This window comes from Ottowia sp. (assembly GCF_047601385.1).
Classification (GTDB): Bacteria; Pseudomonadota; Gammaproteobacteria; order Burkholderiales; family Burkholderiaceae_C; genus Ottowia.
Genome location: NZ_JASGJP010000001.1, coordinates 3919166 through 3975648 on the forward strand (window position 1 = coordinate 3919166; position 56483 = coordinate 3975648).

The window sequence follows — 56483 nt, forward strand, 5'->3', positions numbered from 1 at the left end:
AAGAAGATCTGGACGAGCTGCGGCGTGTTGACGAAGAAGGCCACGTACATGTCCACGATCCGCCGGGCCCAGCGCGGACCATAGGCGCGCACCGAAGCACCGGCAAGGCCGATCAGCATGCCCATTGCAAAGGCCAGAAACGCGATTTGCAGGCTGAGCCAGGCGCCTGCCACCAGATAGGGCATACGCTCCAGAACCGGTGTGAAATCGATTTGCATGGTGGATGGCTGAGTTACGCCGCGCGGCTTGCCGGAGCAGGGCGGCGCAGCGTTCGTGGGTGGTCGAGAAGCCGTGCCTACTTGTAGCCGGGCGCGGTGCGCGGGTCATGCAGCATGGGGCCGCCGAACCATTTCTTCCAGCGCTCGTCGATGTAGCCGCTGGCATGCAGCTGCTTGATGGCGCCGCTGAGCTTCTCGCGCAGAGCATCGCTGCCCTTCTGCACGCCGATGGCGCAGAAATAGACCTCGATAGGCGCGTCGACGATGCGCCAGTCGATCTTGTGCTTGCGGGTGTGCTCGGTCATGAAGTCCATCACGTCGATCATCGCGTCGGCACGGCCCTGCGCGATGGCGCGCACAGCGTCGGGGTAGTTGTCCAGCAGCAGCAGCTGAGCCTTGGGCAGTTTCTCCTGGACCAGCTTCACGGGCGTGGCGCCGCGTACCTCGACCAGTTTCACGGCCGGGTCGTTGAGCTCCATCCAGTTCTTGTAGGGCTTGGACTTGGTGGTCAGCACGCCCAGCACCTCGGTATGCACTGGAACGGTGAAATCGATCACTTTCTGGCGCTCGGGCGTGATCGTCATGGCGCCCAGCACGGCGTCTATCTTGCCGCTGCTCACGAAGGGAATGCGATCCGGCGAACCAACCTGCACGATCTCCGTCTTCAGGCCCAGCACTTCGCCGATCTTGTTCGCGACATCGACGTCGAATCCATCGATTTCGTTCTTGTCGTTGAAGATGCCCAGCGGCGGCAGTGTCGGGTTGACGCCGAACACGATCTTCTTGCTGGCGACGATCTCGTCGAGCGAGCGCCCAAATGCGCCGCTGGACAGGCCCATCAGCGTGGCCCCGAGCATCGCCGAGGCGGCAAGCAGCACGCGGCGGCGGTTGACATTCCTGATTTGCTTCATGAGAGATGGCTCCTGGATGTTGAAGGGATTGGCGGCGGCCTGCATGGCCGGCTCACGCACTGCGGGGAGGGTCGCAAGATGCATGCCAGATCCCGGTCATGAATGCAAAAAATATAACATTCATATATTGAATGTATACAATAAGACTGCCGCGGTCCAGTCAGGCATATCCCTTGCTTTCCGGCCTCGCAGCAAGCATTGATCCGCATGTCTCCACAACGAACTTCCCCCTCGTCCCGCGCGTTGCGCAGCGATGCGGCCGTGCATCGGGGCCCGCCGCTGCGGTTGCTCATGGACGGCCGGAGCGTCGAGGCATTCGCGGGGGAAAGCGTGGCGGCTGCGCTCATGGCCGCCGGCTGGCGCGAGCTCAGGCTAAGTCCGCGCGCCGGCGCGCCGCGTGGCGCCTTCTGCCTGATGGGCTCCTGCCAGGAGTGTCTCGTATGGGTCGGTGCGTGCAAGCTGCCTTCCTGCCAGGTGCCGGTGAGCGATGGGCTGGAGGTGGAGTCGCTGGCCTGGCGCGAGAGGCAGCCATGAGCGACAGGCTGGATCTTCTGGTGATCGGTGGCGGCCCGGCCGGCGCCCGTGCCGCGCTGCGAGCCGGCGCCTGCGGCCTGTCGGTGCTCCTCGTCGACGAGAACCCCGATGCCGGCGGACAGGTCTGGCGTCCGCTGCCTGTCACGTTCTCGCGGCGTAACGATGCGCCTCTTTCGGCGGAGGCCCGGGCGGGCGATGCGCTGCGCCGGGAGCTTCGCGATGCCGGCATCGAATGCCGGTTTGGCCACAAGGTCTGGAACATCGGGTCGGACCTGCGTTGCGATGTCATCGGCCCGGGCGGTTCGGTGAGCTGGAAGCCGCGCGCCATCCTGGTGGCCACGGGCACCACGGAGCGCGTGGTGCCTTTTCCCGGCTGGACGCTGCCCGGCGTCATCGGCCTGGCGGCCGCCACCATCCTGCTGAAATCGCAGAACATGCTGCCGGGCCGCCGCACCGTCGTGGCCGGCAGCGGCCCGTTGCTGCTCGCGGTGGCCAACGGCCTTCTCAAGGCGGGCGGCGAAGTGGCCGCCGTGGTCGACCTGGCCAGCCGCGGCGAGTGGCTGGGCACCCTGCCTTCGCTGCTCGGGCACCCCGCTCTGTTGCTGCAGGGCATCGAGTGGCAGTGGCGGTTGCGATCGGCGCGCGTGCCGGTGTACTACCGCCACGCCATTCGCTCTGTCTCGCCGCAAGAGGGCGGCTTCAAGGTGCTGATTGGCCCGGTCGATGCGGAAGGCGCACCTGCCCAGGGCGGTGCGCACGCCCACGAATTGCACGCCGATGCGGTGGCTGTGGGCAACGGGCTGGTGCCCGGCACCGACGTCACCCGCCTGCTGCGGGCGAACCATCGCTTCGAGCGCAGGCTGGGCGGCTGGATCGCCCGGTCGGACGATGACGGTCGCACCAGCATTCCGGGGCTCTACATCGCAGGCGACGGTGCCGGCATCGCCGGCGCGGCGGCGGCAGGCTCCCACGGCGAGATCGCCGCGCTGGCGTGCGCGCTCGACCAGGGCGCCATCGACTCATCTTCGCACGCCCGCGAGCGAGCGCCGCTGGCGGCTCGATGGGCACGAAGCGCCCGCTTCGGAAACACCATGGCGGCGCTCATGGCCTTGCGCGAAGGCTCCGTCAGAGGCATCGCCCCGGAGGCGGTGGTATGCCGCTGCGAGGACGTGACCCGCGCCGAGATAGATGCCGCAGTGCGGGACGGCGCGCGGGACGTCAACCAGCTCAAAGCGTGGACGCGTTGCGGCATGGGGCCCTGCCAGGGTCGCACCTGCGGCGACATCGCGGGCGGACTCGTGGCCCTGCAGGTGGGCAGCCGGGAAGCCGCCGGCTGCTTCACCGGCCGGGCGCCGCTGAGGCCGGTCGGGTTGTCCGAGGTGGCGGGCGAATACACCTACGCGGATATTCCCATTCCCAAGGCGGCGCCGCTGTGACGACCATGGCCAGCAACGCTCCACAGGCCTGGGATGCGGTCGTCATCGGCGCAGGCGTCATGGGCTGCTCCACCGCGCTGCACCTCGCGCAGGGCGGCATGCGCGTCGCGCTCGTCGACCGCGGGCTGCTCTGCAGGGAAGCCTCCGGCGTGAATGCCGGCACCCTCACGCTGCACATGACTCGCGCGGGGCTCATTCCTTATGCGATGCGCGCCTGGCAGATGTGGATGGACGCGGAGCGCTGGCTGGGCATGGGTGTGCTGGCCACGCACGTGCCAGGCCTGACCCTTGCCTTCACCGAGGCCGAATGCGAGATGGTCGAGCTTCGCGCCAGGGTTCGCCGAGAATACGGCGCGCCCATCGAGGTGATCTCCCCGGCGCGGGCGAGGGAGATCGAGCCGGGGCTGCACCCGTCTCTGCTCAAGGCGGGGTATTGCGAGATCGACGGCTTTGCCAGCGCCTACCTCACGGGCCGCGCTTTTCGCCATGCGCTCACGCGGGCTGGCGCTCATCTGTTCGAGAACGCGCCGGTGCAGGCCATCGACTCCGGCGACCATGGCCACGTGGTACGACTTGCGAAGAGCACTGGTCTAGAGCCTCAGCGCACGCGGCGGGTGGTGCTGGCCGGCGGCGTCTGGATCGAGGACATGCTGGCCATGCTGGGGGTGCGGATTCCGATCAAGGTGCTGATCAACCAGCTCGTGGTGACCGAGCGTATCCGTCCGGTGATGCGAACCGTGCTCAGCGTCGCCAACGGCCTGCTGTCCCTCAAGCAATTCGCCAACGGCACGGTATTGATCGGCGGCGGTTGGCAGGGCGACGGCGATCGCGAACGCGGCGGCGTCGAGGCGCGGCCGCAGAATCTCGTTGGCAACATGCGCCTGGCCGCTTATGCGGTGCCGGCGTTGGCGGAAGCACGCGTTGCCCGTATTTGGCTGGGCTTGGAGGCCGAGACGGCCGATGCGATGCCTATCATCGGCGATGTGCCGGGCGTACCTCATGCCTGGGTCGTCGGCAGCGCGCACTCCGGCTACACCAGCGGCCCCTTCATGGGCCGCATCCTGGCGCAGCACATGCTGGGGCAGGAGCCCGACCTTCCCTTGTTCGATCCCGCGCGCTTGCTGGGCATGCCCATGCCCGGCGCCTGAACCTTCACGCAAGACCCCGAATGCTTCCTCAACGTTCCCATCCTTTTCACGGCATCTACGCGGCCACGGTGTGCCCGCTTCATCCCGACGGTCGCATCGACGAACCGGCGCTGGCGCGCCATCTGGAGGCCAATGCCTTCGTGCCTGGCATGACGGGCCTGCTCATCAACGGCCACGCCGGCGAGAACTTCAGCCTCTCGCGTGAAGAGAAGCTGCGCGTGGCGCAGATCGCGGTGGAGGTGTGCGGCCGCCATTCCGTGCTGGTGTGCGGCATCAATGCCGAAGACAGCCACGAGGCACAGCGTCACGTGGACGACGCCAAGGCCGCCGGGGCCGATGCCGTCCTGCTGTTCCCGCCTTTCTCCTGGGCGCTTTCGCAGGACAGCCGCATGGCCGTCATCCACCACACGGTGGCGAATGCCAACGCCCGGATGCCGCTGATGCTCTATCAGGCCGGCGTGAACGCTGGCGCCATGGCCTACAGCCTCGAAGTGCTGGCGGAACTGGCGCAGTTGCCCGATGTGGTTGGCGTCAAGGAGGGGAGCTGGGAGACGGCCGCCTACGAGGCCCATCTGCGCCTCGTCAAGCGCGTGGCGCCGCACGTGGCCATGATGGCTTCCGGCGATGAACACCTGTTCACCTGCTTCGCCGTCGGCAGCGAGGGGAGCCTGGTCAGCCTGGCCGTCATCGTTCCCGAACTGGTCATTGAGCTGGACGCCGCGGTGCGCGCGAAGGAGCTCGACAGGGCGCGCGCGCTCAACGACCGGATCTATCCGCTGGCCAAGGCCATCTACGGCACGGCGCCGGTCGGCTGGGCCACCGCGCGCCTGAAGACCTGCCTGAAGCTGCTGGGCCGGATTCCCAGCGACACCATGCGCCTGCCCATCGGCCCGCTGCCGCAGGCCGAAGTGGCTCGTCTCGAACGAGCGCTGGCGGATGCCGGCGTGAGTGCCTGAAGGCGAAAGACATCTCTCCAGGAGTTCCCATCCATGTCACGCAAGATCATCCGCAACGGCCGCATCGTGACCGCCATCGACGACTATGTGGCGGATATTCTCATCGAGGACGGCCGGATCGTCGCCATCGGCCGCCATCTTTCCGTGGGCCCCGACACCGAATCGATCGACGCGAGCGGCCTCATGGTGCTGCCCGGCGGCGTGGATTGCCACACGCACATGGACAACACTTTCGGCGACTCGACGACCTGCGACAGCTTCGAATCCGGCACTCGTTCCGCGGCCTTCGGAGGAACCACCACCATCGTGGATTTCGCTTTCCAGCGGCGGGACGTCAGGGTGCTCGAAGCCATCGAACGCGCGCAGGCCAAAGGCAGCGAAGGCGCCTGCATCGACTATGGTTTCCACGTGATCGTGACATCGGTCGATCAGCAGACGCTGGCGGACATGCAGCATGCGATCCGCCACGAGGGCGTATCCAGCTTCAAGATGTTCATGGCCTATCCGGGGTCCGTGATGGTGGACGACGCGGCGATTTTCCAGGCCATGCGCATGGTCGGCCAGCACGGCGGGATGATCGCGCTGCATGCCGAGAACGGCACCATCATCGAGCTTTTGATCCAGGAAGCCCTGGCGCAGGGGCACACGGCGCCCAAGTACCACGCGCTGACGCGTCCGGCCATACTGGAAGGCGAGGCCACTCACCGTGGCATCAAGCTGGCGGAGCTGGCGCAGGCGCCGGTGTATTTCGTCCACCTCTCGGCCAAGGAGGCGCTCAAGCAGGTGGTCGAGGCGCGCGACTTGGGCGTGCCGGTCTTCGCCGAAACCTGCCCGCACTATCTGTTCTTCGATGAAAGCGTGTACGACGGCGAGGACTTCGACCTGGCGCGCTACGTGATGAGCCCGCCGCTGCGTTCCAAGGAGGCGCAGGACGCGCTCTGGACCGCCCTGCGGACGGACGACCTGCAACTGATCTCCACCGACCACTGTCCTTTCTGCATGAAGGAAGGACATCTGGGCCGGGTCAGGCAGAAGCCCTATGGCCGCGATGACTTCTCGAAGATCCCCAACGGCATCCCGGGTGTGGAGACGCGCCTGACCACCGTTCACGACGGCGGGGTGCGCACAAGGCGCATCTCGCTCAACCGCATGGTGGAGCTCACGGCCACGGCGCCGGCCAAGCTCTTCGGCCTCTATCCGCGCAAGGGCACCATCGCGGTGGGCAGCGATGCCGACATCGTGCTGTTCGATGCCGGCCTCCCGCACGTGATCACCGCCGCGACCCAGCATGGCAACTGTGATTTCACGCTGTTTGAGGGCCGCGAGGTCACGGGCACGGTGCGAAAGGTGTTTTTGCGCGGGGAACTCATCGTCGACGGGAGCGCATGGCTGGGACGCACCGGGGCCGGGCAGTTCGTGGCGCGCGGCGAATCCGGCGGCTGGTGAGGGCCCCGGGATGCCGCTGTACGACCATGCCTGCGAGCGCTGCGGAAGATTCAGCGCGTCACGGCCGCTGCGGGCGTTCGACCAGCCGGCGCCATGCCCTGGCTGCGGCGCCTCGTCGCCGCGTGCGCCGACGGCGCCGGCCGTCCTGGGAAACGCGGCGCGGCGCCGGCGAGGGCCGGCGGACGGTGGCTATCAGCGCTTGAGCCATGCCTCGGGCTGCGCCTGCTGCCAGGCCTCGCCGCCCGGTTAGCCGGCCAACGCGGCGAGCGGCCGCTGTCAGGCAAAGGTCATAAACCCCGGTCGCGGCAGGCCGGTTTCCGCCGCCGGGGCCTGTTCATTTGGGCGCCATGCGGATCGCACCGTCGAGCCGGATCACCTCGCCGTTGAGCATGTCGTTCTCGATGATGTGCTTGACCAGCTTGGCATAGTCGGCCGGCGTGCCCAGGCGGCTGGGGAAGGGCACGCCGGCGGCCAGCGCGTCCTGCACGGCCTGGGGCATGCCGAACAGCATGGGCGTGCCGAAGATGCCCGGCGCGATCGTCATGTTGCGGATGCCGCTCTTGGCCAGGTCGCGCGCGATCGGCAGCGTCATGCCGACCACGCCGCCCTTGCTGGCGCTGTAGGCGGCCTGGCCGATCTGGCCGTCGTAGGCCGCCACGCTGGCGGTGCTGATCAGCACGCCGCGCTCGCCGGTGCTCTCGGGTTCGTTCTGGGTCATCGCCTCGGCTGCCAGCCGGATCATGTTGAAGGTGCCCACCAGGTTGACCATGATGGTCTTGGCGAACAGGTCCAGCTTGTGCGCGCCGCTCTTGCCCACCGTTTTCTCCGCCGGGGCAATGCCGGCGCAGTTGACGAGGCCCATCAGCCTGCCCAGCGACGTCGCCTGGGCCACCGCTGCCTGGCCATCGGCCTCGCTGCTCACGTCGCACTTGACGAAGGCGCCGCCGATTTCCTGGGCCACAGCCTCGCCCTTTTCAGCCTGCATGTCGGCGATGACCACCCGGCCGCCTTCGGCGGCCAGCATGCGCGCGGTGCCCTCGCCCAGTCCGGATGCGCCGCCGGTGACGATGAAAACCTTGTCCTTGATCTGCATGAGCTCGTTCTCCTCGGTGTGGTGCCGGTGATCGTAACAACTCCGTGTCCGGAGTGGCTTGTAATTGAGAATTACTCGCATATACTGGCGGCATCCGATCCACCGTGAAAGTCTCCCATGCGCACCGAAGCCCGCCCCGACGAGGAATACGCGCTGCCCGGCGTCGAGGCGCTGCTGGCCGGTACGCTGGCGCTGATGACGGGCGTGGCGCAGGCGGCGCCCGGCGGCGACAGCGTGGGGCCGATGGCGGCCAAGATCGTCGCCAACCTGGGCCTGCTCGCCGACCACCCGAGCCTCAGCGACCCCATGCGCCAGATGCTGGCGCGCCTGGTGGTGCACTGGCAGGGCGTGGCGCACGAACAGTTGGCCGATGCCCCCGTGCTGCCCGAACGGGCACTGTGGCTGCGCAGCCCGGCGACGCTGCAATGAGTTCCAGCGAGCTGCTGGCTGAGCACGGCGCCCTGCTGCGGCATTGGGCCGGCGTGCAGGCGCGCGTCAGCCGCCAGATGGGCGACCAGCAGCAGCGCTGCGCCGCGCTGGAGACCGAGCTGATGCAGTGGCGCGCGCGCTGGATCGTGGCCACCACGCAGATGCTGTGGGGCCTGGGCTGGCCCAGCCTGGCGCCGGTGCCGTCGCGCGTTGTCCGGCAGGTTGACGAGGCACCGCCGAGCGCCACCGACGTGCTCTGCCAGACCGGCTGCGCCAGCCACGCCCACCCCTGGCGCGGCGACGAGGGACAGTGCCGCCTGACGGGCAGCGACTGCACGCGCGTGCCGCCGACGGCGCAGGAGCGCTCAGCCCGCGTCGCCGCCGTCGGGGACTGACTCGACGCCCAGCAGGCGGTGCAGCCGCGTGCTGCTGGTGGTGTACTGGAACGGCAGCGGCCGATCCGGGGCGACGAGGGCCTGCGCCGCGTAGGCCGCCAGCGTGGCCTCGTGAAAGCCGCACAGGATCAGCTTCTTCTTGCCCGGGTAGGTGTTGATGTCGCCCACGGCGAAGATGCCGGGCGCGCTGGTCTGGAACTTCTCGGTGTCCACCACCAGTTGCTTGCGCTCCAGCGCCAGCTGCCAGTCGGCGACGGGGCCGAGCTTGGGGCCGAAGCCGTGGAAGACCAGCAGCGCGTCCAGCGGCAGCGGCGCCTCGGCGCCGTCGGGGCCGGTGATCTGGAGCGCCGTCATGCGGCCGTCAACCTGCGTGAAGCCGCTGGGCTGCCCGACGATGAAGGCCAGGCGCCCCGCGCCCGCCAGCGCGCGCAGGCGCGCCACGCTGGGGGGCGCGGCCTGGAAGCCATCGCGCCGGTGCAGCAGGGTCACGCTGGCGGGCGCGTGTTCGGCCAGCGTGGCGAAGTGGATGGCCCAGTCCAGCGCCGAATCACCGCCGCCGGCGACCACCAGCCGCTGACCGGCGAAGCGCGCGGGGTCATCCACGCCGTGGAACAGTTGCCGGTGCTCGAAAGCCTCGATGCCGGCCAGCTTCAGCCGCCTGGGCTGGAAGGCGCCCACGCCGGCGGCGATGAACACCGTGCGCGCCAGCAGCGCGAGGCCGCGGTCGGTGCCCAGGCGCCAGCGGCCGTCGGGCTGGCGCTGCAACGTGTTCACCTGCTGGCCCAGGTGGAAAGTGGGCGCGAAGGGGGCGATCTGCCGCATCAGCGCGTCGGTCAGCTCGCGCCCGCTGCACACGGGGATGGCGGGGATGTCGTAGATCGGCTTGTCGGCGTACAGCTCGGCCGGCTGGCCGCCGGGGTGGGGCAGGGCGTCGATGACGTGCGCCTTGATCTCCAGCAGCCCGAGCTGGAACACCTGGAACAGCCCCACTGGGCCCGCGCCGATGATGGCGGCGTCGGTTTCGATGACGGGCTCGGTGGTCATGCTGAGCTATGAAAAAAAGAGCGGCTGGCGCAAGCCCCGCCTGCGTCAGCCGCCGATTTGTCTTAAAAAACGGTCAACGCTCCAGGTATTGCAGCTTGTCCGGCTTGCCGTTCCAGTCGTCGGCATCGGGCAGCGATTCCTTGCGCTTGGTCAGGGTCTTGAAGTTGGGCGAGCGGGCCAGTTCGGCGTTGATCTCGATCATGTGCTCCTGGCCGCGCGGCAGGTCTTCCTCGGCGAAGATGGCGTTGGCCGGGCATTCGGGGATGCACACCGCGCAGTCGATGCATTCGTCCGGGTCGATGGTGAGGAAGTTGGGGCCTTCCTTGAAGCAATCGACGGGGCACACGTCCACGCAATCGGTGTATTTGCAGCGGATGCAGTTTTCGGTGACGACGTGGGTCATGATCTTGGTGTAAACGATGAATTTTATCTTCAGCCGGACGTGCTAGCGCAGCCGCCCTGCGCGGCCAAGGGTTGCTCGGCGCCGCGCAGTTCGTCGAACCAGCCCAGGCGGCGCATCAGCGCCTTCTCGCCCTCCAGCAGCAGCATCACGGTCGCGCCCAGGACGGGCGCCAGCAGCAGGTCGGACAGCGGCAGCGCGCGGGTGTCGAACAGCGCCTGCATCCATGGCGTGTAGGTGAAGGCCAGTTGCAGCACCAGCACCGCCAGGATGGCGTGGAACACGGCCGGCGTTCCGCGCGCGCCGCGCCAGGTGAGCGAGCTGGCGTGCAGGTAGCGCACCGAGAACAGGTAGCCCACCTCCAGCGCGCACAGGGCGTTGACCACCAGGGTGCGCGTGGCCTCCAGCGCCAGCCCGCGCGCCTGGCCCCAGGCCATGACGAAGTGGATGGCCAGCGCGAACAGCACCGACACCAGCGCCAGCCGCCACACCATGAAGGGGCTGAGCAGCGGCGCGCGCGCCGGGCGCGGCGGGCGGCGCATGACGCCGTCCTCGGGCGGCTCGAAGGCCAGCACCAGCCCGAGCGTGATGGTCAGCGCCATGTTGATCCACAGCACCTGCGCGGTGGTCAGCGGCAGTGTCAGCCCCAGCACCAGGGCGCTGGCCACCGCCATCACTTCGCCGCCGTTGGTGGCCAGCGTCCAGGCCAGCACCTTGCGGATGTTGTCGTAGACCACGCGCCCTTCGCTCACGGCGGCGACGATGGAGGCGAAGTCGTCGTCGGCCAGCACGATCTGCGCCGCTTCCTTGGCCGCCTCGGTGCCTTTCTGGCCCATGGCGATGCCGACGTCGGCCTGCTTGAGCGAGGGCGCGTCGTTCACGCCGTCGCCCGTCATGGCGACCACCGCGCCCTGGCTTTGCAGCGCGCGCACCACGCGCAGCTTGTGCTCCGGGCTGGTGCGCGCGAACACCTGGGCGCGCTGCGCCAGCGCCGGCAGCGCGGCGTCGTCCACCTGGTCCAGCTCGGCGCCGGTGACCACCACCGGATCGGGCGCCAGCCCCAGCTGCGCGGCGATGGCGCGCGCGGTGGCGGCGTGGTCGCCGGTGATCATCTTCACGGCGATGCCGGCGCCGCGGCAGTCGGCCACGGCGGCCACGGCTTCGGGGCGCGGCGGGTCGATGAAGCCGATCAGCCCGGCCAGCGTCAGCCCGCTCGGCGGCGCCGCGTCGATGCGCTCCACCGGCTGCGGCAGGTGCCGGTAGGCGAAGCCCAGCACGCGCTCGCCGCCGGCGGCGACCTGATCGATGCGGGCCAGCCAGTCGGCCTTGGCCAGCGGGCTGGTGGCGCCGCCTTCCAGCAGCACGCCGGTGCACATGGCCAGCACGCGCTCGGGCGCGCCTTTGACCATCAGCAGCGCGCCGCCGCCGGGCAGCGCGTGCAGCGTGGCCATGTAGCGGTGGGCGGCGTCGAAGGGCACCACGTCCGACCGCGGGTGCGCCGCGTGCTCGGCCTGCGGATTCAGGCCGGCCTTGATCGCCAGCGCCAGCAGGGCGCCTTCCATCGGGTCGCCGGTGACGTGCCACTGGTCGTCGCTCTCGGCCAGCGCGGCGTCGTTGCACAGCAGGCCGACGCGCGCCAGCATGCGCGCGTCGCCGCCGGGCTCGCCGCCGCCCACGCGTTCCAGCGTGCCCACGGGCGCGTAGCCGGCGCCGCTGGCCAGGCATTCGCCGCCCGCGGTGACCAGGCGCCGGCAGGTCATCTCGTTGCGCGTCAGCGTGCCGGTCTTGTCGGAGCAGATGACGCTGGTGGCGCCCAGCGTCTCCACCGCCGGCAGCTGGCGCACGATGGCCTGGCGCGCGGCCATGCGCTGCACGCCGATGGCCAGGGTGATGGTGATCACCGCCGGCAGCCCCTCGGGCACGAAGCTCACGGCCAGCGCCACCACGGTGATGAAGGCGTCCACCCAGGCGTACCCGCGCACCAGCACCGCGAACAGGAACAGCAGCACCGCCACCACCAGCGCGCTGGCCGTGAGCTGGCGCCCGAAGCGGTTGACCTGCCGCAGCAGCGGCGTGGTGAGCGGGGCGATGCCGCCCAGCAGCGCGCTGATGCGGCCGATCTCGGTGCCCAGACCGGTGGCGGTGACCACGCCGCGCCCCAGCCCGGCGGCCACCAGCGTGCCCGAGAAGGCCATGCCGGCGCGGTCGCCCAGCGGTGCGTCGGCGGCGACGGCGGCGGTGGATTTCTCGGCCGCCACCGATTCGCCGGTGAGCAGCGCCTCGTCGATGCGCAGGGCGTGGGCATGAACCAGGCGCAGGTCGGCCGGCACGCGGTCGCCGGCCTCCAGCAGCACCACGTCGCCGGGCACCAGGCTGGCCACGTCCACCACCTGCTGCGCGCCATTGCGCACCACGCGCGCGTGCGGGGTGAGCATGTCGTGCAGCGCGTTCATGGCGGCCTCGGCCTTGCCTTCTTGCAGCACGCCGACGATGGCGTTGACCAGCACCACGGCGACGATCACGGCGGCGTCGATCCAGTGCCCCAGCGCGGCGGCGATGGCGGCGGAGACCAGCAGGAAGCCGATCAGCGCGTTGGCGAACTGCGCGCCGAAGCGCCGCAACCAGCCGCGCCGGGGCGGCTGGGGCAGGGCGTTGGGGCCATGCGCGGCCAGCCGGCGCGCGGCTTCGTCGGCGGCCAGGCCGTGGCGGACGTCGGTGCGCTGGGCTTCGGCCGCGTGCGAGGGCGGCAGCGCGTGGGGCGGGGTGGGTGGAGTCGTGTCGGCTGGGAAGGGCATGCGGCGCGGTTTCCTGAACGAATGCTTCAGGCGGTGCGACCATGTTGCAATCAAACGGTTCGCACCCCGCAGGCCGGGTGTGCCCGGGGCTTGACCGAGATCAAGCAACGGTCGATTCCCCTTCAGCGCACCAGGATTGCGCCGGAAGTCCTGTGGCTGGCGGTATCGACCAGGATCAGCGAGCCCAGCACGCGCGCCTGCGCGAACGGCGCGGCGGGGATGGGCTCCTGCAACACCAGCTCGACGTGGCCGATGGCGTTGGCCTCCAGCTGCGTGGCTTCCTGGCGCGCCAGGGTGTGGATGTCCAGCCGCTCCACGATGCGCCGCACCTTGGCCTTGACCCAGCGGTGGCCGTGCAGCGCCCAGTACACGCGGCCGGCGACCAGCGGCTCGTCGTCCATCCAGGCGACGGTGGCGGACAGCTCGCGCACCAGCGGCCAGGCGGGCTGCGCGGCGGGGGTGTCGAAGTCGTCCTCGGCAGCATCGGCGGCGGGCGCCGGCGCGGCCACGATCCAGTCGCCGCGGGAGACGTCCACCTCGCGGTCGAGCACGATGCCGGCGCCGTGGCCGGCCGCCACGTTGCGCGGGCGGCGCGCGTGGTCCAGCACCTGCGCGACCACGGCCGGCTGGCCGCCGGGCAGCACCTGCACCGGCGTGCCGGGCGCGAGTTCGCCGGCGGCCACGCGGCCCCAGAAGACGCGGCGGCCTTGCGAGGTGTCGGCGGAGGAGGAAAATTTTTCCACCCACTGCACCGGAAAGGCCAGCGGCAGCCCGGTCTCGCGCGGCATGGCGGGCAGGCGCTCCAGCAGTTGCAGCAGGCTGGGGCCGTCGTAGCCGGCCCAGCCGGCCTCCGGATCGACCACGTTCCAGCCCTTGAGGGCGGACACGGGCACCGTCGCCTCCACCGTGATGCCGGCGGCCTGCGCGAAGGCGGCGAGCTGGCCGCGGATGTGGGCGAAGGCGAGCGCGGGGTCTTGCACCGCGTCGAGCTTGTTGACGGCGAACACGACGGAGGGCACGCGCAGCAGCCGCAGCAGCAGGCTGTGGCGGCGCGTCTGCGGCAGCAGGGCCAGGGCGGGGTCGGCCCAGTCGAGCTTGGTGGCGTCCACCAGCACCACGGCGGCATCGGCCTGCGAGGCGGCGGTGACCATGTTGCGCGTGTACTGCTCGTGGCCGGGCGCGTCGCCGATGATGAACTTGCGCGCCTCCGTGCTGAAGTAGCGGTAGGCGACGTCGATGGTGATGCCCTGCTCGCGCTCGGCGGTGAGGCCGTCGGTCAGCAGCGCCAGGTCGGCCTCGCCGCTGCGGGTGATGCCGGCCAGATGGTCCTGCAGCACGGCGCGGCTGTCCACCAGCAGGCGGCCGATCAGCGTGCTCTTGCCGTCATCGACGCTGCCGCAGGTGATGAAGCGCAGCGCGGATTCATGGTCTTTTGGGGCTCCAGCGCCCGTCTGGCGAGCGCTGGCAGCTATCAATTCGGTAGTTTCCATCAGAAGTATCCGTCTTTCTTGCGCTTTTCCATCGAAGCGTCGGAGGTCTTGTCGTCCATGCGGGTGGCGCCGCGCTCGCTCAGGTCGGCGGCCAGGGTCTCGATGACGATCTCGGCCGGCGTGGCGGCATCGCTGGCCACCGGGCAGGTGCAGGTGATGTCGCCCACGGTGCGGAAGCGCACGTCGCGCACGACGACCTGCTCGCCGTCCTTCGGCGGCGTGAGCGGGGTCACGGGCACGAGCAGGCCCTTGCGTTCCACCACCTCGCGCTGGTGCGCGTAGTACAGGCTGGGCAGGGCGATGGCCTCTCGGTCGATGTACTGCCACACGTCCAGCTCCGTCCAGTTGCTGATCGGGAACACGCGGAAGTGCTCGCCGGGCGCGAGGCGGGTGTTGAACAGCGTCCACAGCTCGGGCCGCTGCGCCTTGGGCTGCCATTGGCCGAAGCTGTCGCGGTGGGAAAAGATGCGCTCCTTGGCGCGGGCCTTTTCCTCGTCGCGGCGCGCGCCGCCGATGAGGGCGTCGAAGCGGAATTCCTCGATGGCTTCGAGCAGGGTGACGGACTGGTGCACGTTGCGCGACTCGCCGGGGTGGGCCAGGCGCACGGTGCCGCGCGCCATCGAGTCCTCGACGCTGCGCACGATCAGCTCCGCGCCCAGCTCCTTGGCGCGCAGGTCGCGGAAGTCCGTCACTTCAGGGAAGTTGTGGCCCGTGTCGATCATCAGCAGCGGGTAGGGGATGCGGCCCGCGCCGAAGGCTTTCTCGGCGCAGCGCAGCATGACCAGCGAATCCTTGCCGCCGGAGAACAGCAGCGCGGGGCGCTCGAAGGCGGCCGCCACTTCGCGCAGGATGAAGATGGTTTCTTCCTCCAGCGCGTCGAGGTGCTGGTTGCTCAGGTGGGAGAGCACGGTGGTGTCAACGCGGGCATTCATTGGGTTTTTCATTCAAATCGGGCTGTAGCGCTGATGGGGCAAGCGCTGGCAGCTATCATTTTTCTATAGGACTTACGCAAACAAGGATGCACAAGCGGCATCTCCGCAGGGCAAGCGTCTTGCCTGAACCCGTTTTGCGTAAGTCGTGTTCTAGTGAGCCAGGTGCAGGCCGCATTCGCGCTGCTCTTCGCCCTTGGTGGGGTCCACGTAGTCGAAGTTGTTGGGCAGGCCGTGCTTTTCGCAGTATTCGTACAAGTCCTTGGACGACCAGTGCAGCAGCGGCGCGACCTTGACGAGGCCGTCGGGGTTGATGCTGACCGGCTCCATCTGCGCGCGCACGGCGCTGTCGGTGGCGCGCAGGGCGGTGAACCAGACCTTGGGCGCGGTCTCGCGCAGGGCGCGGGTGAAGGGTTCGAGCTTGACCTCTGCGGTGAACGCGGCGTGGCGCGGGTCGTCCAGCGCGGGCACGGGGCCGTCGACCGCCTCGCGGTGGGCGCGCGAGCGCAGGGGCAGGTAGATGCGCAGGTTCAGCTTCAAGAGCTTCGTCACCTCGTCGGCGTAGCGGTAGGTGGCCTCGGTGTTGTAGCCGTTGTCCATCCAGATGACCGGCACGTCGGGCCGCGCCTGTGTGACCAGGTGCAGGATCACGGCCTCGTAGGGGCGGAAGTTGGTGGTGACGATGCTGGGCTGGTTCAGGCCCAGCGCCCACTTCACCAGGCCGGGCGCGTCGCGGCCCAGGTCGGCGTTGATCTGTGCGAGGTTCATGCCGCCTCCCGCGCGCCGTCACGTGCAAAGAGCGGGCGCGGCTGGAGCGCGTCGCCCTGGTAGAAGGCGCGGTAGCGCGCGAACTGGCGCTCGGCGGTTTCCAGGCTCTGCCCCTCGGCCAGCACGGCGCTGGTGAAGCCGCTGCGCTCCATCTGCACCAGTTGATCGACCAGCACGTCGCCGGTGGCGCGGAGGTCGCCCGCAAAGCCGTAGCGGCGGCGCAGCAGCACGGCCTGGCTGAAGGCGCGGCCGTCGGTGAATTTGGGGAAGTCCAGTTCGATGCGCTCCACGCCCTGCAAGGCGCCGCTGGCGGCGATCTCGGGCAGTTCGGCGTCGTTGGCGATCTTCAAGACTTTTCCGGCCTCTGTGCTTGTGGGATCTGCGCTGGCAGCTATTATTTTCATAGTCATCATTCCGTCACGGCTTCTTCGGCCTGCTTGGGGTGGCGCGCGGCGTTGGCGGCGGCCTTGAAGGGGTCGTGGCCCACGCGGCGCAGGGTGTCGATGAAGAACTCGCCGCTGTTGCGCAGCTCGCGGTAGACGTTCAGCACGGCCTCGATCACGTCGGGCACTTCCGCGGCGGAGAACGAGGGGCCCACGACCTTGCCGGGGATCGCCGGGCCGCTGAGGCGGGTGCCGTCGGCGCCGCCCAGCGTGACCTGGTACCACTCCTTGCCGTCCTTGTCGACGCCCAGGATGCCGATGTGGCCGCTGTGATGGTGGCCGCAACTGTTGATGCAGCCGCTCATGTGCAGGTCGATGGGGCCGAGGTCGAACACCTCGTCCAGGTCTTGATACCGCTCGGTGATGGCGGCGGCGATGGGCAGGCTGCGCGCGTTGGCCAACGCGCAGTAGTCGCCGCCGGGGCAGGCGATCATGTCGGTCAGCAGGCCGATGTTGGGCTGCGCCAGGCCGAGCTTGCGCGCGGCCTCGTACAGCGCGGGCAGGTCGGACTCGAACACCCAGGGCAGCAGCAGGTTCTGCTCGTGCGTCAGGCGCGCCTCGCCCGCGCTGAACTGGTCGGCCAGTTGGGCCAGCGCGGCGATGGTGTCGGCATCGGCATCGCCGGGCGCGAAGCCCACGCGCTTGAACGACAGGGCGACGGCGCGCAGGCCCGGCAGCTTGTGGCCGCGCACGTTCTGCGCAATCCAGCGCTGGTAGAGCTGGCCGCTGGTGTCCACGCTGGAGGGCAGGTTGGCGGGCTGGAGTGCAGGCGCCGCGAAGTGGGCGGACACGCGGTCCAGCTCGGCCTGGGTGATGGTGTGGGGCGCGCCGTCCTGCTCGACGATGGCTTTGTACTCGGCCTCCACCGCGTCGATGTACTTCTGGCCCTCGGCCTTCACCAGGATCTTGATGCGGGCCTTGTACTTGTTGTCGCGCCGGCCGTAGACGTTGTAGACGCGGATCACGGCCTCGACGTAGTTGAGCATCTGGTGCCACGGCAAAAACTCGCGCACCACCGTGCCGATGACGGGCGTGCGCCCCATGCCGCCGCCCACCTTGACGGCGAAGCCCAGCTCGCCCGCGTCGTTCCTGACCAGTTGCAGGCCGATGTCGTACCAGCCGGTGGCGGCGCGGTCTTCGGCCGAGCCGTTGAGCGACATCTTGAACTTGCGCGGCAGGAAGGCGAACTCGGGGTGCAGCGTGCTCCACTGGCGCAGGATCTCGGCGAAGGGCCGCGCGTCGGCGATGCTGTCTTCCGCGATGCCCTCGTAGGCTTCGCAGTTGATGTTGCGCATGGCATTGCCGCTGGTCTGGATGCCGTGCATGCCCACGCTGGCCAGCAGATCCATCACGTCGGCAGCCTTGGTGATGGGGATCCAGTTGAACTGCACGTTGGTGCGCGTGGTGAAGTGGCCGTAGCCGTATTGGAGCGGCGCCGCGGCCAGCGTCAGGCCGGGCTGGGCGGCCTGCAGCGCGTCCTGCGTGGCCTGGGCGTGGGCCAGCAGCCCGGGCTCGGGCTTGTCGTACTCGCGCGCGATGTGCGCCAGCATGCGCAGCTGGGTGCTGCTGATCTCGCCATAGGGCACGGCGATGCGGGCCATGGGCGCGTAGCGCTGGATGTACCAGCCGTTCTGCAGGCGCAGGGGGAGCAGTTGCTCGTCGGTCAGCTCGCCGCGCTGCCAGCGCTCCAACTGGTCGCGGAACTGCTGGGCGCGCAGCGTGACGAATTCTTTGTCGAAATCGGTGTATTGGTACATCGTGAAATCCAGGGGCGGCAATCGTCAGGGGCCGCAGAATGACTCGCGCAATGTACTGCCTCTATATGTCAGGTCAAACGAATAGTTTTTTGTTGATATAGATGGAATGAGCATAAGCAAAGGCAGTGCAGGGGGGGGACGGACGAAAAAAAAGGGACGCGCGAGGCGTCCCTTTGTCGCAAGGCCGGCTGGCGCCGCGGAGGATCAGTGCGCCTCGGCCTGCTTGGCCGCCATGATGGCGGCGGCCTCGTCGTATTCGGCGCCGTTGAGGAACACGTTCAGCAGCACGGCGGTGATCGAGGTCAGCAGGATGCCCGATTCGATCAGCGAATGCAGGCCGTGCGGCATCCACTGCTTGAAGTCGGGCGCCACCAGCGGGATCATGCCGATGCCGATCGACACCGCGACGACCATCGCGTTGTGCCGGTTGCCCTTGAAGTCCACGCCCGACAGGATGCGGATGCCGGTGGAGGCCACCATGCCGAACATCACGATGCCGGCGCCGCCCAGCACCACGGTGGGCAGCGACTCGATCAGCGCCGCCATCTTGGGCAGCATGCCCAGCAGGATCATGATGCCGCCCGCCGCCACGCACACCCAGCGGCTCTTGACGCCGGTGACGGCGACCAGGCCCACGTTCTGCGAGAAGCTGGTGTAGGGGAAGGTGTTGAAGATGCCGCCGATCAACGTGCCCAGCCCGTCGGTGCGCAGGCCGCGCGCCATTTCGGGCTGGCCGATCTTGCGGCCGGTCATCTCGCCCAGGGCCAGGAACATGCCGGTGGATTCGATCATGACCACGACCATGATCAGCGTCATGGTGAAGATCAGCATCGGATCGAACTTGGGCACGCCGAAGTGGAAGGGCACGACCACGTCCACCCACGCCGCGTGGCCGACTTTCTCGAAAGTCATCAGACCCAATGCCGTCGCCGCGACGGCGCCGATGACGATGCCCAGCAGCACCGAGATGTTGGCCACGAAGCCCTTGGCGTACTTGACGATCAGCAGGATCGACACCAGCACCAGTGTCGAGATGCCCACGCCGACCGGGTCGCCGTACCTGGGGTTGGGCACCGTGGGCCGGGGCACGAAGCCCGTGGGCGGCGGCGGCAGCGGCGAGCCGGGCGCGGTGGCGGTGGACTGCGCCAGCTCCAGCCATTTCATGTGCTCGGGGTTGGGCACCACGGGCGCCGTGGGGCCGACGGGGTTGCCGAAGATCCAGTTGATGCCCACGCGCATCAGCGTGATGCCGATCACCGTGATGATGGTGCCCGTGACCACGGGCGGAAAGAAGCGCAGCATGCGGCTGATGAGCGGCGCGATCAGTATCGACAGCAGGCCCGCCCCGATGATGGAGCCGAACAGCAGCTGCGCGCCCTCCTGGCCCGGGTTGGCGTTGGCGATGGCCACCATGGGCGCCACCGAGGCGAAGGTCACGCCCATCATCACCGGCAGCTTGATGCCGAACCACTGGGTGGCGCCCATGGCCTGGATCAGGGTGGCGATGCCGCAGCAGAACAGGTCGGCGGAGATGAGCATCGCCACCTCGTCGGGACTGAGCTTGAGCGCGCGGCCCACGATCAGCGGCACGGCCACGGCGCCGGCGTACATCACCAGCACGTGCTGCAGGCCCAGCGCGGCGAGCTGGCCGGTGGGGAGCATCTGATCGACTGGTGAAACATTGGAGGATGGAGGGGAAGGGTTCATGGCAACTCCGTTTCTTCGTGGAAATGAAATGAGATGAAAGCCGTTACTTGGTGGTCGCGCCGGCCTGGAACCAGCGGCCGATGAGGGCGCGCTCGGCGTCGGTGATGCTGGTGGCGTTGTTCAGCGGCATCGTCTTGGCCACGGTGACCTGCTGGTAGATGCCCTGGGCGTGCTGGGCCACGTGCTCGGGCGTATCCAGGCGCACGCTCTTCATCTGCACCTGCTCGCCGTGGCAGATGAAGCAGCGCTCTTCCAGCACCTTGTGCACCTCGGCGTAGGTGACCGGCGCGGCGACCGCGGCGGCGGGCGCGGGTTCCGGCGCGGGCGGGCGCAGGCCCAGCAGGCCCAGGCCCAGCGCCGCCACGCCCAGCAGCGCGTAGCCCAGCGGGTTGCCCCGCACGCCCAGCTTGAAGCCGTGGCGCGCCACGAAGAACTGGCGTATGGCCGCGCCGCCCAGCATGCACAGCAGCAGCACCAGCCAGTTCTGCGGGTGCGTGTAGGTGAAGCTGTAGTGGTTGGACAGCATGGCGAACAGCACCGGCAGCGTGAAGTAGGTGTTGTGCACGCTGCGCTGCTTGCCGCGCTGGCCGTCGGCCGGGTCCACCGGGCGCCCCTCGCGCAGCGCCGCCACGCTGCGGCGCTGGCCGGGGATGATCCAGAAGAACACGTTGGCGCTCATCGTCGTGGCCATCATGGCGCCCACCAGCAGGAAGGCCGCGCGGCCCGGGAACCACAGGCAGGCCAGCCAGGTGGCGAAGGCGATGAAGATCGCGACCAGCGCGCCGACGATGGCGTCGCCGTTCTTGCGGCGCCCGAAAGCGCGGCAGATGCCGTCGTAGGCGAACCAGAACACCACCAGGAACGCCAATGCCACCGCGACGGCGGTGGCGGGCTGCCAGTCCATCTTGCTCTTGTCGATCAGGTAGCTGCTGGCGTTGTAGAGGTACGAGACGGTGAACAGCGCGAAGCCGGTCAGCCAGGTGCTGTAGCTCTCCCACATCGACCAGTGCAGGTGCTCGGGGAACACGCGCGGCGCGACCACGTATTTCTGCGCGTGGTAGAAGCCGCCGCCGTGCACCGACCACTGCTCGCCGCTCACGCCGCGCTCTTTCGATTCGGCGTCCTGCGGCGGCGTCAGGCTGCTGTCGAGCATCACGAAGTAGAAGGAGGCGCCGATCCACGCGATGGCGGTGATCACGTGCACCCAGCGCAGCAGCAGGTTGGCCAAGTCGAGGTAGTAGTCCAAGGGGAGCTTTCAGCGTGGAGTTGTTTTTCGGGAATCTGTTTTCAGGCGGCGCGGGCAGGACGCATCGGCTGCTGTAACGAAGTGCAGACATGAACGGTCATGGAGCCTCCTCCGTGAAATCCTGCACGGACAGCGCAAGAACCGGGCCAGTGGCGATGTCTGGGCCTCGGCAAGCCGGCCGATGCCGATAAACCCTTGGAACCATTGGCTTTTCAGGCGCTCGAAGGCCGCCGCGCGGGGGCGCCGCCGCCGTTTGCCGCAGCATCCGGACGGGTGCTCGAAATTTGTGCGGCGCACCATTCCAATTCATGCGCCGCACCGAAAAGTCGCCGGCTGCACGGCTGCCGCGCGCGGAAGGCCGCCGCGGCGGTGGCACGAGAACTGCTCAGGCGTTATCAGGATTCAGGAGAACCACCCATGGGCCTCAGCACCCACGTGCTCGACACCATGCACGGCTGCCCCGCGGCCGGCATGGCGGTCGAGTTGTACGCCACCGATGGCGGCCAGGCCGCGCTGTTGCAGCGCCTGGTGCTCAACCACGACGGCCGCACCGACGCGCCGCTGTTCGACCACGCCAGCCTGCGCACCGGCACCTACCGGCTCACCTTCGACGTCGGCGGGTACTTCAAGTCCCGCAACGTGGTCCTGCCCGAGCCGAACTTCCTGAACCTGGTGAGCCTGGACTTCGGCATCGCGCACACCGACGAGCACTACCACGTGCCGCTGCTGGTCAGCCCGTGGAGCTACGCCACCTACCGGGGTTCGTGAGGGCGCGGCAGCCCGTCAATGCGCCTCGGCCTGCTTGGCGGCTTCGATGGCGCCGCGGCTGTCGCCACGCGCGCCGTTGAAGTACAGGTTGAGCAGCACGGCGGCGATGGAGGCCAGCAGAATGCCCGACTCGATCAGCGGGTGGATGGCGTGCGGCATCCACTGCGAGTAGCGCGGCGCCACCAGCGGGATCATGCCGACGCCGATGGAGATGGCCACGATCAGCGCGTTGTGGCGGTTGTGCTTGAAGTCCACGCCGCCCAGGATGCGGATGCCCGTGGCCGCCACCATGCCGAACATCACGATGCCGGCGCCGCCCAGCACCACGGTGGGCAGCGATTCGACCAGCGCCGCCATCTTGGGCAGCAGGCCCAGCACCAGCAGGATCGCGCCCGCCGCCACGCACACCCAGCGGCTCTTGACGCCGGTGACGGCGACCAGGCCCACGTTCTGCGAGAAGCTGGTGTAGGGGAAGGTGTTGAAGATGCCGCCGATCAGCGTGCCCAGCCCGTCGGTGCGCAGGCCGCGGGCGAGGGCGGGCTGGTCGATTTTGCGGTCGGTCATCTCGCCCAGGGCCAGGAACATGCCGGTGGACTCGATCATCACCACGACCATGATCAGCGTCATGGTCAGCACCATCACCGGCTCGAAGACCGGCACGCCGAAGTGGAAGGGCAGCACCACGTCCACCCAGGCGGCCTGGCCGACCTTGTCGAAGTTCATCATGCCGGCCGCGGTGGCGACGATGCCGCCCACCACGATGCCGACCAGCACCGAGATGTTGGCGAGAAAGCCCTTGGCGAACTTGGCCACCAGCAGGATGGTGGCCATCACCACCGCCGACACGGCCAGGCCCGAGAGCGGGGCGTAGCGCGGGTTGGGCTCGGTCGGCGCCAGCGCCAGGCCCTGTGGCACGGGCGGGAAGCCCGGCGTGCCGGCGGCGGCGGCGCTGCGCAGCCCGCTCAGCCATTCGCTGTGCTCCTGCGGCACCACCAGCGGCGCGGTGGGGCCGACGGGGTTGCCGAAGATCCAGTTGATGCCCACGCGCATCAGGTTGATGCCGATGACGGCGATGATGGTGCCGGTGACCACCGGCGGGAAGAAGCGCAGCAGCCGGCTGACCAGCGGCGCGATCAGGATCGAGATGACGCCGGCGCCGATGATGGCGCCGAACAGCATGCGCGCGCCGTCGGTGCCGGGACTGGTGTTGGCGATGGCGACCATCGGGCCGACGGCGGCGAAGGTCACGCCCATCATCACCGGCAGCTTGATGCCGAACCACTGGGTGGCGCCCAGCGCCTGGATCAGCGTGGCGATGCCGCAGCAGAACAGGTCGGCCGAGATCAGCAGGGCCACTTCCTGCGGGCTGAGCTTGAGCGCGCGGCCCACGATCAGCGGCACGGCGACGGCGCCGGCGTACATCACCAGCACGTGCTGCAAACCCAGGGGGATGAGCTTGCCGGTGGGCAGGACCTCGTCGATGGGGTGGGTGGCGGCGCTCATGCTTGTCTCCTGGTGTTATGAGTTAAATCGGCCTCCAGCGCCCGTTGGCTAAGCGCCAGCAGCTATCTTTAGCGTAGCAATTCGGCCAGCGCGCGGGCCACCACCTTGGTGGCGCGGCGCAGGTCTTCCAGCCGCAGGCGCTCGTCGGCGCGCTTGGCGTGGCTCTCCAGCACGGTGCGCGGGCCGGCGCCGTAGATCACGCCGGGGATGCCGCGCTCCACGTACAGGCGCACGTCGGTGTAGAGCGGCGTGCCGACGGCGGCGGGCCGCTCGCCGAACACCGCCTCGCCGTGCTTCTGGATGGCTTGCACCAGCGGCGCGTTGCCGGGCAGGGGCGTCATGGCGTTGGCGAGCAGCAGGCGGCGCACGCTCACCTGCAGGCCGGCCTTGCCGCGCGGCGGCGCGTAGCGGGCGGCCGCCTGGGCGATGGTGTCGCGGATGCGCTGCTCCACCTCGGCGGCGTTCTCCTCGGGGATCATGCGGCGGTCTAGCTTGAACACCGCCTTCCCGGGCACGACGTTGGTGTTGGTGCCGCCTTCGATGCGGCCGACGTTGAGGTAGGGGTGCGTGATGCCGGGCACCTTGGACTTGACCTGCTTGTATTCGGCGTTCAGCGCGTAGAGCGCGCTCAGGATGTGCACCGCGCCCTGGATGGCGTCGCAGCCGGTGTCGGGCACCGCCGCGTGGCTCATCTCGCCTTCCACCGTCACCTCCAGTTGCAGGCAGCCGTTGTGGGCGGTGACCACCTCGTAGCTGAAGCCGGCGGCGATCATCAGGTCGGGCTGGGTCAGGCCGTGCTTCAGCAGCCAGCCGGGGCCCAGCTCGCCGCCGAATTCCTCGTCGTAGGTGAAGTGCAGCTCGATGGCGCCGCGCGCGGGCTTCGCCACGGCTTCGAGCGCGCGCACGGCGAAGGTGAACGACGCGAAGTCGCTCTTGCTGACGGCGGTGGCGCGGCCGTACATCTGGCTGTCTTTGATTTCCGCGCCATAGGGGTCGTGCGTCCAGCCCTCGCCAGGCGGCACCACGTCGCCGTGGGCGTTGAGGGCGATCGTTTTGCCGCCTTCGCCGTAGCGCCGCCGCACGATCAGGTTGGTGATGCTCTGCATGCCGTAGGCGCGCACCTCGGCCTCGGGCACGGGGTGCTTCTCGGCCTCGAAGCCGAAGGCGGCGATCAGATCGGCCGTGCGGTCGGCGTGCGGCGCGTTGTTGCCGGGCGGGGTGTCGGTGGGCACGCGCACCAGTTGCTGGAGGAAGGCGACTTCCTCGTCGAAGTGGGCGTCGATCCAGGCGTCGAGTCGGGTGGTGGTGTCCATGAGCGTCTTACGAATGAAATTGGCCTCCAGGGCTTGCCAGGAAAGCGCAGGCAGCTATTCTTTAGATAGCGAATCGATCAGGTGCTGCATCGCGCGCACCGCCAGCTCCATGTCCTCGCTGGTGGTGGATTCGAGCGGGTTGTGGCTGATGCCGGCGTTCTCGCCGCGCACGAACAGCATGGCCTGCGGCATCACCTCGTGCAGCTTCATGGCGTCGTGGCCGGCGCCGCTGGTCATGCGGTACACGGGCAGGCCGAGCGCCTCCACGGCGGCCTCCCAGCGGCGCTGCCAGTCGGGCGTGCTGGGGGCGGCGGCGGCGCGCATGGTCTCCTCCAGCTTCAAATGCACGCCGCGCCGTTCGGCGATGGCGCGCGCGCGGGCCAGCACGTCGGCGGCCAGCGCGTCGCGCTGCGGGTCGGTGGGTGCGCGCAGGTCCAGGCTGAAGGCACAGCGGCCCGGCACCACGTTGATGGAGCCGCCGGGCACGTGCAGCATGCCCATGGTGGCGACGGAGTCGCCGTCCCGCGCGGCGCGCTCCTCCAGATACAGCGCCAGCTCGGCGGCGGCGCAGGCGGCGTCGCGGCGGCGGTCCATGGGCGTGGTGCCGGCGTGGCTGGCCTGGCCGACGACTTCGCCCACGAAGCGCACGCTGCCGTTGATGGAGGTCACCACGCCCAGCGGCAGGTTCAGCTCGTTCAGCACCGGGCCCTGCTCGATGTGCACCTCGATGAAGCCGAGGTAGCGCGACGGGGCGCGTTTCAGTTTGGGGATGTCGTCCACGCACAGGCCGGCGTGCTGCATGGCCTGGCGCATGGTCACGCCGTTTTCGTCCTGCTGGTCCAGCCAGGCGGGGTCGAAGTCGCCCGTCAGCGCGCCGGAGCCGAGGAAGGTGGCCTTGTAGCGCTGGCCTTCCTCTTCGGCGAAGCCGATCACCTCGAAGTCGAACGGCAGCCGGCGGCCGGCGCGGGCCAGCTCGCGCACGCAGGCGATGGGCACGAAGATGCCCAGCCGCCCGTCGTATTTGCCGCCGTTGCGCACAGTGTCGTAGTGGCTGCCGGTCATCAGCGCCTTCGCGTCCTGCACGGCCGGGTCGGCCTTGTAGCGGCCGACGACGTTGCCCACCGCATCGATGTGCACCTCGTCGAAGCCGGCGTCGCGCATGGTCTGGCTGATGCGCTGCGCGCAGGCGCGGTGCGCGTCGGTCAGGTAGGTGACGGTGAGCTGGCCCAGCTCGGCGAAGCCGGGGTCGCTGTGCCGGGCCAGCTTCTCGTGCCAGTCCCACACGTCGTTGCCGAGCAGCGGCTCGGCGCCGAACTTGTCGGCCAGCCGGATCTCGGCGATGCGGTGGATGTTGCGCAGCGCCTCGGCGCGCTCGAAGCCGGGGTGGTTGCCAAGCCGGCGCTCGAAGGTGTCGATGATCTGCGCCTTGTTCAGCCCGGCGCCGCGCGCGCCGCGCACGGCCAGCACGAAGGGGAAGCCGAAGCGCGCGCCGTAGTCGGCGTTGAGCCGCTGGATGTGGGCCAGCTCCTCGGGCGTGCAGTCGGTCAGGCCGGCCTTGCCTTGCTCGTGCGTGGATTCGGCGGTGAGCGTGCCGGCCTCCATCGCCTTGCCCGCCAGCTCGGGGTGGGCGCGGATCAGGGCGAGCTGCGCGTCGGCGTCGGCGCGCGCCAGCACCTCGGCCATGGCGTGCTTGAGCTGAGCCAGCGACTTGAAGGGGCGCTGTTTCAGCGCCTCGGCGGCGATCCAGGGCGTGTGCTCGTACAGGCCGTCGAGCATGGCCAGCGCCTGCTCGGGCGTGGCGGCGTTGAGTTGGGCGAGGGTGTATGCCATGGGATATGATTCCTATCGAAATGATAGCGTTTGACGCTTGCCGCGCAAGCACCGGGGGCCGATTTGCCTGTGAATCCTCTTACAAGGCGGGCGCCGGAAAATGCTGCGCCCAGTGGCGCGCGATGTCGATGCGGCGGCAGATCCACACCTGCTCGTGCCCCTGCACGTAGTCCAGGAAGCGCCGCAGTGCGCCGATGCGGCCGGGCTTGCCCAGCAGGCGGCAGTGCATGCCCACGCTCATCATCTTGGGCGCGTTCAGGCCGTCCGGGTCGCCCTCGGCGTACAGCGCGTCGAAGCTGTCCTTGAGGTAGTTGAAGAAGTGGTCGCCGGTGTTGAAGCCCTGCGCCTGCACGAAGCGCATGTCGTTGGTGTCCAGCGAGTAGGGCACCACCAGGTGCTGCGCCGTGCTGCCGTCGGCGCGGGCCACCTTCATCCAGAAGGGCAGGTCGTCGCCGTAGTAGTCGCTGTCGTACTCGTAGCCGCCGTGCTCCAGCAGCAGGCGGCGCGTGTTGGGGCTGTCGCGGCCGGTGTACCAGCCCAGGGGCCACTGGCCGCCCGTCATGTCGCGCAGCACGTGGGTGGACAGATCCATGTGGCGGCGCTCGTAGCTCGCCGGAATGTTCTGGTAGTGGATCCAGCGCAGGCCGTGGTTGGCGATCTCGTAGCCGTTCTTCATGAAGGTGTCGAGCAGCTCTGGACAGCGCTGCATCGCCATGCCGACGGCAAAAATCGTCATGGGCAGGCCGCGTGATTCGAATTCGCGCAAGATGCGCCACACGCCCGCTCGCGAGCCGTATTCGTACATCGACTCCATGGTCATGTGCCGGTTCTCGTAGGCCTGCGCCGTCACCAGCTCGGACAGGAAGGTCTCGCTGGTCGGGTCGCCGTGCAGCACGCAGTTTTCGCCGCCTTCCTCGGCGTTCAGCACGAACTGCACCGCGATGCGGGCGCCGCCCGGCCAGCGGGCGTGCGGCACGTCGCGGCCGTAGCCGATCAGGTCGCGTGGGTAGGAGGCGGTGGCGTCGTAAACGGGGAGATGGGACATACTATTAATTTGAGAGCTGTCAGCGCTCGTCAGGCAAGCGCCAGGGCCGATTCGACGTCGTGACTGGGGGCGGGGCGGTCGAGGTTGAGGCCGGCCTCCACGTGGTCCAGGTGCTCGCGCATCAGCTTGACGGCCTGCGTCACGTTGCCCTGCGCGAAGCATTCCACCAGCGCGGCGTGCTCGGCCGACGAGTCGTGCGCGGCGTGGCTGGACTGGTACACCAGCGTGGCGACGGCGCAGCGCGCCAGCAGCTCGCGCAGCACCTGCGCCAGCACCTCGTTGCCCAGCAGCTCGGCCATGCGCACGTGGAAGTCGCCCAGCAACTCGGCGCGGCCGGCCACGTCCTCGCGCGCCACGGCGGCCTGCTCGGCGGCCACGTGTTCGCGCAGCGCGGCGATGTCGGCCGGCGTGGCGGCGCGCACGAAGGCGCGCGTCAGCTCCACCTCCAGCATGCGGCGCACGGCGAACACCTGGCGCGCCTCGCTGGCCGACGGGCTGGCGACGAAGGCGCCGCGCGCCGGCTCCAGCGTGACCAGGCGCTTCTGCGAGAGCTGGAACAGCGCCTGCCGCACCAGCGTGCGCGACACGCCGAAGTGGCCGGCCAGCTTCTGCTCGGCCAGCTTGGCGCCGGGCTGGAGCCGGTGGTCCACGATGGCGCGGGTGAGCGCCTGGACGATGAGGTCGGTGTTGCTGCAGGTCTCCACGGCCGGGATGATAGATCGATTCCCCTAAATTGTATACAATTCTGTGGACAAAATTCACAGGAGCGCAATCCATGGGCCTCAGCACGCACGTTCTCGACACCATGCATGGCACGCCGGCCTCCGGCATGCAGGTCGCGCTGTACGAAACACAGGGCGACGCCGCCACGCTGGTGCGGCGCTTCACCCTCGACGGCGACGGCCGCAACCCCGGCGGCCCGCTGTACGACAACGCCAGCCTGCGCCCGGGCACCTACCGCCTGAGCTTCGAGGTGGCGGCGTACTTCCGTGCCCGCGGCGTGCAGTTGCCCGAGCCGCCGTTCCTGGGCGTGGTGCACCTGGACTTCGGCATCGCCCACACCGACCAGCACTACCACGTGCCGCTGCTGGCCAGTCCGTGGAGCTTTTCCACCTACCGCGGATCGTGACCGGCGCGTTTCGGCGGAGGGCGGCATACTGCGCCGTACCGTGCCCGAACTCGACGACTTCCTGGCCCATCTGCGCGCCGCGCCAGCGGTGCTGGTGACGGTGGCGCGCACCGAAGGCTCGGCGCCGCGCGAGCAGGGCGCCTGGATGGCGGTGTTCGCCGAGCGCGTCGTCGGCACCGTGGGCGGCGGCCAGCTCGAACACCAGGCCGTCGCCCATGCGCGCGCGCTGCTGGCGGCCGGCGCGGCGGGCGGCGAACCGCGCCGCTACCCGCTGGGGCCCAGCCTGGGGCAGTGCTGCGGCGGCGTGATGTGGCTGCGCTTCGAGGCCGTCTCTGCTTCTGATTCAGGAGCGCTCTGCACCCGTCTGGCGCGCGCTGGACAGCCATTGGCCTTGTTCGGCGGCGGCCACGTCGGCAGCGCCGTCGTGCGGCTGGCGGCGGCGCTGCCGTTCAGCCTGACCTGGATCGACAGCCGCGACGAGGTGTTCCCCCCCGACGTGCCCGCCAACGTGCGCTGCGAGCATTCCGACCCGGTGCAGGGCGCCGTGGCCGGCCTGGCGCCCGGCAGCCAGGTGCTGATCATGAGCTTCAGCCATGCGGAGGATCTGGACATCGTCGCCGCCTGCCTGGCGCGCCAGCGCGCGCGGGCCGACCTGGGCTTCATCGGCCTGATCGGCAGCCGCACCAAGTGGGCCGTGTTCCGCCGCCGGCTGGCCGAGCGCGGCTATGCGGACGCGGAGATGGACCGCGTGACCTGCCCCATCGGCGTGCCCGGCATCCGCGGCAAGCAGCCGGCGGTGGTGGCGGTGGCGGTGGTGGCGCAGCTGTTGCAGGTCGTTGGCGCGGTGAAATGAAAGCGCTCGCCGCGGGGTTCTTCATCCTGCGGCCGCGAAACGCCGCGAATCAAGACCGGCGCCGGAGCGCCCGCGCCAGAACGTCGAACACCCGGTCGTCGGTGCATTGCGCGACGTTGAAGCGCAGGAAGTCACCCGCGCTCAGGGAGCGGCTGAAGGCATTGCCCGGTGCCAGCACCACGCCGTCCTTCAGGCAGGCGCGCGCCAGGGCCGCGGCGTCCATGCCTTGCGGCAGCCGGCACCACAGGAACATGCCGGCCCGCGGAACCAGCCAGGGTTGGATGTTCAGGGCCTCCAGCCGGGCCACGGTCTTCGCCATGGCCTCCGCCAGCCGCAGCCGCACGGCGTCCATGTGCCGGCGGTAGCCGCTGTCGGTCAATGCCCTCAGCACCACGTCGGCGGCCAGCCGTCCGCCGCCGAAGGTGGTGGCGATCTTCAGGTCGGCCAGGCTGTCGATCCAGTCGGGGCGCGCCGCGACGTAGCCGCAGCGCAGCGAGGCCGAGACGGTCTTGGAGAAGCTGCCGATCTGGATGACCTGCGAAAGGCCGGCGAAGGCCGCCAGCCGGGGCGCGGGGCTGGGCTCGAAGTCGGCAAAGATGTCGTCCTCGACGATCACCAGGCCGGCGCTGTCGGCCAGCTTCAGCAGCCGGTGCGCGGTGACGGCCGAAAGCGTCGCGCCCGTCGGGTTGTGGATGCCCGAATTGGTGATGTAGAGCCGGGGCGCGTGTTCATTCAAGGCGGCCGCAAACATCGCCACGTCCGGCCCGCTCGGCGTATGGGGCACGCCCGCGACCTGCACGCGATGCGCCTTGAGCAGGGCGTGGAAATTGAAGTAGCAGGGGTCGTCCACCAGCACGGTGTCGCCTGGCTCCAGCAGAAAGCGGCAGATCAGGTCGATCGCCTGCGTGCCCGATTCGGTGAGCATGATCTGCTCCGGCGCGGCGTCCACGCCCTCGGCCGCCAGCCGGCGCGAGAGGAACTGGCGCAGCCCCGGGTGGCCCAGCGGCGTCGCGTACTCGGCCAGTTCCAGCGCATCGGCCCGCGCCACGGCACGCAGGGCGCGGCGCACCCCGGTCTCGTACAGCCATGACGGGGGAAGCCAGCCGCAGCCCGGCTTGAGCACGGCCGCATCCGCCTCCAGCGCCTGGCGCGACACCCACAGCGGATCGACCTCCCTGTCCAGCCGGGGACCGATCTGCGTCAGCGCAAGCGGGGCCGCCGGCCCGGCCACATAGAAGCCCGAGCCGGGGCGGGATGTGACGATGCCTTCGGCCGCCAGCCGCTCATAGGCCTCCACCACGGTGGAGACCGACACGTGCATGGCCCGCGCCTGCGCGCGCACGGAAGGCAGGCGCGTGCCCGGCAGGCAGGTGCGCGAGGCGATCCGCGACTGGACTTCCGCCATCACCGCTTCGATCCGTGTGCCGCTGCGCGCCAATTCCGCTCCAACCGTGCTGGGTTTCAAGACATAACAGTCACCTTCGATTGTATTGGACTGTCTCTGGCCGAGCCGTACGGGCGATGCTTTACTGGCGCCGTGAACAAGGAGTCTTCAGTGAAAAAAACAACCAGCGGCTGGATCAGCGGGTTCATCGGCGTGGCGATCTTCGCGGGGTCGCTGCCCGCCACCCGCGTTGCGGTGGCCGATTTCAGTCCCACGTTCCTGACCGGTGCGCGGGCCACCATCGCGGCTTTGCTGGGCTTGGCGCTGTTGCTTGCGCTGCGGCAGGCGCAGCCGAAGCGCTCGGATGTTCCCGCCCTGGTGGTCACGGCCCTGGGCGTGGTGGTCGGGTTTCCGTTGCTGACCGCCCTGGCGCTGCAGCACGTCACTTCCGCGCACTCGATCGTCTTCCTGGGGGTGCTGCCGCTGTGCACGGCCATCTTTGCCGTGCTGCGCGCGGGCGAGCATCCCCGGCCGGCTTTCTGGCTGTTCTCGGTGGCGGGCGCGGCCTTCGTCGCCGGCTACGCGGCGATCGGCGGTATCGAGGCCTCGGTGCAAGGCGATCTGCTGATGCTGGCGGCCGTCATCGTGTGCGGCCTGGGCTATGCGGAAGGCGCACGCCTGTCGCGGACGCTGGGCGGCTGGCAGGTCATTTGCTGGGCGCTGGTGCTGTCGCTGCCCGTCATGCTGCCGCTCACGCTGCTGACCATGCCCGCGTCGTTCAGCCATGTCGGCGCGCCGGCGTGGATCGGCCTGGCCTACGTCTCGCTGTTCAGCATGCTGATCGGCTTCGTGTTCTGGTACCGCGGCTTGGCGCAGGGCGGCATCGCGGCGGTCGGCCAGCTTCAGCTGTTCCAGCCTTTCATGGGGCTGGGGCTGGCCGCGCTGCTGCTCCACGAGAGGGTGAGTTGGGCGATGCTGCTGGTGACGCTGGCGGCGGTGGCGTGCGTCGCAGGGGCCAAGAGATACGCCCAATGAAAAAACAACCCCACGCTCCCCCGCTGCGCGTGGTGCGCTGTCCCCTGAGGGGGGCTTTTTCATTTCACGATGACTCCAGCACCGGACTTCGCTGGACTACGCCACAGCCAGATACAGCAGGTTTATCAAGGACTTAGGCGAGTTCAACATATGCCAGTGCTTTCCGAAACTTGACCCGACTTCCCCTCTGTTGGCCCCTAGAAGGCTCCTGGGAACCGGGTCTCTCCAAGGAGTCATCATGGCAAAGATTAAGCTCACCAAGTCCGCTGTCGATGCGGCACAACCCCAGGCGCAGGCCGTCGAACTCCGGGACACGCTGGTGCCCGGCTTCTTGTGCAAGATTACCCCATCGGGTCGCAAGGTGTTCATGCTCCAGTATCGGACGAACGCCGGCGAGCGCCGCAAGCCCGCGCTCGGTCAGTACGGAGAGCTGACCGTCGAACAGGCCCGATCCTTGGCACAGGAGTGGCTGGCTCAGGTACGTCGGGGCGGTGATCCCGGCGCAGCCAAGGCCGAAGCGCGCAAAGCACCTACCGTAGAGGAGCTGTGCAAGAAATTCATGGAGGATCACTCCAAGAAGCGCAACAAGCCCAGCACCCAGGTCGGCTATCAGCGTGTCATCGACCGCTGCATCATCCCGCTGCTGGGCCGCAAGAAGGTCCAGGACGTGAAGCGCCCCGACATTGCCGGGCTGATGGAAAAGTTTTCGTACAAGCCCACCGAGGCGAACAAGGCGTTCAGCATCTTGCGCAAGATGTTCAATCTGGCCGAGGTGTGGGGCTACCGGCCTGATGGCAGCAACCCCTGCCGGCATATCCAGTTGTTTCCGGCTGGCAAATCCACCCATCTCATCAGCGACGAGGACATGGGCAAGCTGTTCCGACAGCTCGACAAGATCGAGGCCGAAGGGCTGGAGAACTACGTGGTCCCGTTGGCGATCCGCCTGCAGTTCGAGTTCGCTGGCCGCCGTGGCGAAATCGTCTCGCTCGAATGGGAATGGGTCGATCTGGAGAACCGGCGGGTCGTCTGGCCTGACAGCAAGACCGGCGGCATGTCCAAGCCCATGAGCGAAGAAGCCTACCGGCTGCTTTCGACAGCGCCGCACGAGGAAGGCGCTCGCTATGTGCTACCGTCGCCGCGCCATCCGGGACAACACCTGACCACAGGCGAGTATTACGGCGGCTGGAGCCGTGCACTCAAAGCTGCGGGGGCAACGCACGTGGGGACGCACGGCATTCGACACCGCTCGGCGACCGACATTGCGAACTCGGGCATTCCGGTCAAGGTCGGCATGGCACTCACGGCGCACAAGACCGTGGTGATGTTCATGCGCTATGTCCACACCGAGGACAAGCCGGTCCGGGAGGCTGCCGAACTGGTGGCGAGTCGGCGCAAGGCAATCACCGGCGCCAAGCAGCAGCCTGCCGAAGCGACGGCATGACCAGGCACCAGGGATTTGCGTCGTCCGCAGCGCTGTCGGCGCTGCTGCGCGATCCGGCTTCAATCCCTGCCTTACCATAGGCATCAGGATTTCCGAGACGCTGTCTCGGAGTTCGAGCGAATTGCGAGCGGCCTGACGGCTGCTACGCTGGGGCTATCGCTGCGCCGGCTTCCTGAAACCCCCGTTCAAGCAAGACGGGTCTCAATTCCTCCAGCGCATTGGCCGGTACACCGAGCCACAGAAGATTGCGGGCGCGAGTCACGGCAACATAGCCGATGCGCCCGACTTCGGTGTCTACGCCGGCCAGCAGCGCATTGGCGTGTTCCCGGTTCGCCAAGTACAGCACAGCATCAAGGCTTTCGCCCTTCGCCTGATGGACTGTGTCCACTCGGATGCGCGGTGCGTCGTCGTTCGCTGCCAAGTCAGCGGCGGTGATCAGCGGCGCATTGGGCAACCCCCTTCTTGCGAGCTTGTTGCCCAGGTTGTTGGTGCTCGCCAAGCCGTGGTTTTGTGCGATATGGGCCAGGAATATCCTGGTCCGTTCCAGCAGTAGCGGATGCCACTGCGTGTCCCCGGTCAATGTCGCGGCCGGTAGCCCCGAATCCGGATTGCGCGTGAATGCCCAAACGAGCCGTCGCAGCATTCGATCATCCGGATAGCGCGCGGGCTGCGTGATCCTTGCCACCAGTCCTTGCGGCGGGTTGGCAAGTAGACCGACGATGCCGGAAGCCACCAGCTTGAACGCGCCGAGATAGTCCTGGTGCCGGTCGCGCAGGATGGCGGCCTGTGCAAGAGCCTTGACGGTTCCCTGGCCTGGCGCCCCTTCGTTGCCGCCGAGTTTGTTGGCCATGTCCCGGGCGCGGCACAGCACGGCTGAGCGTTCCAGCTTCAGGTCGGCCGCCAGCACCGCCGCCTGGAAAGCGGCGATGAGGTTCTCGCGTTCGGCGTTCCGGTAGGACACGAAGAAAGCGCCATGCGTCGTATCGGGCACTAACCTGTCCGCGGTGTCTGCTCGCGTTGACAGCCGATTGGCCAAATCCAGAATCGCTGGCACAGACCGGAAGTTCCTGGTCAGGTGGAGACTGTTGACACCTTCCCGCTGACCGTACCGTGTCAGGAATGCCCCATTGGCACCGGCGAACTCGTAGATGCCTTGGTTTGGATCACCGATCAACGAGACCTGGCAGCCCGCACCGACAAACTGCTCAATGATGGCCTGATGAGCCGTACCGATGTCCTGCGCTTCGTCGATCAGAATATGCGGATAGCGGCGGACCAGGGCGCGCAGGATGCCGGGCTGTTCTGCCAGGGTGCGATAGCACCAGTAGCGCCCGAGGTTGTGTGTATAGGCACCTACCTGTCCAAGACGATGCACTAGGCGCGTCGCTTGCGCGGTATCCAGCCTAAGCGTCCGGTCGTTGTCCGCGTAGCAGAAATGGACACCGTTGTTGTCGATGCCAACTTGCATCTGCGTGATCTCGCGAGGATACGTGTTCGTCTGGAACCTGAAGCCGCCCAGGAATGCTTCCCCGCCCATCACAAGGAATGCGGCCTGCTGCGCACTCATCGTGCGATACGCGTGTGGGCGCAGCACGTTGCCGGTGATGAAGGTGTCTAGAGTGTCGATCTCGACGCGGCCGTGGGCGACGCTGGAGGGCACCTCCTGGACCAGATTCTGGTATTCGCGCCGAAAGGTATCCACAGCGACATTGGAGAACGACAGGAGAGCGACGCGACCGCGGTTATCACCGAGTTGTCGGCGCATCTGCGCCAGTCGGCGTACGGCGGTGAACGTTTTGCCGCTGCCAGCGCAGGCAACTACGGACATCGGTGCGATTGGTGCGCCGATGACCTGCAACTGCTCGTCGGACGGCTGGGCCACTACTCGGGCTCCTTGACTTGGCAGGCGTGGGTGATTGCCTCGCGGATGTAGTCCGGCACTACGCACGCGGCGCCATCGGCAATCACCTGCGCGAGTGCCTGGCCGAAGCGGCCTTTCTGCACGTTGTTTTGCGGGCGCTCAAACATGCCGCTGAAAAGGGCGCGCGCCTTGGCCGCATCGCCTTCCGCGGCTTCGACCGCTACTGCGACGGTTTCGCCGATCTTCGGGTGCAGTTCCTTGAGAGCCGCCAGCATCGCGACACGGTTGTCGGCATGCAGGGCCAAGTCGTATTCGAGTGTCTTGAGACCGTGGAATACCTTGACGAAGGCATCCTCGCCTTCCTTCATCTTGGCGGTGTTGTCCGACACCTTCACAGCAGTACCGGGCGCGGGGTAGGCAGCCTGCAGTTCTCCGTCGCCGTCGGGTTCGCCGACCGGGTCCGCGTCTGTTATGACAGCGACCGGGATCTTCAGTGCTTTTTCGCCGAACAGCGGCAGGAACGAGTCGAAGTTCAATCCTTCGACGCTGATCAGGCTGACACCGTGTTCGCGCAGCCTATGCCCGCACTTCTCCGCTAACACGCTCACCAGCATCAACTCGGCCGCGCCTTCGACGAAGATGACACGGCGGGCAAAGAACAACTCGGCCCGGGTCACGTCGAGGTAACGTTCCAGCTTCTCTCGCTTCCCTTTGCCGAAGGCGATCGTACGCGGAAAGAATGTCTCCACGGAGCTCCCCGTATCGACCAGGCAGGCAAGGCTGTCGAGATCGGCGATGCTGGCGAAGTTGGGGGAGTGGCTGGTAACGAACAACTGGACAGGCTTCTCGCCTTCGACGGCTTTGATAGTCCCCAGATAGTCCAGCAGTACCGCCTGAAGTTGAGGGTGCAGGTGCGCCTCCGGCTCCTCGATGATCAGGCCTCGATAGCTTGCTTCCGGGTTCTTGGCCAGCTCGCTGAGCACGACGGCCATGAAGATCAAGTTGTTGAAGCCGAGCCCGTTCTGCTCAATCTCGAACGTGTCCACCACCAGCGACAGGCGCGACGCCAGCCGCTGAAAGTCGCTACCGCTCAGGCCAAGATCCAGAATTTGGGCAAGCTGCGGCCCAAGCATCGTGCCGTGCCGGTTCTTGATGGCTGTGTGAGTGTTGACGACAGGCTCGTGCTTCTTCAACTCCTCGTCGAGCTTCTTCAGCGCGTCGTTGATGCCATCGCGTCCCGCGTCGTCAGCCAGGAGCTGAAACAACCGGGCCAATTGGCTGGTGCGACTGGGCTTGAGTCCTTGCGAAGCGTCCCGCAGCGGTGGCAGATAGACACCGCGCAAGTTCTCCATCATGTCTGCGGTCAAGCCCATGTCCTCGTGGTCGCCACACCAGCGCTTGGCACGCAGCCTTCCAGTCTTGTCGGCTTCCGAGTAACGGATGGTGATATGCGCTTCGAGCTTGCCGAGTGTGTCGGGCTTCAGCGCTGCCAGGAAGTCGGCCTCGTCATCCGGGTCCAAATCACGAAAGACGTACTGGAACTCGATGTCGCCCGCCGGAGCACCGTCCTTGGGCCGGTGCATATCCTCGCTGTCGAGGCGCGGGTACGGCTCATCATGCCCCGCAAGCAGCGCACGCAGTGCATCGACGACAGCGGTCTTGCCGACGTTGTTAGAGCCGACCAGAACGTTCAGTCCTGGCTGGAAGCTCAGATCAACTTTCTGTAGTTTCCTGAAGTTGGATATTCTCAGTTGTGCCAGATACACCGATGAGGTCCTCCTGCGGCCTGTTTCGTGAGTCGGTCGGCAGCCAAGATTGTCGTGTCGGTGTCACGACAATTGGCTTCCGAGAGCACACGTGGTTCGGCCGACCACCACTACTCCATTGATCTCCAACTACCCGAGCAAAGCGCGTAGGTTGTCGCGAACGAGGTTGGCCACATTGGTCGCAGGCAGCCCATGCAAACGGCCCAGCGACTCCACTACGCCCGCCACATCGGCCGGCTGCGAGGGTCTGTCGCCGGCGCGAGTGAAGGGACCGTCGGTTTCCGTCAGCATCCGATCCAGCGGGATGGTCTGCATCATTGGCGCGTGTTTCTCATTGCCAAGCATTCCTGCGTTGATCGAGAAGTAGCAGCCCAACTCCAGCGCACGCTTCGCCTCGCTCTTTGTCCCGGTGAACCAATGAAGAACAATCTTGCCGCGCTCGGGTGGCAGATGCGCCTCGACAAGATCAAGTACCGCCTTGGCTGACCTGATGCTGTGGACCGTGATCACTTTCCCACCGGCCTGAGCGCAGCGCTGCAACACATGCTGGAATACGCGCTTCTGCGCATCGAGTGACTTGAAGAACCGGGGGCCGGCGTCCAATCCGACCTCACCGATGTAGCGCGTCTCCGCAAGGTATCGATCCCACAATTCGATTTCGTTTTCACGCTCCGCGACCAACTGCGGATGCAGCCCAAGTGCCGCTCGAACATGCTTCGTTCGCTGCGCGAGTTGGTGATTGCGAGGCCAGGCGCGCGGTGTTGTCGTCACCGCCAGCGTGAACACGCCGGCCGCCTCCGCGTCCCTAACTGCCACGGCATGGTCCGGGTAGAGATCGAGGTGGCAGTGGAAGTCCACGAGGCCGGTTGAAGAGATCATGCACGCATCCTCGTCAACTCGGTTTCGCCTCGGCGCCATCAATGAGCCGCGCAACTTCGCCAAGCCCGCGCCGATAGACATCGGCAAGCTCATCCAGATGCTCGGCTTCGTCTGCAAGCGAGCCCGGTTTGTGAATCAAGAGGTTTGCGAGCTGCGGTTTTTCCCTCAAGCGCTCGATTGCGTACTGAAACGACCTGACCTGTACTCCGGTCGCTTGGCGCGTATCCAACGGCTGGGCGTGAAGGTCGGATACGGTGTACGTCGTCGGATCGCTTCCCGTACCCCATGCTGCCTCCAACGCTGCGCGGCGGATCAGACATGGCAGACAGTAGCCGCAGTGCTCGATGCCATGCCCTAGCCATCGGGCTTTGGCGGGGGACGAGCACGACAACGAATCTGGCGCCAGCTTCTTCAAGAGGGCTGGGTTGCGGCAGGCTGCGGCCATCTCGCCCTTCGTCTTGTCCCAGTACGGATTCTGAACTTCGCCGTTGATGCCGAGTTCGCCGAGTAGGTCGTTCCACCTTGCCATGTAGTAAGGATGCGTAGTTCGAGTGCTGTTCGAGCCCAGCCGCAAAGGGTCCAATGGCACATTCAGAGCGATCAGACCATTCTCGGGTACGCGCAGTACAAAGCGGTGCCCCAGCCCAGTGCCCGCGAACACGCCGAGTGCGAAGAACAGGAACGACCTGCCGCGCGTGCTGTCTTCCGAGCCAACGTCGGCCACCAAGCCTTTCTTGAAGGTCATGCCGACACGCAGCCGCTCGAAAGACGACTTGGCATACTGCTTTCTCAAACCCGTGAACAATTTGCCTTGCGCGTCGCTGATTGAACCTTCGCCAAAGTGACTGATCAGTAACGGTGTGGCACCATCCTCCAACAGGTCGATGGCGCCAATCAAGCTGTCCAGCCCCCCGGAAAACAGGCTAACGGAATCAAAAGGGAGAGCGATCAGGCTCGGAGGCGCTGCCTGGGCGATCGTCGCAAATCGGGTCGGACGCGCCCTGAACCCGATCATCCAGCGATCACCTGTCAAGAAGTCGAGCGATTTTTTCAGTGTCAGTGCTGCCGCATTCCACCGAGTTGGGTCGCTGACTGGCACAACCAGTCGTATTTCGCGCGTCCACGAGTCCTGCGACTGCCCGGCACGAGAGATGCGTGTGTCTGCGGCATGAACGTGGGCAGCCAGCACCAGAAGGTCGATGCCGATCTCCGAGGGAAACACACCGATCTTTTTCAAATCGGTCAGCGCTCCGCCAATGCCGTGACCCAAGGACTTCTCGCCAAGGACGAGTTGCAGATAAGTCCTCTGCTCGTCGGCACCCGCCGTCACATCGAGGTGATCGTCAGGACCGAAGCGGCCCGCGAGGAGTTGGCGCTTCATTGGTTGGCCTCCGCATCGCCCAAGGTCTGCAAGATCGCGAATGCGGACTCGTACACGGCGTCCACGAAGCCTTGAATCCGCTCTGGCGTGAGATTGGGTGTCTCTGCCCTGGCACGAGTGAGCGCGTCGCTTACCCCGCCTCGGATGAAGTCGCGCAACTGCTGCTCGACGCGGTGTGCAGCCTGCGCGTCCGCTGGCATGGTCACGGCCTTGGTGCCGATGTCGTTGCAGATGCGCGCCTCGATCGCATGGGTGGCATACAACTCGAAAACCGTCTGCATCTGGTCCGGGGTGAACGTGGCAAGGTCGGTGAGACCTTCACTCGCCAGTTCAACGATGGTTTCGATGTAGGCCTCGCGGGCGATGCCTTCGTCAACCGTTCCCGCGCCCGGACAGATGTAGTCGGCTAGGCCCACGAAAATTTCGGTAATCGGGCGACCCGCCAACGATTCCAGGTCCAGCGCTCGCAACGCCTCGCGCACACCCCGAGTTTGCGCATCGGCCAAGAAGCCGAGGAGCCGCGCGCCGGAACTCCGAGAGGCACCCATGCGTTGGGCAGCTTGGCGCGCGCCCCCGGCGGACGTCGAGACGTACTTTGAGACGGCGCGGCCCAGGCTGGCCCGGTCGCTACCGCCGGAGCCCGCGAATCGCGTGAGGTTAGAGCGAGCGCCGGCGAAGCGTTGCGGGTCCGCCGTCCGGGGAATGGGCGGGCGGTTCGGCGGCACCGGTGGCGTGGCACCATCCGCGGGCGCCTGGCCGTCCGGACCTGCCCCATTGCCAGGAGGGGCAGCAGGAGCGTCACCGCCACCGGCGTCGCCCAGCCATGACGGAACAAGCGGTGTTCCGCCGCCAGGGCCGCCGTAAGCCGTCGAGGTTCCCATCAACGTCCTCCCTTCAGATCCCTGAGCGCTGCTTCGGCGCTTGCCTTGAGGCCGGGGTTGTTGGTGACCTTGCTCCAGTCTCCCAGTAGCTTTGTCAGACGCGTGGCGCATTCGGTGTCTTTGATGACACCCTGCCAGCCGCTGACCGCCCAAGGCCCGCACTTGCCGCTTGGCAGTGCCTCCAAGAAATCCATCAAGCGGGTCTGAAGGCCAGGCTGCGCCTTCACGAGGACAACGAGGCCTTCGGTACCTGCCGGCCTGGTGTCGAAGGTCCCCGTGCTCATGACCTTGCTGCGCACGGCCTCAAATACCTTCTCGGCTTCGGGCTGTACGAGTTGCTTCAACTCGGCCTCGTAGCCTTGGACAGTCATCTTGCCCCCGAACAGCTTCTCCACCACGCCAGCCAAGTGACCCAACACGGATACCGGGCCGAAGTAGTCCTTCTTGTCCTTTGTCACGAACAGGTAGGGGCGCAGATCAAGCCCCGACAGCTTCGGCGAGAGGCGCACCCAGTCGCGCACCGTCTCCAGCGACTTCCACTCGGTCAACACGGCGCTGTCGGGTGCGGGCGGTGGCTCGTTGGCCTTCTGCCCCTTAGGCTCACCATCTTTGTCGCCAGCCGTCGCCAAACCCTTTTCCAGCGCTTCCAGGTCTTCGCACAGCCCTTGCGGATGAACCGCCGCAACGAACGCGATCTGCTCGAACAACCTCGGGATGAAGCGTTCCGCGAGCATGAGCTTCGCGAGCACGGGGAGCTTGATGTCGTCGCCGAAACCGCGTGCGCTCGCGGTGCGCTCGCGCAACAACAGTGTGTTGAGGAAACGCTTGATCTGTCGCGGGTTGCCCTTCGTACCACTGGCCAGGATCGGACCGATCTGGTCGCTGAGCGCAAGCGCATTGTTCGCCTTCTCGGCCTGCTTGCCGAGTGCCGTCTTCACGGTCGCTGCGTCCAGACCGCCGCTGGTCCAAGGCCGCTTCAGCTTTTCCCGAGCGACGGCGATCAGCTTCCCGTAGTCTGCGTTGTTCTCGCCGATCTCGGCGCCGGTCAACAACAGCGTGACGTAGATCCGCGTCTCGGCCTCTCCCAAGGCCGGGATGCGGAACGGAACCTGGATGAGCTTTTCGAGATAGTTGCGAGCGTAGTCACGCGGTCCGGTGCTGTCCGGCAGATCGGGGAAGTGTTTGCGCACCGCGTACTCGATCATCGCCTCATCGGCCGCGACGACGAACGCCGTCCGCGCGGTGAACACAAACAGCCGGATGGCTTCGAGCGTTTCAATGGCGGTGTCGGGCAGGCAACGGTCGAGGTCATCGATCAGGACAACGAGCTGCTTGATGCCTGCATCTTTCAAGAGCTGGTCGAACGCCTTGCGGAACGCCTCCACTTCCTCCGGCACATTCTTGGACTCGTCCGGCTTCAGCAGGGCCTTGGCCTCGTCAATGGCCGTCGAGATGTTCTCTTTCGTCACGAGTTTGGCGGGGTCTGCCGCCAGCGCTTCGAGCGAGCCGACGACGGCTCCGATTTGCTCGGGCGTCGGGATACCCGTGAAGGCGGTCAAGGCCAAACCACCGGCTCTCTTGGCGACCTTCAGCCAGTCGATACGGCGGAAGACATCCTTGACGGCCACAGCCGCCTTGTTCAACGCTGGTCGTTTCTCGACCAGGCCCGTGACGATCCCTTCGATCAGGGCTATCTTCGCGTCCTCAAAGCCTTGAAAACGCCACCCATTGAATTTGAGACACAGGACATCGTTCTTGTCTGCAAAGCCCGCCTCGATCATTTCGAGCACGCTGGACTTGCCCGCCCCCCAGTCGCCGTGCACGCCGATCGTCACCGGATGATCGGGCTTGGCACGAAGCAGCCCGACGATCGTGGCAGCGATGGCCTCGTTGTTCAGCAGGTCGACTTTGGTTTCGTTGTCGGTCAGGATCATTTTCCTTGTCCTCTTCCTCGGTCCGCGTTCGGCAACGCCATCAGCACCGAGCGGATCGCCTTGCATATCGCGTCGCGTGGTCCGTGCAGCCTGAGTCCTATTGTCAGTTCGAGCTGCACACCGATGCCGCGTCGTCCCCGATTGCAAATGTTCTTCGGGTCTGTGGCGGGGAACGGGTGATCCTCGCTTTGGGCATCGACTCCGATCCCATGCATCGCTTCTCTGATCGCCAGCTTCAAAGGTCCATCAAGCCCGCCGAGGAGAACTCGTTGATCATCGCCGCCGCATCCGTGAATCGCAACGACGTAATCGCACTTGGACAGGAGTTCCAAACAACGCGGTTCGTCGAACCGATGGCTTGTCAGATGCAACGTTGAATAGTTGCCGGACTGCCTAATTCCTTCAAAGGAGTAGAGATTGAAGTCTCCTCCAGCCACGCCGCGGGCGATGTCCGACGTGTACTGCTCGATCCTTCCTCCATGTGGCGCAATGACAGCGATCGACGACGCCGCGACCGGACGCACAAGCACTCTGTAGTCCTCACCTTCGGCTTGGGCTTTGGCTAGATCGGCATAGCCCCTATAGCTGGAGGCGAGGCTGCTCATTCTTGATTCCAGTGGATCTTTGACAGGTTCTTGGGTGACATAGCGATCGCCTGCATCTCAGATCTTCTTCTCGGCACCGGATATGGGATGGACGTAGATGAGTCCTTTGGTTTGCGCCGCCTTGACTTTGCGATCAATCATCTCCCGCAAACTCAGGTGCCCTTCCAGTACCAAGATCAGATCCTCGCCGTCGATGAACAGCGTTTGAATTTCCTTGCCCATTACGAGGCTACGAATAACCTCTGAACTAAAGCCATTCACTGAAATGAACAGGCCGCGTCCATATAGTTTGCCCGCCACTTTGCCGGCAAACTGGTAGACGGGCTCGTTGCTTGCAGACCGTTCCTGCCACTTCGCTTCAATCAGATAGTGTTCCCCGTCGAACTTCACTGCGCCATCGACCTGCTCTCCGTTTACGCGGAAAGCCTCGGTGGTCTCCAGATGAGAGAGGCGTGACAACTCGGCCAAGATCCGTTCCAGCGCGTACCCGCGCTGCTGCCGTGAGGTCTTGTCGGCGAGGAGATCGAGGTATTCGGCGCGTAGTTGATCGAGCGACGCTGTGGGTTGCTGGCGAGCTGCCTCCTGTGCAGCTCTGCGCTCGCGATCGGCCTTGATCCTGGCGTCTCGAATTTCCTGCAGTTGGCGGAGATGCTCCAGATTCTTGTTGGCTGTGCTGCGGTCCAGCTTGCGTAGCTTGTCGAAGTAGTACGGGTCGAAATGCGACCAGCTCAGTAGCGATTGCAGCATCGCCCGGAATGGGCCAAGGCCGTTGTCAGAACGTGCTGCGAGTGCGGAGAACAGAGCATCAACTACTTCATGTCGCTTGAGGGCATTCTCGCCCTCGATCTGCAACCGCGCGATCTCCGCCTTCGTGCATCCGTGCTTTTCGAAGAAGCCCACAATGTCCTTGCGTGGCCAGAACAGGGACAGGATGCAGTCCTTCATGCAGCCTTTGATGTCGGCGGGAAAGTTCATGTCGCCGATCCTCAACCGATCCGAGCCAGCAGTTGCTCTATCACGTCACAGGCCTGCCGCTGCCGCAGTGCCCGTGCTTCACGCAAATCTGGCTCGTCGCTTTCGCCCAGCTCGAACCTGGCGACCGATACGGGGCCATCCTTGCGGTAGCCCTCGATCTTCTCGTCGCCTGCGAAACGGCTGCGCACGATCGCCAGCGAGGCCTCTATGACGGCACCGTGCTTGCCACCGCGCTCGTTGCGGAAGGCTTCGGCCACGGCGGCCATGCCTTCGGGCGCGTGCTCGATGCAATAGATCAGATCGTGCGCGTCCTTGCGCTCGAAGCGCTGTTCGAACGCGAAGGACTTCAGGCAGGTGAAGCTGACGAGATTGGCGTGCTTGATCTTCTCGGTGACCACACCATTGCCGCCCAATAGTTCGGCCTGGATTTCCGTGACTTGGTGCAGGTCGAAGACGATCGACGAGTGCGGGATGTTCAGGGCCGAGATCGTCCCTTCGGTCGGCAACGGCTGTACTTTGCCGCCGGCGAGTTCCGGTGCGTCGGCCAGCAGTTCGAGCACCATCAGAGCGCCGTGTTCGGTACGGGTTTGCCAACGCCACGAAAGCTTCTTCCCAGCTTCGTTCTCGGCACGCTCAAAGCCCATCTTCTTGAGGTTGTCCTCCAGCGTGTGATAGGCGTCGGTGTCAGCCAGGATTTGCAAATCGATCACGATGTCCACATCCAGCGTGCCGGCGTGCGCCGGCACCGCGGGTGGCCGTGCGGCGACCAGATACCGCGGTGTGAGCCCGCCGACCAGGTAGACCGAATCCTTCCACGGTCCGAGACCGCGCAGCAGCGTCACGAGGACACGTTCGCAGTCCACGGTGTACTGGTCGCTGTAGCCGTCGAGCGTTGCGGGCTTGGCCATCAGAAGCCGATCCTTTCTTTGCGGAAGTGCTCCGCCATTTCCTTGGAGCGGCCTTCGCCACGCAGCAGGTCGAGATAGATCTGGATTGGGCTCGCCAGCCATAGGTCGTCGATCTGCTCGCGGAACAACAGTTCGCCTGACGACTTGGCTTCGATGACCCCCAAATTGGCGCCCTCATTGACGACACGCGCGTCCAGGTCACCGATCGCGGCATCGGCGTTCGCGCCGATCAGCACGCGCACCCGCACTTGGGAGACATGAGAAATAAACGGCGCATAGCGCTGCGCGGCGGCTTCGTGGCTGATCGCGTACTGGACCTCGTGCGCGTCGAAGACCTGGCCGATTCGCGTCGCCAGCGTGTCCGCCTTCGTGCCCGGCACGTAGTACCGCCGCACAGGTGACGGACGGATGGTGGCGAGCTGCTTGGCCCATGCGTCCAGCAAGGCCGCCGGCTCGCGAAGGTGGCGCTCCTTGCCCGGGCCTTGCCCACGCACTACCAGCCAGTCGAAGCGCTCCAGTTCGGTCAGCACTTGGGAGGCGGTGGCGGGCGACACCGTCGCCTGCTGCGCCAACTCGGTGACGCCGAACCACTTCTGATGCCGTACCAGCAGGGCGTGAAGCACCTGGGCACGTCGCCCGGTGAACAGCGTCCGCACCGACTTCGCCAGGGCTTTGGGGGGCGGCTTGTCGATATAGAGGTACGCACCGGGGGCGGGTAGGTACAGGCTGCCGCCGCTGTCGTAGTAGCCGACGCGCTCGCTTCTGAGCAGTTCCTTCGCGCCGGGGGAGATGGACTCGGCGACGAGGAGTGGCAAGGGGTTCTCCCGCTGCCCGGTGGGCCTCCCGTGGCTCGCCGCCCGGAGTTGCCAGATTACTTGGCGGACATCTCGCGGAAAGACGGCCTTCTTGGCTTCAAGCAACAGGACGAACGGCTTCCCAGCAACGTGCAAATCGACCTGCGCGTCGTACCCGCGATCGCTGTGCTGGGCGGCTGGCTCCTGGGCGAGGTCGGCCTCTACCTCGGGTAGCTCCCGCAGGGCGTCAACCAAGCGCGCAATCAACTCTCGTTCAGTCAGGGTGGACTCAAACATGTAGCGCGGAGCCTTGTTCACTGTTCAGTAAATATGCGAACTCTACCGAAAATTCAGCCGAATGGCAATTTTTACTGTGCAGTGAAAGAGCGACGGCAGCCTACAGCCCATGCCGAGCCCCCTGTCGGGCGTCACGGCGTTCCGCCGGCGGGCTCGCGGGCTGCGCCCCGCGCTACGTGCCGAATCGCGGCCATTCGGCTTTGACCCCTGACGCCACCGGCCCTCCCGGGCCTGCGCGCTCCGCTTACCGGAAACCCCGCATGCGTGGGGTGGTGTGAGGGGGCGTCGGGTAAGAACCTGGCGTTGCCGCCACATTCTCCCCAAAGAACCGTACGTGACAGTTTCCCGTCATACGGCTCAAGCCTTCCGAAGCCCCGTTGCCGGAGCCGGCTTCACAACGTCAAGACCAAAGCTATGGATTTGCTGATGGCAGTTCGGATGCACCATGACCAGGTTCGCCGATTCGCTGCGTCCGCCATCGACTCGTCGGACGATGTGATGGACATGCTAGCCACTTTCCTTCGTGATCGACTGGCCGCAGACGGGGCATGTACCACCTTGTGCCTGCCACAGGTGCAGCAAACGCTTGCGGCCTGCCAGACCAACCTGCATCTTGAGGCCCAGACGTTCCTCGAAGTAGGTTTCCCAGTCAGGATCGAACGGATTCGCACCCATTCGGATCATGGTATGCCGCCTGATGCGGGTGTCGCCTGCCTTGCAGAGTTCGACCCAGTACCCGTTGCCGGAGGGGCCGTCATCCTTGCAGGCAAAGACCCAGGAACGGCGTCCGACGACATGGAAGTAGCGTCTGCGAATCCACGTTTTCTGCTTGCTCGGGTGCCGCCGCCTGGCCCATCGCCAGAGCGCGTGCCAGATGTCGTCGTCCAGAGAGGTGAAGATGTGGCTGGCGACCACATGCCGATGGAAGTTCGCCCATCCCCGTATGACCGGGTTGAGCTTACGGATCAGCGTGGCCTGTGCAGCCGTCCTATGGGCTTTGATGATCCCCCGGATCTTGTCGATGCATGCCTTGTAGTTGGCCGCCGATGGCTTGATCAGCAGCTTCCCGTTGTAGACACGCACGTTCTGGCCCAGGAAATCGAAGCCATCGCCGATGTGTGTGACCCTGGTTTTCTCGGCGGATAGTGTCAGTCCGCGTTCTGCCAGGAATCGCTCCACCAGCGGCTTCACTTCATTGACCAGCAATTCCTGAGAAGTGCCAGTGATGACGAAGTCATCCGCGTACCGAATGAGGTTCACCTTCGGGCTGATCGTCTTTCCTTTTCGCCTTTTCTCGCGGAAAGTGCTCGACAACAATCGTTCGAGTCCGTCCAGCGCGATGTTGGCCAAGGTCGGAGAGATGATGCCGCCTTGTGGTGTTCCGGCTTCGGTGGCGAACCATGCCGAGTCTTCCATGTAGCCGCAGTCCAGCCATTGCTTCAACAGCCGCTTGTCCATGGGCACATTGCCCAGAAGCCACGCATGGCTGATATGGTCGAAGCATCCCTTGATGTCCGCTTCGAGAACCCATTGCGCCGCACCTCGCTTCCCGAGCGCCCTGAAGCAGCGCTCGATGGCGTCGGCAACGCTGCGCTCTGGCCTGAAGCCATAGGAGCAACCGTCCGCCGTACATTCCGAGACTGGGAGCAGGCCGAGCAGGTACAGGGCCTGCATGGCGCGATCCTTCATCGTCGGGATGCCAAGCGGCCGGCGTTTCCCGTTGGCCTTGGGAATGTAGACACGTCTGAGCGGCAAAGGCCGATAGCCCCGGCGCCCAAGACCATCAACGGCCCGCGACTTCTTCTCCGGCGTCTCCCATGTCACACCGTCCACGCCTGCTGTTCTTTTGCCTTGGTTTTCCGTCACCCGCCTCACGGCCAATGCCTTGGCCGAGAACGAGTGGGTCAGCAGCCATTGCAAGGCCTTGACCTTGCCCCAGCGGCCTTTCTGTGTCGCCTTCACGATACGTGCCTGTAGCCTTCTGACTTCCCGGTGGCAACTGGCCCAGTCGATGCTGTGCCAGTCGTTGCCGACGCCGGAGAGCGCACCCGCACAAGTAGCTTGTGCCGTCATCTGCATCCTCTCCTTCGAAGGTTATCCAAACGATCTCGTGATGAAAGACTTCGCGGAAGTCTGCCCGCTTTCGCGTGAGGTGATGTTGCCGAGGGCGCAACCTCTGTCCACGCCATTACAGCGCGGCATTCGCTTTCTCCGCGTTCCTCTACCCGCATTCCCATCAACGTTCCTTGCGGTTCGCCTGCCCTCGCGGGCAGGAATACGGGCTTACCATGTTTCGCATGATTCACAGGATCGGGTTAGGTTGTGCCTGTCCGCCGGTAGCTGTAGGTGTCCGTGCATCTCCAAAGACCAAGAAGATGGCCATAGCTACGCCCCGTTTTGGGAAAGAGCCTGTCAGCGCCTTTGGCTCCATGAACATGACGACGTTTATCAGCACTTCACTTGCGTTAACCATACCGATCAGCCTAGCGACCCATCCGCATTGACGCTCACAGATGCAGCTTTCGCCTCGCGGCTTCAGCCTGGCTCACGCCGGTCTACATTGTCTCGGTGGCTCCACACGCCGTCGTTGCCGACCACGCATGCACCGATAGGCTACTGATGACGGAACATCAGGCCCCCTTCGCCAAGGCGATGAGGCAATGAATCAAGCGACTTCATGTCGCACGGTCTTGCTGTGTCCCTTCACCGTATCACGGCGGTCTTGCCGTCAAGGGCTGCGCGCCGATGGCGCTTGCGTCCTGGCGGCCGTCCTTGACCCCTGACTGCTGCGCTGCGCCGTGACTTCGACGGTTCCGGGCAATTCCGCCCTTGCAACCGGAGAACCGTCATGAACGACAAATCACACGTTTCCCTCGAACAGCACGTTTGCCTGGTCTGCGGCACGGCGTTCGATACCGGCGCCATCCTGCTGGACAAGCGCCTGCGCGCGAGCATGGAGCGCCACACGGCGACGGGCTGGGGCCTGTGCCCCGAGCATCAGAAGCTGTTCGATGACGGCTTTGTCGCGCTGGTCGAATGCGATCTGCAGCGCAGCGGTTCGCAGGCCGGTGGCCGCATGAAGCCGGAGCAGGCGTACCGGACGGGCCGCTTGGCCCATCTACGGCGCACGGTGTTCGCGCAGGTGTTCAACCTGCCGATCGCGGACGAGCAGGCTTGCGTGTTCGTTGAGCCTGGCGTGATCGAGCAGTTGCAGTCGATGACGGCGCCGGCGGCGAACTGATCGCGCCGCGCTGACTTCGGTGCGTCGTCCCTCGGGGGGCGGCGCACTTTTTTTCTGCTGCGCCCGGTGTCCATGCCTTCGCGCCTGCGGCGCTGCGCGCTTCGCTTGCCTCCAGGGGAAAGCCCTGCGGGCTATCCCCGCCGCGCGATGCTTGGCGCCCCTCAAAGACCGCCGAACCGACTGCGCCGGATCGGCCAGACCACAGCAGCCATTAGCGCAATCGCGCCTGCTTCCCGATGTCTGGCGCATGAGCTTGTGCATTGAGCCTTGAAGTCCGGGCGTCCCCGGCCAGGAAACATGGCCGGTCACGCTGTCGTGCGCGTTGCGCATCGAGCCGCCTGCGGCGTCTCGCCCCATTCGGGCTTCCATCGTTCCCTCGCTCCGCTCGGCTGACGCCTCCGGCCCGGCTTCCAGCTTCGGGCCTGCGCGCTTCGCTTGCCGTGCGGTCGGCGTGTGGGATGGCCGTTGCCTTGTCCAGCCGTCTCCCCTGACTTCATCACCTTGTCCGCGACTGTAGCCCGCGGCCGTGTCCTCGGCTGCGCCTGCGGGCCGCACCAACCCTGCGCTTGCCTCCTTGACGGCACCCGTCCGCGCGCTCCTGACCGTCGCGGGCGATGAACTCAGGAAAGACGGTGGCAACAGGGCCAACCGGGTTCCTCGTGCCGACCGCACCGAACAGCCGAAAGGCTGGGCTCCGAATTTAGGAATCCGGTGTGCGGTGTGAACAGCAAACCCTTTTTTCTTTGTCAGGAGAAATGCCATGCAACTCGCATCCCGCTTCGCTTCCCGTTCCCCGGTGCTGCGTTCGGAGCGTCCCTTGTCCGATGACCAAATCCGGGCCGTGGCCCCGTCCATCTTCGCGGACGCCCCGCACGAAAGCCGCTCCGAGCGGTACAGCTACATCCCCACCGCCACCGTGCTGCAAGAACTGCGCGGGGAAGGCTTCGAGCCTTTCATGGTGACGCAGACCCGCGTGCGCCACGACGACCGCCGCGACTACACCAAGCACATGATCCGGCTGCGCCACGCCAGCCAGATGAACGGCCGCGAGGCCAACGAAATCATCCTGCTGAACTCCCATGACGGCACCAGCAGCTATCAGATGCTGGCCGGGATGTTCCGTTTCGTTTGCAGCAATGGCCTTGTTTGCGGCGACACCGTGGCGGACGTGCGCGTACCCCACAAGGGCGACGTAGCCGGGCACGTCATCGAAGGCGCTTACGAAGTCCTGCACGGTTTCGACCGGGCGCAGGAATCGCGCGATGCCATGCGCGCCATCACGCTCGACGGCGGGGAATCGGAAGTGTTCGCCCGCGCTGCGCTGGCATTGAAGTACGACGAGGACAAGCCCGCGCCCATCACGGAATCGCAAATCCTGATGCCGCGCCGCCACGACGACGACCGCCGCGACCTGTGGAGCGTGTTCAACCGCACGCAGGAGAACTTGACCAAAGGCGGCCTGTCCGCCCGCGCCGCGAATGGCCGCCGCCAGACCACCCGGCCCGTGCAGGGCATCGACCAAAGCGTGCGCCTGAACCGCGCCCTGTGGCTGCTGGCCGATGGCCTGCGCCAGTTGAAAGCCTGAATCCCCACGCGGCAGGGGCAGGCAGCAGCCCTTGCCGCTTCTCTCGCTGCTGCATCCCAACCGCTAGGAGAAATCACCATGAACGCCGTACTCAAAACCGAAGCCATCGCCATCGAAGCCGCCGCACCGCTGGAAGTGGCCGACCCGTCCAAGAACCTGATCTTGGTTCCCCTCTCGCAGTTGCTGCCGCGCCGTTCCAAGCGCAACGTGCGGACAACCCCGCGCCAGTCCATCCCCGAACTGGCCGCGAGCATTGCCCGCATCGGCCTGCTGCAAAACCTGATCGTCATCCTCGCCGCCGATGGCGAGCAATACGAAGTCGTCGCAGGCGACCGCCGCCTGACCGCCTTGAAGTTGCTGGCGAAGAAGAAGCGCATCCCCGCCGACTACGAAGTGCCGTGCCTGCTGGTGCCCGATGCCTCGGCCCGCACCGTCAGCCTCGCGGAGAACGTGCAGCGCGAGAACATGCACCCCGCCGACCAGTTCGCGGCCTTCGCCGCGCTGGTCAAGGAAGGCCGACCCATCGAGGACATTGCCGCCGACTTCGGCGTGTCCCCGCTGGTGGTGCAGCGCCGCTTGAAACTGGCGAACGTCTCGCCGCGCCTGATGACCGACTACCGGGTCGGTGGCGTGACGCTGGAACAGTTGATGGCCTTGACCATTACCGACGACCACACCGCGCAGGAAGCCGCGTTCTATGGTGCGCCGGAATGGCAGCGCAGCCCGTCCAAGCTGCGCGAGCGCCTGACCGAGCGCGAAATCGACGCCACGCACCCGCTGGTGCGCTTCGCCGGGCTGGACGCCTACAGGGCAGCGAACGGCGGCATCCGCCGCGACCTGTTCGCAGAAGGCGATGCCGGAACCTACCTCACCGATACCGGAGTGCTGGAAACGCTGGTGCGCGACAAGCTGGAAACGCTGGCCGAGGACGTGCGCGCCGAGGGCTGGGCATGGGTGGAGGCCGTGCCGCATCTTGCCTACGAGGAACGGCAGGCTTTCCAGAACGCCCCGCGCCACCGCCGCGAGCCGACCACCCGCGAGGCCCGCCGCATCGCCTCGCTGGAAACCCGCCTCGAAAAGATCGACGCCGAACTGGAAGAAGCCTGCGACGCCGAGGACGAGGCCAAGGCCGAGAAGCTGGAACAGCGACGCGATCAGGTGGTCGGGGAACTGCAAGACGCGGAGGACGCCTTGCAAGGCTATACGCCCGAGGTGCGCGACGTGGCCGGTGCCATCGTCACCACCGACCGCAACGGCGAGGCCGTCATTCATCGCGGCCTGCTGCGCGAGGCCGAGGCCAAGGCGCTGCGCACGCTGGAAAAGCTGCGGCGCGGATTCGGCAGCACCGAAGGCGAAGCCGCCAACGACGAGCATGAGGACGACGAGGACGCGCCCAAGGCCGCGAGCCTGTCCGACCGGCTGGCGCAGCGGTTGAGCGCCCACCGCACGGCGGCGCTGCAAATCGAAGTCGCACGGCATCCGCAAGTCGCGCTGGCCGCGCTGGTGCATGGCATGGTGCAGACCATCTTGCAGCCCGACGCCTACGGCGATGGCCTGCCGCTGGGCGTGCGCCTCACGGCGCAAGACCGGCTGGAAGGCATGGCCCCGGACTGGCCGGAATCGCCTGCCGCCGTGGCGCTGCACGAACTGCAACAGGTAGCCGGTGAAGCCTTGCCAGAGGACAGCGGCGAACTGTTCGCCGCGCTGCTGGCGAAGCCGCAAGACGAACTGGTGCGGCTGCTGGCGGTATGCGTGGCCGCGACGGTGGACGTGGTGACGCCCCGCGCCACGACGCACCAGCGCGGCGAGGAACTGGCGCAGGCCGTGGGCCTCGACATGGCCGCATGGTGGAAGCCGACCGCAGAAGGCTACTTCAAGCACGTTTCCAAGGCCGCGATTCTGGATGCCGTGGGCGAGTACGCGCCCGAACAGGTCAACCGGCTGGCGAAGCTCAAGAAGGCCGACATTGCCAGCGAAGCCGAGCGGCTGGCGGATGGCACGGGCTGGATGCCCGCGATCTTCAAGGCCGCAGACCCGCAGGAGGCCGCGCAGGAAGAAGGCCCGGAGCAGGACGCCCCGGAGGATGCCAACGCCGTGACGGATGAACCCGCCGAGGCACTGGCCGCTTGACCCGCGCCGAAGGCAAGCGCCCCGGCCCGACCGGGGCGCTTCGCTGGAAGGAGAAGCCCCCATGACCTGCACCAGCACCAGCCGCCCACGTAGGGCGGCGACCTATGCCCCCGGCACGGTACGCGCTCGCCGCTGGCACGGCGAAGGCGACGTGCGCGGCTATCGTCCGCCCTCGGGCTGGACGGCCTGCGCCGACCTCACAGACATTCATCCCATCACGGGCCGCGCCTTGCCGCGTGCCGTGTGGTGGCTCATCGAGACGAAGGAATAGCAGCGGCATCCCCCGACACATTGAGCCGGGGGATGTTCCAAAATCCGGGCGCGGCGGTGGCCGCGCCCGGCTCCAACGTCCAAACCAAAATCGCCCCGTCGCCACCTTCAGCCAGGCGGCGACGGGGCGAGCGCGCAACAGCCTTGCGCGCGGCACGGCAATCGGTGCCCGCTGGCGCGGGCGAGGTTTCGATGGCGCCCCGCCGCGATGGGCAGGGCTTGTGGGGCTACGCCCCGGCTTGCTGCGGCAGGTTGTGCGAAAGCGTGCCGTCCTCGACGCTGGCGATTCGTTGCCTGTCCATCACGAAGGACGGTTCACCGACAGCCGCGCAGCCTCGCTATGGAGCTTCCATGCCACACCTCAAGCATGTGGCCGCAATCTGCGGCAGGGGCGTTCTTGCCTTGTCGTCGGGGCATTGACCTGGCCCGTGTCAGGACGCGCGCCGGTGCAGCCTTCGTGCGGGGATGCCGAGTCGGCCCTGTCTCCTTTCACGGGTGGGTCGGCCCAAGGCGTCCTTGTCTCGTTGTGAATCCTGGCGGTGGCGCGGCTGCGCCTCGGGCTTCATGGCTGCAACCGTCCGGCGAAAACAAATTCCCCTGCGCTGCGCGCATTCCTCGCGGGACAAATTCTTTTCGCCTCCCGGTTCTCCACTACGTTGCGACCGCAAGCGGTGCAGCCAGCCCGTCCCCCGCCGGCCGGATCACAACAAGGACGCGATGGGCGCGACCCTTGTTCAACCGAAAGGAGAAAACATCATGGCCAACATCGGCACCTTCACCGCAGACAAAGACGGCTTCACCGGCACGCTGCGCACCCTGACGCTCAACGCCAAGGTCAAGCTGGTTCCCAACGACAAGGGCAGCAGCGAGAACGCCCCCGACTTCCGCCTCCAGGCCGCAGGCCACGACATCGGCGCGGCATGGAAGAAGACCAGCGAAGCCGGGCGGGACTACCTGTCCGTGACCCTCGACGATCCTTCGTTCCCGGCTCCGGTCTATGCCCGCCTGATCGAGAACGAGGACGGCACGCACGACCTGATCTGGTCGCGCAGCAAGCCCCAGGCGGCGTAACCGCCGCAGCGCCCCGCCCATCGCGGCGGGGCGCTGTGCTGCTGATCGCAGCACATCACCGCATCACGCACGCGGCGTAGCCGCGTCGCGTTCACTCAATACGGCCTCCAGCTCCTGGCGCACCTTCGCCAGCAGCTCGTCGGCCCTGCGCGGGCTGTCGCCCGCATAGGCCAGCGTCAGCAGCGTGAGCGGGTGGATTTCCATCACCTCGCACAGTTCGGCCAGCTTGTGCAGGGTCGGGCTTTTCAGGTCGCGTTCGAGGGTACTCATATAGGTGCGGCTGGACACGTCAGAGAAGGCTTCCTGGCTCAAGCCACGCGCCTTTCTGACCGTCTTCAACGCCTTCGCCAATGAGTTCCCAGCCGCCACCTATGGTTTCCCTCGAAAAACCAAGATGACAGCCCATTGCGCCCTATAGGACTACAATCTATAGTGTTCATTTGGTGTTGTTCTACGTCTCTGTGCCTTTACGGAAATCCGTATCGGCAGGTTCCGGCAAAGCCACGGAACCGCATCCGTGCTTGCGCACGAAGGCACGAATCCGGCTTGGCGGTTCTGTGCTTCGGCGTGTAACCGCATTCGTGCATCATTTGGATTTGTGGGATCGCCGACCATGCCCCAGCCACTCACCACCGCCCCGGAGCGCGCGCAACTGCTCGCCAACGGTGCGGCCCGTGCCGCTGGCCGGGCCATCGACCCGGTGCCCGTGGTGCGGCTGTTCACGCCGGACGCGCACGTGACCTGGCTGCTGGCTGCACTCGATCCCGCCGATGGCGACACCGCCTGGGCCTCATCGACTTGGGGTTAGGGATGCCGGCGCAAGGCATCGTCAAGCTGTCCGAACTGGCCGGCATCGTCGGGCCACGCAAGCAGCCCGTGATGCGCGACCTCTATTTCCACCCCACGCACACGCTGTCGGAATACACCCGCTTGGCCGAGCAAGACGGGGCTATCCCGGACTGAACACAGCCTACTGTGACTTTTTCAGTCTGGTGTCATACCGGGCAGGTCTCAATCAGCATTCTTGCGGTGCAGCCGCACCAGTCTGATCCAAATAGACATGATGCCCGACGCGGGCTGCGGCAGGCTGGTCTGTACGGCGCCCCATTTCGGGGCGTTGCCGCCGCAGCATTGAGACGAATACCGCAACGCATCGGAGCCAATCGGTCTTGACACCCACCAGCCACCTTGCAATCCCTGATGTTCTGACGATGTAGCGCGTAGTCCTTCCGTGGCGGCCAGTCCTGTTCGCAGGGAGATGGCGTCATGGTCGATCGCAGCGCCGAGCCTTGGTATCCGACAGCCGCGTACCTGTACGCGCTGCATCTGGACGACCTTGCGCTCGCTTGGGAATACCTGCGCAGGAACCCCGACTACCGGCTCGACTGGCTGCGTCGCCATCGCCGGCCACAGACGGCACAGGGAGCGGCGCATCGCTGGGGCCTGCGCCTGCTGGAAGACCCAGCCCTGGATGCGCGTGACGCGCATCCGGCTTGGCTGCCTGGCCATGCGGCCGTGGTGCAGCTCTATCCCGATGCCGACCCGCCGCAGGATGCCGCCACCCTCGCGTTCTGGCGCATCCCCGGCCACAAGCAACTGCTCCACGACGGTAAGGGGCTGGCGCTGATCGCGCGCAGCCCTGGCCGTTGCCTGCGCTTCGCGTTGGCGCCCGGCCTGGAAGACGGCATGGCCGTGGCTTATGCCCATCGCGGCGGCGCTGCCGCGCATGCGCGTCGCCATACGCCCGGCCCAGCCTTGGCCGACGCCAAGCCCAGGCCAACACCTGCCGCGCTGCTGGAGCTGCACACCTTGCAGGCGCTCGACGCGACCCTGGCGGGCGCGTCCTTGCGCGATGTAGGCGAAGGGCTGTTCGGTGCCGACGCCGTGGCCGATTGGTACAGCGACGGCGGCCTGCGCTCCAAGGTGCGCCGCCTGGTACGGCGCGGCGATGCGCTGATGCGCGGCGGCTATCGCCACTTAGCACAGCTTCCGCCGCTTGAGAAGGGTCGTTTTGATGCGGACGCAAAACGGCCCTGATCGGAAACCCCTTGCTTCTTGAGACTGCCTCCATCCGGTCGCGCTGTGTGGCCGGGCGTTTTCAACCGATGGAGGTTCACACCATGCGTCCCGCTCCCTTGCGGCCTGCCGCCACTGTCTCGACCGCTGCCGCGCAGCCCCAACGCTATCTCACCAACGACGAAGCCGCCGAGTACCTGCGCCTGTCGCCGCGCACGCTGGAAAAGCAGCGCGTGATCGGCGGCGGTCCGCGCTTTCGCAAGTTCGGTCGCCGCGTCATGTACGCCGTGGCCGACCTCGACGCCTGGGCCGCCGACCGCAGCTTCGAGACGACCTCCGATCCCGAATACGCCGAGCACCACTCGGCCGACAGCCGTGCGCGCTGATCGGCGGCGCGCGGCAGGCCATCGCCATGTCCAGCACCGCGCTGCCGTCCCGGCAGC

51 protein-coding genes and 2 pseudogenes (2 of these 53 running past the window's edge) are annotated in these 56483 nt (G+C 66.6%); 22 read left to right on the forward strand and 31 right to left on the reverse strand.

Annotated features, from left to right (window positions below; genetic code table 11):
• On the reverse strand, positions 1–218 hold the start of the coding sequence (locus QM772_RS18915; protein WP_415139266.1) for an amino acid ABC transporter permease. Its footprint begins 451 nt before the window's first position; only the first 218 of its 669 coding nucleotides appear in the window; the start codon lies at positions 216–218; its stop codon lies beyond the left edge, outside the window.
• A gap of 77 nt (positions 219–295) precedes the next feature.
• Positions 296–1129: a transporter substrate-binding domain-containing protein gene (locus QM772_RS18920; protein WP_415139268.1), complete on the reverse strand. Its 834-nt coding sequence runs from the start codon at positions 1127–1129 to the stop codon at positions 296–298.
• Positions 1130–1336: 207 nt separating this feature from the next.
• Between QM772_RS18920 and QM772_RS18925 the strand changes: the two genes are divergently transcribed.
• Genes QM772_RS18925 through QM772_RS18950 form a run of 6 tightly spaced genes read left to right on the forward strand, consistent with a single transcriptional unit; the run spans position 1337 to position 6899 of the window.
• Complete coding sequence (locus QM772_RS18925) at positions 1337–1663, forward strand: (2Fe-2S)-binding protein (RefSeq protein WP_415139270.1); 327 nt, start codon at positions 1337–1339, stop codon at positions 1661–1663.
• Positions 1660–3099, forward strand: a complete 1440-nt coding sequence (locus QM772_RS18930) for an NAD(P)/FAD-dependent oxidoreductase (RefSeq protein ID WP_415139272.1) — start codon at positions 1660–1662, stop codon at positions 3097–3099. The genes QM772_RS18925 and QM772_RS18930 overlap by 4 nt, the downstream gene beginning before the upstream one ends.
• Before the next feature lie 5 nt (positions 3100–3104).
• Positions 3105–4247, forward strand: a complete 1143-nt coding sequence (locus QM772_RS18935) for an NAD(P)/FAD-dependent oxidoreductase (protein ID WP_415139653.1) — start codon at positions 3105–3107, stop codon at positions 4245–4247.
• A 20-nt stretch (positions 4248–4267) separates the two neighbouring features.
• Positions 4268–5203 carry a dihydrodipicolinate synthase family protein gene (locus QM772_RS18940; protein WP_415139274.1) on the forward strand — a complete coding sequence of 312 codons (936 nt, stop codon included), beginning with the start codon at positions 4268–4270 and terminating at the stop codon, positions 5201–5203.
• 33 nt (positions 5204–5236) lie between these two features.
• Positions 5237–6649 carry a dihydropyrimidinase gene (gene hydA, locus QM772_RS18945; protein WP_415139276.1) on the forward strand — a complete coding sequence of 471 codons (1413 nt, stop codon included), beginning with the start codon at positions 5237–5239 and terminating at the stop codon, positions 6647–6649.
• Between the two features lie 10 nt (positions 6650–6659).
• Entirely contained in the window at positions 6660–6899 is a 240-nt protein-coding gene (locus QM772_RS18950; protein WP_415139278.1) for an FmdB family zinc ribbon protein, read from the forward strand.
• 84 nt (positions 6900–6983) lie between these two features.
• Here the strand turns inward: QM772_RS18950 and QM772_RS18955 are convergent, their stop codons facing one another.
• Positions 6984–7742 (reverse strand): 3-hydroxyacyl-CoA dehydrogenase, encoded by a 759-nt coding sequence (locus QM772_RS18955; protein WP_415139280.1) that lies wholly within the window; start codon positions 7740–7742, stop codon positions 6984–6986.
• Between the two features lie 117 nt (positions 7743–7859).
• On the opposite strand from QM772_RS18955, the gene QM772_RS18960 reads away from it, so the two are divergent.
• Together QM772_RS18960 and QM772_RS18965 are read left to right on the forward strand one after the other, a co-directional pair.
• Positions 7860–8171: a hypothetical protein gene (locus tag QM772_RS18960; protein WP_415139282.1), complete on the forward strand. Its 312-nt coding sequence runs from the start codon at positions 7860–7862 to the stop codon at positions 8169–8171.
• On the forward strand, positions 8168–8566 hold the full coding sequence (locus QM772_RS18965; protein ID WP_415139284.1) for a hypothetical protein: 399 nt from the start codon (positions 8168–8170) through the stop codon (positions 8564–8566). Before QM772_RS18960 ends, QM772_RS18965 begins: the two co-directional genes overlap by 4 nt.
• On the opposite strand, the gene QM772_RS18970 is transcribed toward QM772_RS18965, so the two are convergent.
• From QM772_RS18970 to QM772_RS19015, 10 genes are all read right to left on the reverse strand, one after another.
• On the reverse strand, positions 8537–9610 hold the full coding sequence (locus QM772_RS18970) for an NAD(P)/FAD-dependent oxidoreductase (protein ID WP_415139286.1): 1074 nt from the start codon (positions 9608–9610) through the stop codon (positions 8537–8539). The genes QM772_RS18965 and QM772_RS18970 overlap by 30 nt on opposite strands.
• A 73-nt stretch (positions 9611–9683) precedes the next feature.
• Complete coding sequence (gene fdxA / locus QM772_RS18975) at positions 9684–10013, reverse strand: ferredoxin FdxA (RefSeq protein ID WP_415139288.1); 330 nt, start codon at positions 10011–10013, stop codon at positions 9684–9686.
• A 29-nt stretch (positions 10014–10042) separates the two neighbouring features.
• On the reverse strand, positions 10043–12805 hold the full coding sequence (locus QM772_RS18980; RefSeq protein ID WP_415139290.1) for a cation-translocating P-type ATPase: 2763 nt from the start codon (positions 12803–12805) through the stop codon (positions 10043–10045).
• 122 nt (positions 12806–12927) lie between these two features.
• Positions 12928–14295 (reverse strand): sulfate adenylyltransferase subunit 1, encoded by a 1368-nt coding sequence (locus QM772_RS18985; RefSeq protein WP_415139292.1) that lies wholly within the window; start codon positions 14293–14295, stop codon positions 12928–12930.
• Complete coding sequence (cysD, locus tag QM772_RS18990) at positions 14295–15227, reverse strand: sulfate adenylyltransferase subunit CysD (protein WP_415139294.1); 933 nt, start codon at positions 15225–15227, stop codon at positions 14295–14297. The genes QM772_RS18985 and cysD overlap by 1 nt, the downstream gene beginning before the upstream one ends.
• A 150-nt stretch (positions 15228–15377) precedes the next feature.
• On the reverse strand, positions 15378–15992 hold the full coding sequence (locus QM772_RS18995; protein WP_415139296.1) for a phosphoadenosine phosphosulfate reductase family protein: 615 nt from the start codon (positions 15990–15992) through the stop codon (positions 15378–15380).
• The gene (locus QM772_RS19000; RefSeq protein WP_415139298.1) at positions 15989–16396 is read right to left on the reverse strand and encodes a DUF934 domain-containing protein; all 408 of its coding nucleotides are present in this window, start codon (positions 16394–16396) and stop codon (positions 15989–15991) included. The genes QM772_RS18995 and QM772_RS19000 overlap by 4 nt, the downstream gene beginning before the upstream one ends.
• A gap of 5 nt (positions 16397–16401) precedes the next feature.
• A complete protein-coding gene (locus QM772_RS19005; RefSeq protein WP_415139300.1) occupies positions 16402–18192 on the reverse strand; it encodes a nitrite/sulfite reductase in 1791 nt (596 codons plus the stop codon).
• 204 nt (positions 18193–18396) lie between these two features.
• Positions 18397–19899: a nucleobase:cation symporter-2 family protein gene (locus QM772_RS19010; protein WP_415139302.1), complete on the reverse strand. Its 1503-nt coding sequence runs from the start codon at positions 19897–19899 to the stop codon at positions 18397–18399.
• A 43-nt stretch (positions 19900–19942) separates the two neighbouring features.
• On the reverse strand, positions 19943–21145 hold the full coding sequence (locus QM772_RS19015; protein WP_415139304.1) for a urate hydroxylase PuuD: 1203 nt from the start codon (positions 21143–21145) through the stop codon (positions 19943–19945).
• Positions 21146–21562: 417 nt separating this feature from the next.
• On the opposite strand from QM772_RS19015, the gene uraH (QM772_RS19020) reads away from it, so the two are divergent.
• Entirely contained in the window at positions 21563–21913 is a 351-nt protein-coding gene (uraH, locus tag QM772_RS19020; protein WP_415139306.1) for a hydroxyisourate hydrolase, read from the forward strand.
• Between the two features lie 15 nt (positions 21914–21928).
• Here uraH (QM772_RS19020) and QM772_RS19025 read toward each other — a convergent pair whose 3' ends face one another.
• From QM772_RS19025 to QM772_RS19045, 5 genes are all read right to left on the reverse strand, one after another.
• Positions 21929–23416 (reverse strand): nucleobase:cation symporter-2 family protein, encoded by a 1488-nt coding sequence (locus tag QM772_RS19025; protein ID WP_415139308.1) that lies wholly within the window; start codon positions 23414–23416, stop codon positions 21929–21931.
• A gap of 68 nt (positions 23417–23484) precedes the next feature.
• The gene (locus tag QM772_RS19030; RefSeq protein ID WP_415139310.1) at positions 23485–24729 is read right to left on the reverse strand and encodes a M20 family metallopeptidase; all 1245 of its coding nucleotides are present in this window, start codon (positions 24727–24729) and stop codon (positions 23485–23487) included.
• Positions 24730–24783: 54 nt separating this feature from the next.
• Positions 24784–26559, reverse strand: coding sequence for a 2-oxo-4-hydroxy-4-carboxy-5-ureidoimidazoline decarboxylase (gene uraD, locus QM772_RS19035; protein WP_415139312.1), 1776 nt, complete (start codon positions 26557–26559; stop codon positions 24784–24786).
• 79 nt (positions 26560–26638) lie between these two features.
• Entirely contained in the window at positions 26639–27604 is a 966-nt protein-coding gene (gene puuE / locus QM772_RS19040; protein WP_415139314.1) for an allantoinase PuuE, read from the reverse strand.
• A gap of 29 nt (positions 27605–27633) precedes the next feature.
• Entirely contained in the window at positions 27634–28308 is a 675-nt protein-coding gene (locus tag QM772_RS19045; RefSeq protein ID WP_415139316.1) for a GntR family transcriptional regulator, read from the reverse strand.
• A gap of 71 nt (positions 28309–28379) precedes the next feature.
• On the opposite strand from QM772_RS19045, the gene uraH (QM772_RS19050) reads away from it, so the two are divergent.
• On the forward strand, positions 28380–28733 hold the full coding sequence (uraH, locus tag QM772_RS19050; protein ID WP_415139318.1) for a hydroxyisourate hydrolase: 354 nt from the start codon (positions 28380–28382) through the stop codon (positions 28731–28733).
• Between the two features lie 40 nt (positions 28734–28773).
• A complete protein-coding gene (gene xdhC, locus QM772_RS19055) occupies positions 28774–29586 on the forward strand; it encodes a xanthine dehydrogenase accessory protein XdhC (protein ID WP_415139320.1) in 813 nt (270 codons plus the stop codon).
• A gap of 49 nt (positions 29587–29635) precedes the next feature.
• Here xdhC and QM772_RS19060 read toward each other — a convergent pair whose 3' ends face one another.
• Positions 29636–30991: a PLP-dependent aminotransferase family protein gene (locus tag QM772_RS19060; RefSeq protein WP_415139655.1), complete on the reverse strand. Its 1356-nt coding sequence runs from the start codon at positions 30989–30991 to the stop codon at positions 29636–29638.
• Between the two features lie 150 nt (positions 30992–31141).
• Here QM772_RS19060 and QM772_RS19065 point away from each other — a divergent pair, with 150 nt between their 5' ends.
• Both QM772_RS19065 and QM772_RS19070 read left to right on the forward strand, forming a co-directional pair.
• Positions 31142–32005, forward strand: coding sequence for a DMT family transporter (locus QM772_RS19065; RefSeq protein ID WP_415139322.1), 864 nt, complete (start codon positions 31142–31144; stop codon positions 32003–32005).
• Positions 32006–32243: 238 nt separating this feature from the next.
• Positions 32244–33446, forward strand: coding sequence for a tyrosine-type recombinase/integrase (locus QM772_RS19070; RefSeq protein WP_415139324.1), 1203 nt, complete (start codon positions 32244–32246; stop codon positions 33444–33446).
• 142 nt (positions 33447–33588) lie between these two features.
• Here the strand turns inward: QM772_RS19070 and QM772_RS19075 are convergent, their stop codons facing one another.
• The 11 genes and pseudogenes from QM772_RS19075 to ltrA all read right to left on the reverse strand — a co-directional run bounded on the left by QM772_RS19075 (position 33589) and on the right by ltrA (position 47800).
• The gene (locus tag QM772_RS19075; RefSeq protein WP_415139326.1) at positions 33589–35328 is read right to left on the reverse strand and encodes a UvrD-helicase domain-containing protein; all 1740 of its coding nucleotides are present in this window, start codon (positions 35326–35328) and stop codon (positions 33589–33591) included.
• Positions 35328–37073, reverse strand: a complete 1746-nt coding sequence (locus tag QM772_RS19080; protein WP_415139328.1) for an ATP-dependent nuclease — start codon at positions 37071–37073, stop codon at positions 35328–35330. Before QM772_RS19080 ends, QM772_RS19075 begins: the two co-directional genes overlap by 1 nt.
• A 129-nt stretch (positions 37074–37202) precedes the next feature.
• Positions 37203–37952 (reverse strand): Qat anti-phage system TatD family nuclease QatD, encoded by a 750-nt coding sequence (gene qatD, locus QM772_RS19085; protein ID WP_415139330.1) that lies wholly within the window; start codon positions 37950–37952, stop codon positions 37203–37205.
• 13 nt (positions 37953–37965) lie between these two features.
• Positions 37966–39333, reverse strand: coding sequence for a Qat anti-phage system QueC-like protein QatC (gene qatC / locus QM772_RS19090; RefSeq protein WP_415139332.1), 1368 nt, complete (start codon positions 39331–39333; stop codon positions 37966–37968).
• Positions 39330–40214 (reverse strand): Qat anti-phage system associated protein QatB, encoded by an 885-nt coding sequence (gene qatB / locus QM772_RS19095; protein ID WP_279885726.1) that lies wholly within the window; start codon positions 40212–40214, stop codon positions 39330–39332. The genes qatC and qatB overlap by 4 nt, the downstream gene beginning before the upstream one ends.
• Entirely contained in the window at positions 40214–42148 is a 1935-nt protein-coding gene (qatA, locus tag QM772_RS19100) for a Qat anti-phage system ATPase QatA (protein WP_415139334.1), read from the reverse strand. The genes qatB and qatA overlap by 1 nt, the downstream gene beginning before the upstream one ends.
• On the reverse strand, positions 42145–42753 hold the full coding sequence (locus tag QM772_RS19105) for a poly-gamma-glutamate hydrolase family protein (protein ID WP_415139336.1): 609 nt from the start codon (positions 42751–42753) through the stop codon (positions 42145–42147). The genes qatA and QM772_RS19105 overlap by 4 nt, the downstream gene beginning before the upstream one ends.
• Positions 42754–42810: 57 nt before the next feature.
• The gene (locus tag QM772_RS19110) at positions 42811–43728 is read right to left on the reverse strand and encodes a restriction endonuclease (RefSeq protein ID WP_415139338.1); all 918 of its coding nucleotides are present in this window, start codon (positions 43726–43728) and stop codon (positions 42811–42813) included.
• 11 nt (positions 43729–43739) lie between these two features.
• Entirely contained in the window at positions 43740–44636 is an 897-nt protein-coding gene (locus tag QM772_RS19115; protein ID WP_415139341.1) for an antitoxin, read from the reverse strand.
• On the reverse strand, positions 44636–45727 hold the full coding sequence (locus QM772_RS19120) for a hypothetical protein (RefSeq protein WP_415139343.1): 1092 nt from the start codon (positions 45725–45727) through the stop codon (positions 44636–44638). The genes QM772_RS19115 and QM772_RS19120 overlap by 1 nt, the downstream gene beginning before the upstream one ends.
• A 357-nt stretch (positions 45728–46084) precedes the next feature.
• Positions 46085–47800 (reverse strand): annotated as a pseudogene (ltrA, locus tag QM772_RS19125) (group II intron reverse transcriptase/maturase).
• Between the two features lie 775 nt (positions 47801–48575).
• On the opposite strand from ltrA, the gene QM772_RS19130 reads away from it, so the two are divergent.
• The 5 genes from QM772_RS19130 (at position 48576) to QM772_RS19150 (ending at position 54024) form a co-directional block, all read left to right on the forward strand.
• A complete protein-coding gene (locus tag QM772_RS19130; protein ID WP_415139345.1) occupies positions 48576–48968 on the forward strand; it encodes an ATPase in 393 nt (130 codons plus the stop codon).
• A gap of 760 nt (positions 48969–49728) precedes the next feature.
• Positions 49729–50553: a DUF932 domain-containing protein gene (locus QM772_RS19135; protein ID WP_415139347.1), complete on the forward strand. Its 825-nt coding sequence runs from the start codon at positions 49729–49731 to the stop codon at positions 50551–50553.
• A 78-nt stretch (positions 50554–50631) separates the two neighbouring features.
• Positions 50632–52683: a ParB N-terminal domain-containing protein gene (locus QM772_RS19140; protein WP_415139349.1), complete on the forward strand. Its 2052-nt coding sequence runs from the start codon at positions 50632–50634 to the stop codon at positions 52681–52683.
• A 61-nt stretch (positions 52684–52744) separates the two neighbouring features.
• Positions 52745–52954 carry a hypothetical protein gene (locus tag QM772_RS19145; protein WP_415139351.1) on the forward strand — a complete coding sequence of 70 codons (210 nt, stop codon included), beginning with the start codon at positions 52745–52747 and terminating at the stop codon, positions 52952–52954.
• 755 nt (positions 52955–53709) lie between these two features.
• Positions 53710–54024 (forward strand): DUF736 domain-containing protein, encoded by a 315-nt coding sequence (locus QM772_RS19150; protein WP_415139353.1) that lies wholly within the window; start codon positions 53710–53712, stop codon positions 54022–54024.
• A gap of 63 nt (positions 54025–54087) precedes the next feature.
• Here QM772_RS19150 and QM772_RS19155 read toward each other — a convergent pair whose 3' ends face one another.
• Positions 54088–54393, reverse strand: a complete 306-nt coding sequence (locus tag QM772_RS19155; protein ID WP_415139355.1) for a helix-turn-helix domain-containing protein — start codon at positions 54391–54393, stop codon at positions 54088–54090.
• A 244-nt stretch (positions 54394–54637) separates the two neighbouring features.
• On the opposite strand from QM772_RS19155, the pseudogene QM772_RS19160 reads away from it, so the two are divergent.
• From QM772_RS19160 to QM772_RS19175, 4 genes and pseudogenes are all read left to right on the forward strand, one after another.
• A pseudogene (locus QM772_RS19160) lies at positions 54638–54987 on the forward strand (DUF2958 domain-containing protein).
• A 303-nt stretch (positions 54988–55290) separates the two neighbouring features.
• The gene (locus QM772_RS19165) at positions 55291–56061 is read left to right on the forward strand and encodes a DUF2285 domain-containing protein (RefSeq protein WP_415139357.1); all 771 of its coding nucleotides are present in this window, start codon (positions 55291–55293) and stop codon (positions 56059–56061) included.
• Positions 56062–56144: 83 nt separating this feature from the next.
• Positions 56145–56426: a helix-turn-helix transcriptional regulator gene (locus tag QM772_RS19170; protein WP_003107109.1), complete on the forward strand. Its 282-nt coding sequence runs from the start codon at positions 56145–56147 to the stop codon at positions 56424–56426.
• 26 nt (positions 56427–56452) lie between these two features.
• Positions 56453–56483 carry the start of a replication initiator protein A gene (locus tag QM772_RS19175; protein ID WP_415139361.1) on the forward strand. Its footprint extends 827 nt past the window's final position, so the window shows 31 of its 858 coding nt (coding positions 1–31); it begins with the start codon at positions 56453–56455; the stop codon falls past the right edge of the window.

Excerpts from the sequence above, each read along its gene's own strand:
- QM772_RS19105 (WP_415139336.1), bottom strand. The coding sequence starts at position 42,753 with ATGAGCAGCCTCGCCTCCAGCTATAGGGGCTATGCCGATCTAGCCAAA.
- QM772_RS19130 (WP_415139345.1), top strand. The coding sequence starts at position 48,576 with ATGAACGACAAATCACACGTTTCCCTCGAACAGCACGTTTGCCTGGTC.
- qatD (WP_415139330.1), bottom strand. The coding sequence starts at position 37,952 with ATGATCTCTTCAACCGGCCTCGTGGACTTCCACTGCCACCTCGATCTC.
- QM772_RS18930 (WP_415139272.1), top strand. The coding sequence starts at position 1,660 with ATGAGCGACAGGCTGGATCTTCTGGTGATCGGTGGCGGCCCGGCCGGC.
- QM772_RS18955 (WP_415139280.1), bottom strand. The coding sequence starts at position 7,742 with ATGCAGATCAAGGACAAGGTTTTCATCGTCACCGGCGGCGCATCCGGA.
- QM772_RS18995 (WP_415139296.1), bottom strand. The coding sequence starts at position 15,992 with ATGAACCTCGCACAGATCAACGCCGACCTGGGCCGCGACGCGCCCGGC.
- QM772_RS19025 (WP_415139308.1), bottom strand. The coding sequence starts at position 23,416 with ATGAGCGCCGCCACCCACCCCATCGACGAGGTCCTGCCCACCGGCAAG.
- QM772_RS18960 (WP_415139282.1), top strand. The coding sequence starts at position 7,860 with ATGCGCACCGAAGCCCGCCCCGACGAGGAATACGCGCTGCCCGGCGTC.
- QM772_RS19150 (WP_415139353.1), top strand. The coding sequence starts at position 53,710 with ATGGCCAACATCGGCACCTTCACCGCAGACAAAGACGGCTTCACCGGC.
- uraH (WP_415139306.1), top strand. The coding sequence starts at position 21,563 with ATGGGCCTCAGCACCCACGTGCTCGACACCATGCACGGCTGCCCCGCG.
- QM772_RS18970 (WP_415139286.1), bottom strand. The coding sequence starts at position 9,610 with ATGACCACCGAGCCCGTCATCGAAACCGACGCCGCCATCATCGGCGCG.
- hydA (WP_415139276.1), top strand. The coding sequence starts at position 5,237 with ATGTCACGCAAGATCATCCGCAACGGCCGCATCGTGACCGCCATCGAC.
- QM772_RS19135 (WP_415139347.1), top strand. The coding sequence starts at position 49,729 with ATGCAACTCGCATCCCGCTTCGCTTCCCGTTCCCCGGTGCTGCGTTCG.
- QM772_RS19030 (WP_415139310.1), bottom strand. The coding sequence starts at position 24,729 with ATGGACACCACCACCCGACTCGACGCCTGGATCGACGCCCACTTCGAC.
- QM772_RS18980 (WP_415139290.1), bottom strand. The coding sequence starts at position 12,805 with ATGCCCTTCCCAGCCGACACGACTCCACCCACCCCGCCCCACGCGCTG.
- QM772_RS18940 (WP_415139274.1), top strand. The coding sequence starts at position 4,268 with ATGCTTCCTCAACGTTCCCATCCTTTTCACGGCATCTACGCGGCCACG.
- QM772_RS19120 (WP_415139343.1), bottom strand. The coding sequence starts at position 45,727 with ATGTTTGAGTCCACCCTGACTGAACGAGAGTTGATTGCGCGCTTGGTT.
- uraD (WP_415139312.1), bottom strand. The coding sequence starts at position 26,559 with ATGGCATACACCCTCGCCCAACTCAACGCCGCCACGCCCGAGCAGGCG.
- QM772_RS19060 (WP_415139655.1), bottom strand. The coding sequence starts at position 30,991 with ATGGCGGAAGTCCAGTCGCGGATCGCCTCGCGCACCTGCCTGCCGGGC.
- qatB (WP_279885726.1), bottom strand. The coding sequence starts at position 40,214 with ATGGGAACCTCGACGGCTTACGGCGGCCCTGGCGGCGGAACACCGCTT.
- qatA (WP_415139334.1), bottom strand. The coding sequence starts at position 42,148 with ATGATCCTGACCGACAACGAAACCAAAGTCGACCTGCTGAACAACGAG.
- QM772_RS19140 (WP_415139349.1), top strand. The coding sequence starts at position 50,632 with ATGAACGCCGTACTCAAAACCGAAGCCATCGCCATCGAAGCCGCCGCA.
- QM772_RS19145 (WP_415139351.1), top strand. The coding sequence starts at position 52,745 with ATGACCTGCACCAGCACCAGCCGCCCACGTAGGGCGGCGACCTATGCC.
- QM772_RS18920 (WP_415139268.1), bottom strand. The coding sequence starts at position 1,129 with ATGAAGCAAATCAGGAATGTCAACCGCCGCCGCGTGCTGCTTGCCGCC.
- QM772_RS19115 (WP_415139341.1), bottom strand. The coding sequence starts at position 44,636 with ATGGCCAAGCCCGCAACGCTCGACGGCTACAGCGACCAGTACACCGTG.
- cysD (WP_415139294.1), bottom strand. The coding sequence starts at position 15,227 with ATGAATGCCCGCGTTGACACCACCGTGCTCTCCCACCTGAGCAACCAG.
- uraH (WP_415139318.1), top strand. The coding sequence starts at position 28,380 with ATGGGCCTCAGCACGCACGTTCTCGACACCATGCATGGCACGCCGGCC.
- QM772_RS19165 (WP_415139357.1), top strand. The coding sequence starts at position 55,291 with ATGGTCGATCGCAGCGCCGAGCCTTGGTATCCGACAGCCGCGTACCTG.
- QM772_RS18985 (WP_415139292.1), bottom strand. The coding sequence starts at position 14,295 with ATGGAAACTACCGAATTGATAGCTGCCAGCGCTCGCCAGACGGGCGCT.
- QM772_RS19005 (WP_415139300.1), bottom strand. The coding sequence starts at position 18,192 with ATGTACCAATACACCGATTTCGACAAAGAATTCGTCACGCTGCGCGCC.
- QM772_RS18925 (WP_415139270.1), top strand. The coding sequence starts at position 1,337 with ATGTCTCCACAACGAACTTCCCCCTCGTCCCGCGCGTTGCGCAGCGAT.
- QM772_RS19170 (WP_003107109.1), top strand. The coding sequence starts at position 56,145 with ATGCGTCCCGCTCCCTTGCGGCCTGCCGCCACTGTCTCGACCGCTGCC.
- QM772_RS18965 (WP_415139284.1), top strand. The coding sequence starts at position 8,168 with ATGAGTTCCAGCGAGCTGCTGGCTGAGCACGGCGCCCTGCTGCGGCAT.
- QM772_RS19110 (WP_415139338.1), bottom strand. The coding sequence starts at position 43,728 with ATGAACTTTCCCGCCGACATCAAAGGCTGCATGAAGGACTGCATCCTG.
- QM772_RS19070 (WP_415139324.1), top strand. The coding sequence starts at position 32,244 with ATGGCAAAGATTAAGCTCACCAAGTCCGCTGTCGATGCGGCACAACCC.
- QM772_RS18950 (WP_415139278.1), top strand. The coding sequence starts at position 6,660 with ATGCCGCTGTACGACCATGCCTGCGAGCGCTGCGGAAGATTCAGCGCG.
- puuE (WP_415139314.1), bottom strand. The coding sequence starts at position 27,604 with ATGTCCCATCTCCCCGTTTACGACGCCACCGCCTCCTACCCACGCGAC.
- QM772_RS18935 (WP_415139653.1), top strand. The coding sequence starts at position 3,105 with ATGGCCAGCAACGCTCCACAGGCCTGGGATGCGGTCGTCATCGGCGCA.
- QM772_RS19000 (WP_415139298.1), bottom strand. The coding sequence starts at position 16,396 with ATGAAAATAATAGCTGCCAGCGCAGATCCCACAAGCACAGAGGCCGGA.
- QM772_RS19010 (WP_415139302.1), bottom strand. The coding sequence starts at position 19,899 with ATGAACCCTTCCCCTCCATCCTCCAATGTTTCACCAGTCGATCAGATG.
- fdxA (WP_415139288.1), bottom strand. The coding sequence starts at position 10,013 with ATGACCCACGTCGTCACCGAAAACTGCATCCGCTGCAAATACACCGAT.
- qatC (WP_415139332.1), bottom strand. The coding sequence starts at position 39,333 with ATGAAGCGCCAACTCCTCGCGGGCCGCTTCGGTCCTGACGATCACCTC.